The following is a 55876-nucleotide window of genomic DNA, read 5'->3' on the forward strand; positions in this document are numbered from 1 at the left end:
CCTTCCTGCTCCGAACCCGTCAGCTAACCCGGTAGGCGAGAAGGAAGGAAAGGACCAGCCACTTCATGGCGTTCACCCGTGCCACCGGGAAGCACCGTGCCCCGAGCCGCCTGACGCGCGGGAGCGCGAAGGTCGTCGGCGTCGCGGCTCTGGCCACCACCGGAGTCATCGGCGGCCTGGCCTCCCCGGCCCTCGCCGCGGACTCCGAGGCCCCCTCCACGAGCGAGACCGGCCTGAACCAGGTCATCGCCATCGACGCGACCCTCGCCGATCAGATCGACGCCCAGGCCGACGTGCAGAAGCACCAGGCCGACGTCGCGGCGAAGGCGAAGGCGGAAGCCGAGAAGAAGGCGGAGGCCAAGAAGAAGGCCGAGGCGAAGGCCAGGGCCGAAGCGAAGCGCGCGGCCGAGGCGCGTGCCGAGGAGGCGCGCGCCGCCCGGTCCGCCGAACGCGCCCGGCTGGGCTCCTTCCGGCTGCCGGTCGCCGGTTCGTACATCAGCACCGGCTACAAGTCCAGCGGCTCGCTCTGGTCCTCCGGCAGCCACTCGGGCATCGACTTCCACGCCGCGTCCGGCAGTTCCGTCGTCGCCGTCGGCGCCGGTACGGTCGTCGAGGCCGGCTGGGGCGGCGCGTACGGCAACAACATCGTGCTCCGGATGACGGACGGGACGTATACGCAGTACGGCCATCTCTCCTCGATCGGCGTCTCCGTCGGCCAGAGCGTCGGCGCGGGCCAGCAGATCGGCCTCTCAGGCTCGACCGGCAACTCCACCGGTCCCCACCTCCACTTCGAGGCCCGCACGACCCCGGTATACGGCTCCGACGTGGACCCCGTCGCATACCTGCGCGCCCACGGCGTCAACATCTGACCCGCACCTCCTCGCGGTACCTCTCCGCACCTCCCGATGGCCCCGGAAGCAGCCCGCCGGGGCCATCGGCGTACCCGCCCGGCACCCCGGCGCGAGCGCCTGCCCGCCTGCCGACCCGTCCCACAGCCCAACGTCGGTGCGTCGGTACGGGGTTTTCCGTGTTCCGGCGAGAGAGACGTTGCGGACCCCGGGGCCGAGGGGGTTCGTGATCACCCGCCGGCACGCGGCCTCTGGGGTGCAGACCCCGCTGAGCCGGAGGCAGCCGACCTCCCGGAGGCCCGGATGCTGCTGGAGCCGCTGGGTGCAGCGCGCCGCCCGGCGCCGCACCGAGGCACACCTCAAGGTGCTGCGCGGCCCGGCCCGGCCCGGCCGCGACCGGGCCGGGCGAGGGAGCGGGAACCCCTTCCGCCCGAATTCGTTCGGGCCGAGTTCTTCCCGCCCTGATGCCAACGGCCGGAATTCCGTGGACCCGGGCGCGTTCCGGCCGGTCCGTTCCGGAAAACAGAAGAGCCGCGGCTCCGGTTCAGGGTGCCGCGGCTCTCTTGCGGAAAATGTTTCAGACGGTCTCCGGGAGCTCCTCGAGCCCCTCGGCGACCAGCTTCGCCAGGCGGTCCAGGGCGACCTCGGCGTTGTCGGCGTCGGACGCGAGCACGATCTCCTCGCCGCCCTGCGCACCGAGGCCGAGCACCGCGAGCATGGAGGCGGCGTTCACCGGGGTGCCGTCGGCCTTGGCGATCGTCATGGGGATGCCGGAAGCCGTGGCGGCACGGACGAAGATGGAAGCGGGGCGGGCGTGCAGGCCCTCGGCCCAACCGACGTTGACGCGGCGCTCAGCCATGGTTCTGCCCTTCATGAATCAAAAGTTGTCTAGACCATTCTCTCACGCGGTGCGCGGTGCTCCGGCCGACCCGGAACGTGCCCGCGACGCCCGCGGTACCGCCGATCGGCCCTCCCAGCCTGCCCCGGCCCCGAGCCCCACGCGACCGCTGGTGGCGCCGTAGTCTTTGCCCATGCAGCCCGCCCCGGAGCAGAGTCCGCATCACGCCTACCCCGACCACTGGGAAGCCGACGTGGTGCTCCGCGACGGAGGAACCGCCCGGATCAGGCCCATCACCACGGACGACGCCGAACGGCTGGTCAGTTTCTACGAGCACGTCTCCGACGAGTCGAAGTACTACCGGTTCTTCGCCCCCTACCCCCGCCTGTCCGACAGGGACGTGCACCGCTTCACCCATCACGACTACGTCGACCGGGTGGGGCTCGCCGTCACGGTCGGCGGCGAGTTCATCGCGACCGTCCGCTACGACCGGATCGACGAGCGGGGCAGGCCCGCCTCCGCCCCCGCCGACGAGGCCGAGGTCGCCTTCCTCGTCCAGGACGCGCACCAGGGCCGGGGAGTGGCCTCGGCCCTCCTCGAACACATCGCTGCCGTCGCCCGCGAGCGCGGCATCCGGCGCTTCGCCGCCGAGGTGCTGCCCGCCAACACCAAGATGATCAAGGTGTTCCGGGACGCCGGATACACCCAGCAGCGCAGCTTCGAGGACGGCTCCGTCCACCTCACCCTGGACCTCGAACCGACCGCCGAGTCCCTCGCCGTCCAGCGCGGCCGCGAGCAGCGTGCCGAGGCCCGGTCCGTGCAGCGCCTGCTGGCCCCGGGATCCGTCGCCGTCATCGGCGTCGGCCGGACCTCCGGCGGGGTCGGCCGCACGGTGCTACGCAACCTCCTCGGGGCCGGCTTCACCGGCCGCACGTACGCCGTGAACCACGCCTTCGCCGACGACCGGGCCACGATCGACGGAGTCCCCGCCCACCGTTCGATCGGCGAGATCGGCGAACCGGTCGATCTCGCGGTCGTGGCCGTGCCCGCCGACCGGGTCCCCGAAGCCGTCGAGGACTGCGGCGAGCACGGCGTCCAGGGCCTGGTCGTCCTCTCCGCCGGATACGCCGAATGGGGCGCCGAGGGCCGGGAGCGGCAGCGGGAACTGGTCCGTCAGGCCCGCTCGTACGGCATGCGGATCATCGGCCCGAACGCCTTCGGCCTCATCAACAACGCCGAAACCGTCCGGCTGAACGCCTCCCTGGCCCCCGAGCCGCCCGCCCCCGGACGCATCGGGCTCTTCACCCAGTCCGGAGCGATCGGCATCGCCCTGCTCTCCGGGCTGTACCGGCGCGGGGCGGGCCTGTCCACCTTCATCTCCGCGGGCAACCGCGCCGACATATCGGGCAACGACTTCCTGCAGTACTGGTACGAGGACCCGGACACCGATGTCGCCCTGCTGTACCTCGAATCGATCGGCAATCCCCGCAAGTTCACCCGCCTCGCGCGGCGCACCGCGGCCGTGAAGCCGGTGGTCGTGGTGAAGGGCGCCCGGCACAGCGGCTCCACCCCGCCCGGACACGCCGTGCCGGTCAGCCGGATCCCGGACGCGACGGTCTCGGCGCTCATGCGGCAGGCGGGCGTGATCCGGGTCGACACCGTGACGGAGATGGTCGACGCGGGGCTCCTCCTCGCCGACCAGCCGCTGCCGGCCGGCCCCCGGGTCGCGATCCTCGGCAACTCGGAGTCGCTCGGCCTCCTCACGTACGACGCCTGCCTCGCGGAGGGGCTGCGCCCGCGCCCGCCCCTGGACCTGACCACCGCGGCCACCCCGCGGGACTTCCGGGACGCCCTGGGCCGGGCACTGGCCGACGAGGGCTGCGACTCGGTGATCGTGACGGCGATCCCCTGGGTGGGCGAGGACGGCGAGGCGGAGGCGGGCGACGGGGAGGTGCTCGCCGCCGCCCTGCACACGGCCGCCGCCGCGGGCCCGGCCAAGCCCGTGGCCGTCGTGCACGTGGAGATCGGCGGGCTGGCGGAGGCCCTCTCCGCGGCCACCAGCACGGTCACCCAGCCGAGTGCCGCGACCCGGCCCCCCTCGGCCACGCACCCCGGCCCGGAGCCCACCGCGGCATCGCCCGCGGCCCCCGACCCCGCCGGCGCCCCCACCACCGCCACCGCGGGCACGGACCACGCCGGCGGCACCGGGCCCGGCCGGATCCCCGCCTACCCCGCCGCCGAACGGGCCGTGCGGGCCCTGGCCGAAGCAGTGCGGTACGCCCAGTGGCGGCGGCAGGCCGCCCTGCCCGGCAAGGTGCCCGAATTCCTCGACGACACCATCGACGAGCCGGGCGCGGCCGACCTCATCGACACCCTCCTCGGCCCCGCCCCCGACCCCCGTGGCAGGTCGCTCGCCCACGACGAGGCGCGCGAACTCCTGGGCCGCTACGGCATCACCGTACGGCCCACGCTCCCCGCGCCCGACCCGGACGCCGCCGTCGCCGCAGCGGCCCGGCTCGGCTACCCCGTGGCGCTCAAGACGACCGCGCCCCATCTGCGCCACCGGGCCGACCTCGGCGGCGTCCGGCTGGACCTCGCCAACGAGACCGCGCTGCGCCGGGCGTACGCCGAGCTGACCGAGCTGCTCGGCAAGCCCGTCGAACTCCAGCCCGTCGTCCAGTCCATGGCACCGCGCGGCGTCGACACCGTGGTGCGGGCCACGATCGACCCGGCGGCGGGCGCTGTCCTCTCCTTCGGCCTCGCGGGCGCGCCCTCCGAACTCCTCGGCGACACCGCCCACCGCCTCGTGCCGGCCACCGACCGCGACGCCGCCGAGCTGATCCGGTCCATCCGGGCGGCACCGGTGCTGTTCGGCTGGCGGGGCGCGGCCCCCGTGGACACCGCCTCGCTCGAAGAGCTGCTGCTGCGGGTCTCCCGACTGGTCGACGACCACCCCGAGGTGGTCTCCGTCGCCCTGGAACCCGTCGTGGTCGCCACGCAGGGACTGACCGTGCTCGGCGCGAGCGTCCGCCTCTCGCCGCCCCCGGCCCGCACCGACCTCGGCCCCCGTCGCCTTCCCAACTACTGACCCCCGCGGAGCCCGCCCTTCCCCACCCGGCCGCAGGGCGGGGAAGAGCGGGTTCCGCACGCTGCAGGTTCCGGCCCCGCACCCGCTCCAACGTCCCCGGCAGTCATCCGTCCCCCGTAGGATGGTGCTCATGGCTAAGACCGGTACGACGACCCAGGGGCTGCGCGCGGCGATCGAGCGCAGCGGCTACTACCCGGCCCTCGTGGCCGAGGCGGTGGAGGCCGCTGTGGGCGGTGAGCCGGTCGTTTCGTACCTGGTGCACCAGGAGACCACCTTCGACTCCAACGAGGTGCGCCGCCACGTCACGGTCCTGGTACTGACGGACAACCGTTTCATCGTCAGCCACACCGACGAGCAGAACGCCGACACCAGCTCCCCGACGCCGTACGCCACCACCTCCACGGAGTCGGTCAAGCTCGACCGGATCTCGTCGGTCGTGGTCAGCCGGGTCGTGGCCAACCCCGAGAAGTACGTACCGGGCACGCTGCCCCGCGAGGTCGTCCTCACCATCGGCTGGGGCGCGGTCTCCCGGATCGACCTGGAGCCCGCCGCCTGCGGCGACCCCAACTGCGAGGCCGACCACGGCTACACCGGCAGCTCCACCGCCGACGACCTGAGCCTGAGGGTCAGCGAGGCCGGTGACGGCCCGGACACCGTGCGTCAGACCCTCGCCTTCGCCCAGTCGCTCTCCGAGGCCACGGCCGCGACCGCGGCGACCGGCCGCTGATGGCGCAGCCGGCCTGGCAGGAGCCCGTGCTGCTCCCTGTCGACACCGCCCCCGTCCCGGAGTACGGCAGCGGATCGCTCTGCGACCTGCTGCCCACGCTCGTCGCCGGACAGGGCGTGCCCGGCTTCACCGCGGCGATCCCCGAACTCACCCCCGCCGACCGGAACTGCGTGTTCCTGATCGACGGCCTCGGCTGGGAGCAGATCGGGGCCCACCCCGACGAGGCGCCGTTCCTGCACTCCCTGCTCCCCACCTCGCGCGGCGGCACCGGTCGCCCGATCACCGCGGGCTTCCCGGCCACCACCGCGACCTCGCTCGCCTCGGTCGGCACCGGCCTCCCGCCCGGCGAACACGGCCTGCCCGGCTACACCGTGCGCGACCCCGGGACCGGCGAGCTGATGAACCAGCTCCGCTGGAAGCCCTGGACCCCGCCGAAGGCGTGGCAGCCCCACCCCACCGTCTTCGGGCTCGCCGACGCCGCGGGCGTGCGCACCGCCCAGGTCTCCGCCCCGGCCTTCGAGCAGACCCCGCTCACCAAGGTCGCGCTGAGCGGGGGCTCGTTCCTGGGCCGGCTGTCCGGCGAGGAACGGATGGACACGGCGGCCGAACGGCTCGCCGCGGGCGACCGGTCGCTGGTCTACACGTACTACAGCGAGGTCGACGGCATGGGCCACCGCTTCGGCGTCGACTCCGACGCCTGGCGCGGCCAGCTGATGTACGTGGACGGCCTCGCCCGGCGCCTGGCCGAACAGCTCCCGGCCCGCTCGGCGCTGTACATCACCGCCGACCACGGCATGATCGACATCCCCTTCGACGAGCAGTCCCGGATCGACTTCGACGAGGACTGGGAGCTGCGCGCGGGCGTGGCCCTGCTCGGCGGCGAGGGCCGGGCCCGGCACGTCTACGCGGTGCCGGGGGCCGAGGCGGACGTGCTGACCGTCTGGCGGGAAGTGCTGGGCGAGCAGTTCTGGGTGGCGAGCCGGGACGAGGCGATCGCGGCCGGCTGGTTCGGCCCGAGGATCGACGAACGGGTCCACGGCAGGATCGGGGACGTCGTCGCGGCGGCCCGGGACGACGTGGTGATCACCGCGTCCGTCAACGAACCGCACGAGTCCGCGATGGTGGGCATGCACGGCTCGATGACCCCCGTCGAGCAGCTCGTACCCCTCCTCGAAGTACGCTCGTAACCGCGTTTTTCTCCGCGGCCGTTCCCACCACCGTTTCCACCCCGCTTCGCCCCGCCCGAAAGGTGCTCAGTTCCTCATGCCCGAGCTTGTGTTCTTCTCCGGAACGATGGACTGCGGAAAGAGCACGCTGGCGCTCCAGATCGGCCACAACCGTTCGGCACGCGGTCTGCAAGGCGTGATCTTCACCCGCGACGACCGGGCCGGCGAGGGCAAGCTCTCCTCGCGCCTGGGGCTGGTCACCGAGGCGGTCGAGGCCGACGAGGGCATGGACCTGTTCGCCCATCTCGTCGACCGGATAAGCCGCGGCGGCCGGGCGGACTACGTGATCGTGGACGAGGCGCAGTTCCTGGCCCCCGCCCAGATCGACCAGCTCGCACGCATCGTCGACGACCTCGGCATGGACGTCTTCGCGTTCGGCATCACCACCGACTTCCGGACCAAGCTGTTCCCCGGCTCTCAGCGGCTGATCGAGCTGGCCGACCGGGTCGAGACGCTCCAGGTCGAAGCGCTCTGCTGGTGCGGCGCACGGGCCACGCACAACGCGCGGACGGTCGGCGGCGAAATGGTCGTCGAGGGCGCCCAGGTGGTCGTGGGAGACGTCAACCAGCAGGCGGGCGAGATCGGTTACGAGGTGCTGTGCCGACGCCACCACCTGCGCAGGACCACCAGCGCGACCGCCCGCGCGGCCGCCCTCTCGCCGGACGTGCTGCCCGTCACCTCCGCCTGAACCACCTCCGTCGGCGTCCGGCGCGGATGCTTAGGATGACGCCGTGAACACGGTGAGCGGGAAAGAGGCCGAGTCCGGGCCGGGCCCGTCGGGCAAGGTGCAGCCGAGACAGCTGATCGTGACGGTCTACGGGCTGTACGCGCGCGACACCGGGGGCTGGATGTCGGTGGCCTCGCTGATCCGGCTGCTCGCCGACCTCGGCGTCGAGGCGCCGACCGTACGCTCCTCCGTCTCCCGGCTGAAGCGCGGCGGACTGCTGGAGGCCCGGACGGTGTCCGGAGCGGCCGGCTACCGGATCTCGCCCGGGACCGAGCGGATGCTGCGCGACGGCGATCCACGCATCTTCGCGACCCGGCGGGCCACCCTGGCCGAGGGCTGGGTCCTCGTCGTCTTCTCGGTGCCCGAGTCCGAACGCGCCCGGCGGCACACCCTGCGCACCCAGCTGACCCGGCTCGGCTTCGGCTCCGTCTCCGCCGGGGTCTGGATCGCACCGGGACATGTGCACGACGAGACCGAAGCCGTACTGGCCAGACACGGACTGCGCGCGTACGCCGACCTCTTCCGGGCCGACCACCTCCCGGCCGGCGGGGGCGACGAACTCGCGGAGAAGGTCGGCTCCTGGTGGGACACCGCACGGCTGCAGCGGCTGTACGTCGAGTTCCTCGCCGCGCACCGCCCGGTCGCCGAACGGATCGCGCACGGCTCGACGGTGACGGACCGCGAGGCGTTCACGACGTACATCAGGGTGCTCACCGACTGGCGTCGGCTCGTCTACCTCGACCCCGGTGTCGCACGCGAACTGCTGCCGGCCGAATGGAGCGGAACCGAAGCGTCCGAACTCTTCGACGAACTGCACGCCCGGCTGGCCGGCCCCGCCCGACGGCACGTCGAACGGGTCAGGGCCGGCTGAGACCGTGTCCGGCGGATCAGCGGGCGGCGGACCGGACGATCGTGAACGCCGCGCCCTCCGGATCCGCCACGGTCGCCACCCGCCCGCTCGTCCCCTCCCGGGGCGGTTGCAGGACGTACCCGCCGAGCTCCACCACGCGCCGGGCTGCCTCGTCGGTGTCGGAGACCTCGAAGTAGGTCATCCAGTGGGGACCCCGGTCGCGCGGCAGGGCATGGCCGACGCCGTGCAGCGAAGCCACCGGGCGGCCCTCCAGATACAGGGTCTGGTAGTCGAAGTCGGCCGAGACGACCGCCTCGGCCTCGTAGCCGAAGACCGTCTGGTAGAACTTGCAGACCGTCGAGGTCTCGCGGGTCACCAGCTCGTTCCAGACCGGTGTGCCGGGGGCCCCGGCGAGCGCCGTGCCGATGTGCGCCGCGGCCTGCCAGATCCCGAAGACCGCGCCGCCGGGGTCGGAGGCGATGGCCATCCGGCCCGCCTCGCCCGCGTCGAGCGGCCCGACGGCGACGGTGCCGCCGCAGGACCGGACGGTCTCCGCGGTGGCGTCCGCGTCGTCGGTGGCCAGATAGGTCGTCCAGGCGACGGGCAGGTGCCGCTCCGGCGGCAACTGTCCGATTCCCGCCACCACTTGTCCGTCGACCAGCGCGCGGACGTACGGGCCCAGCTGATCGGGGCCCGGCACGAACTCCCAGCCGAACAGACCGGCGTAGAAGTCCCGGGTCGCGCTCAGCCCGTGCACGATCAGACTCACCCAGCAAGGCGTTCCGGGCGTACGCGGAGCGGCAGCCTCGGTCATCGTCACTCTCTCCTCGGACCATTGTGTGGCCGTACGGGGGAACGGGGCCGCGTGCCGTCATGCGGCACGGGATGTGTACGCCCCGTGCAGATGGTCGCACCACCCGGCACGCGATGCGTCCGGCCGCGCCGCACTTCCCGGGATTCCCGGAATCTCGGCCCGAGAGGGCCGATCCGCCGCGGTGCGGCCGCTTCGAAGGTGCTACGGGCGAGGCGGCTCCTGAGCGAGGATGGCACTCATGAAGCCCATCATCACCGCATCCGAATACGCCAGCGAGTCGGCGGGGCCACGTCCGCCGGTGCTCCTGGACGTACGTTGGCAACTGGGCGGCCCGCACGGCCGGCCCGACTACGAGGCCGGGCACATCCCCGGCGCGGTCTTCGTCGACCTGGACGCGGAACTGGCCGGTCCCGCGGGCAGCGGGGGCCGTCACCCGCTGCCCGATCCGGAGGAATTCGGCGCGGTGATGCGCCGGGCCGGTGTCTCCCGGGACACCCCCGTCGTCGTGTACGACGGGGGTCAGGGCTGGGCGGCGGCGCGGGCCTGGTGGCTGCTGCGCTGGACCGGCCACGAGGACGTCCGGGTCCTGGACGGCGGGCTCGCCGCGTGGCCGGGCGAACTCCAGAAAGAGACCCCCGCCCCGGCCGAGGGCGACTTCCGGCCCGTCCCCGGCGCGCTCCCGCTGCTGGACGCGGACGGGGCGGCGGCGCTGGCCGATTCGGGGCTGTTGCTCGACGCACGGGCCGCCGAGCGCTACCGGGGCGATGTGGAGCCGATCGACCGGGTGGGCGGCCACATCCCGGGTGCGGTATCGGCCCCGACCTCCGAGAACACGGGGGACGACGGCCGCTTCCTGGCGCCGGAGGCGCTCGCGGCCCGCTTCGGGGAACTCGGCGCCGACCGGGCGACGGAGGTCGGCGTCTACTGCGGTTCCGGCGTGTCCGGCGCCCATGAGGTGCTGGCCCTGGCCGTCGCGGGAATCCCCGCGGCGCTGTACGCGGGCTCCTGGTCCGAGTGGTCCGCCGACGAGTCCCGCCCGGTCGCCACGGGGCCCGAGCCCCGGTAACGGAACGTGGGCCGGCCGGGACCGCCAAAAGCGCGGCCCCCGGGCCGGTAATCGCGCGACGCGGAAGGCGCGCACGGCACGAGGGCCCGTACACAGCGGCGTACGGGCCCTCGTCATGCTGCGGTCACCCCGCTCAGTCCTGCTTCTTCCGGCGGGTGCCGAAGACGATCTCGTCCCAGCTCGGCACGGCGGCCCGGCGGCCCGGACGGACGCCGTCCGCCTCGGCCTGACGGTCCGTCGTCCCGATCAGCCGGTCGCGGTGACCGGCCACGGCGCGCGGCATCAACACGTCGGCGTAGGCGGAACCGGCACCCGCGGAGGCAGCGGCGGCGGGCGGCTCGTCGGCCTCCGGCTCCTGCGCGGCGGGTTCGATCGCGGGCGGCTCGGGCGGCGTGGGCCGTTCCGGCACGACCATGTCGCCGCGGAAGCTCGGCACCGCCTCCAACAGACTGGTCAGCGAATCGCGTTCGCCGGCGGAGATGCCCGCGACGTGCTCCTCGGGCTCGGGCGCGGGCGCCGGGGCCGGGGGACGCTCGATCTGACGGTCCAGGGCGCGGTCCAGCGGCCGGTCGCGCGGCAGCCGGGCGATCCGGGGCACGAACGGGAAGCTCGGCTCGGGCGCGGCGACGTCGTCGGTCTCGCCGATCAGCGAACGCGCCTCGTCGTCCACGGCCTGGACCAGACGGCGGGGCGGGTCGTACGTCCAGCTCGCCGAGTGCGGCTCGCCCGCGACCCGGTAGACCAGGAGGACTTCCCAGGTGCCGTCGTCCCGGCGCCAGGAGTCCCACTGGACGGTCTCCTTGTCGGCGCCGCGCAGCAGCAGCCGCTCCTGCACCGCCTCGCCGAGCTGGGGGCCGGTGTTCTCGCCGGGACGGCGCACGGGAGTCTTCCGGGCCCGTTCGGCCATGAAGGCGCGCTCCGCGAGCACGGGGCCCTCGAAGCGGCGGACACGGTCGACCGGAATGCCGGCGAACTGGGCGACCTCCTCCGCGGAGGCGCCGGCTCGTATCCGGGCCTGGATGTCGCGGGGGCGGAGGTGGCTCTCCACCTCGATCTCGATCTGGCCGAGACGCGCGCGGTCGTTGCGCACGGCGGCACGCAGCCGCTCGTCGATCGGAAGCGTGTACTCCGTGCTGTCCGCAGCCTTGAGCACCAGTCGTGTGCCGTCGTTGGAGACGGCCACGACACGCAGTTCGGGCATGGGGACCTCCCGGGTGGTGCCTGCCGACGTCACGTGCGTCGCTGCTTCCGCTAGTCGAGTGTGGCCTGCCCGGGTGCAGCCTGCCACAACATTGCCGTGGTACCCGGCGTGTCGGGCGTGAGCCCTTGATCGCCGGTATGACACGGTGACCTATTCTGCAACAGAAAGTGACCATTGGTCACTTCGTGTGGCCAGTCCCCGTGCGATGCCGTGGCGCCGCCGGATCGAGTGCCTCCTTCGGCCCCCCTCCCGAAGATCCCGGACACCCGTGAGGGAATCCTGCCCCAGGGCTCGCCACAGTACTCCATTCGGGCCACGAGGGTGGACCGCCGCGCCGCCCGAGTTCTCGTCGGGCGGGGGAGTTGGGTCACCCCGCCGGGTGTCGGCTACTCCTCGGGCGTGTCCTCCTTCACACAATCCCCGGAACCGGAACTATCCACTTCGCTCATATGTCCCTTCTTGTTGCACGGTGGGAGAGATGTCAATCGAGGGCTGGGAATGGTGCAGAAGCCGGAAAGCGACACGGAACCCAAGGAAAGGCGCATAGATCTGAGCGTGCCGCAGGTGGCGGGCAGCGCCGTGGCGGCGGTCGCGGCAGCGGTGGCGGCCTCCCAGCTGGGCGTGTACGGAACGGTTCTCGGCGCCGGTGTGATGAGCGTCGTGGCCACCTGCGGAGGCTCGGTCTTCCAGCACTTCTTCCGTCGTACGGGGGAACAGATCCGCGAGGTCACCGTCCAGGTGAAGCATCCGGACCGCGAAGTGTCCGTGCACGCGCGCGAGTCGGTCGTCGGACGTGCCCCGAAGGGGGCACGCCGGTCGTCGGAGACGGCCCCGCACGGCGCCGCGGACGCCACCACGGTGATGCGCGCCGTGGATGCCGCGGTCGTGTCGCGCGACACGGACAGGGCGATGCTGCTGCGCGGAGCGGACGGCGCGGCGGCCCCGCGCGACACGGACGGGACGATGCTCCTGCGCGGCGTCGCGCAGGACGCGGAGCGCACGCGGATGCTGCCGACGTACGACGGGGCCGGGACGCCCGCCGTCGGCCACCCTGCGACGGACGAGGAGTTCTCCGAGGCCACCACCCACGGCACCCGGGTCCGCGGCTGGAAGCGGTCGGCCCTCGGGGCGGCCGCGGTCTTCGTCCTGACGATGGCCGGAATCACCACTTTCGAGCTGATCTCCGGCAACGACCTGAGCGGCGGCAACGGCACGACCGTCGGCTCCGTCGTGCGCGGCGGGGAACGGAGCTCCGGCAAGGACGGCCCGGCACCGCCGAAGACCACCGACCCCGGCCGGGAACGGACGCCGGAACAGGGGAACGGCACGGCGACGCCCGGTACGATCCCGCAGGACGGCCGGAGCCGGGCCCCGGAGACCGGCCGGGGCAGTAGTGGCTCGTCCACCGCTCCGTCGACCGGCTCCACGCCCTCCGACGGGACCGGCGATCGCACGAAGCCGTCCCCGGATGCCACGCCCGCCCCGACGGCGCCCGGCGACGGCGGGGCGACCACCGACCCGGCGCCCGCGGACACGGGCGCGGGCGACGCCCCGGCGCAGGGCGACCGGACCGTCACCGGCACGGTGGCCGGGCAGTGACCGGCCTCAGTCGCCCAGGACCCGGCGCAGGTAGTCGTTGCCGAAGAGGCGGTCCGGGTCCAGCCGGTCGCGCACGGTGGCGAACTCGCCGAAGCGCGGATACACCCCGGCCAGGTACTCGGCGTCCCGGGTGTTGACCTTGCCCCAGTGCGGACGGCCCTCGTGGGCGGTCATGATCCGCTCCACCGCCGTGAAGTACGCCTGATAGGGCGTGCCCTTGTAGAGGTGGACGGCGATGTACGCGCTCTCGCGGCCCGAGGCCGTGGAGAGCGCGATGTCGTCCGCGGGGGCGGTGCGGACCTCCACCGGGAAGCTGATCCGCAGCGGCGACCGCTCGATCATCGCCCTGACCTCGCGCAGCGCATCCACGGCGGCCTCGCGCGGCACCGCGTACTCCATCTCCACGAAGCGGACCCGGCGCGGGCTGGTGAAGACCTTGTACGGGATGTCGGTGTACGTACGGGCCGACAGGGCACGGCTGGAGAGCTTGGCGATCGACGGAATGGTGGCGGGCACCGCCCGGCCGAGCGAGCAGGCCACCTGGAAGATCCCGTTGGAGAGCAGCTCGTCCTCGATCCAGCCGCTGACCCTTCCGGGCGGGGCGGCGGGGCCCGCGCTGCGGTTGTTGCGCTTGGTGTTGCAGTTGCCGGTGTGCGGGAACCAGTAGAACTCGAAGTGCTCGTTCTCGGCGACCAGCTCGTCGAAGTCGCCCATGACCCGGTCGAAGCCCATCGGCTCCTCGCGGGCGGTCAGCAGGAAGATCGGTTCCACGGCGAAGGTGATCGCCGTGACGACCCCCAGGGCGCCGAGCCCGATCCGGGCCACGGCGAAGACGTCGGCGTTCTCCGTCTCCGAACAGGTCAGCACCGTGCCGTCGGCCGTGACCAGTTCGAGGGCGCGGATCTGCGCGGATATGGACGCCGAGTCGCGGCCGGTGCCGTGGGTGCCGGTCGAGGTGGCGCCGGCGACCGTCTGCTCCATGATGTCGCCCATGTTGGTGAGCGAGAGGCCCTCGCGGGCCAGGGCGGCGTTGAGCCGCTTCAGCGGGGTGCCGGCCGCGACGGTCACCGTCATCGCCTCGCGGTCGATCTCCCGGATGCCGGCGAGCAGGTCCGGGCGGATCAGCACGCCGTCGGTGGCCGCCGCGGCGGTGAAGGAGTGTCCGGTGCCGACCGGCTTCACCCGCAGCCCGTCCTCGGACGCCCGGCGCAGCACCTCGGCGAGCTCGGGAACGGAGGCGGGGGACACGACCCGGGCCGGCCGGGCGCCGACGTTCCCCGCCCAGTTACGCCACGCGTTCGTCGTCGTCCGTGCGTCGGTCTCGGTCATGTTCCGCGCGCCCTTCCATGAGGACCGGCCCGCTGAGCCGGCGATACCCCAGGAACGCCACCGCGGCCGCGAGCGCTCCCGCCGCGACGGGCACCCCGTACCCCGCCTCGGCACCCGACGCGTCGACCACCCAGCCGGCGGCCGAGGAACCGAGCGCCACACCGACGGCGAGCCCGGTGCTGGTCCAGGTCATGCCCTCGGTCAGTTCGGTGCGCGGTACGTGCTGCTCGACGAGGGCCATGGTGGTGACCATCGTCGGTGCGATGGCGAGGCCCGCGACGAAGAGCGCCACGGCCAGGAACGGCAGGTTCCCGGCCAGTTGGAGGGGGATCATACTCACGGCCATCGCGCACACGCCCACCAGCCACCGGGTGGACGCCCTCCCCTTCAGCCGGAGCAGTCCGAACACCGCCCCGGCCAGGCAGGACCCCAGGGCGTACACGGCCAGCACGAGGCTCGCCGCGGCCTTGTGGCCCCGCTCCTCGGCGAAGGCCACCGTCACCACGTCGACCGCCCCGAAGATCGCACCGGTGGCCACGAACGTCACCACGAGCACCTGGAGGCCCGGGGAGCGCATCGCGGAGCCTCCGGTCTGCGCGGCACGCGGATGCGGTGCCGGTTCGGTGGCGTGCTGGGCGGTCAGCCAGAAGACACCGACCAGCAGGAACCCGGCCGCCAGGAGCGGCCCCGCCTCCGGGAACCAGGCGGTGGACAGACCGATCGAGATGATCGGCCCGAAGATGAAGCACACCTCGTCGACGATCGACTCCCACGCGTACGCGGTGTGCAGCTGCGGCGAACCCCGGTGGATCTCCGCCCAGCGGGCCCGGACCATCGAGCCCACGCTGGGGACGCAGCCCGCGCCCGCCGCGAAGACGAAGAGCGTCCAGTCCGGCATGCGCTGCTGCGCGCAGATCAGGAGCCCGGCCACCGCCGCCAGCGCGACGAGGGTGGCGGGGCGCAGGACGCGGCGCTGGCCGTGCCGGTCGACGAGCCGGGAGATCTGCGGCCCGAGCACCGCCGCGGACATCGCCAGCGTCGCGGAGAGCGCGCCGGCGAGCCCGTAACGGCCGGTGAGCTGGGAAATCATGGTGACCACGCCGATGCCCATCATGGACAACGGCATCCGGCCGAGGAATCCGGCCGCCGAGAACGCCTTGGTGCCGGGGGCGGCGAATATCGCGCGGTAGGGACTGGGCAAAGAGGGCTCCGGAACAGCGCGGCCGCCCGCGCCCGTCAGGCATGTATGTGGCCGATACAGCTTACGGCCTGGCCCGCGGAGGGCGGTTCTCAGGGCCTTCGGACCCGAGGCGGAGGAGCCCGAGGCGGAGAAGGGCGTCCGGGACGGGAGCGATGTCGGTGGGAGCGCCGTCCGGGGCGAGTGGCAGGATCGACGTCATGTCCGATCTGCGTGATCCCGCTCCCTACGACGCCCTGCTGCTGCTCTCCTTCGGCGGCCCCGAAGGCCCGGACGACGTGGTCCCGTTCCTGGCGAACGTGACCCGCGGCCGGGGCATTCCCGAGGAGCGGCTGAAGGAGGTCGGCAAGCACTACTTCCTGTTCGGCGGCGTCAGCCCGATCAACGCCCAGAACAGGGCCCTGCTGGACGCCCTGCGCGAGGACTTCGCCGAGCACGGCCTGGACCTGCCGGTGTACTGGGGCAACCGCAACTGGGCGCCGTACCTCACCGACACCCTGCGCGAGATGGTCCGGGACGGGCGCCGCCGCATCGCCGTCCTCGCCACCAGCGCCTACGCCTCCTACTCCGGCTGCCGGCAGTACCGCGAGAACCTCGCCGATTCACTGGCCGCCCTGGAGGCCGAGGGGCTGCCGGTGCCACGGGTCGACAAGCTCCGGCACTACTTCAACCACCCCGGGTTCGTGACCCCCATGGTGGACGGCGTCCTCGCCGCCCTGGCCGACCTCCCCGAGGAGGTCCGGGCCGGGGCGCACCTCGCCTTCACCACGCACTCCGTCCCCACCTCCGCCGCCGACACCTCCGGCCCCGCGGACGCGCACGGCGACGGCGGCGCCTATGTGGCCGAGCACCTCGACGTCGCCCGGCTGATCGTCGACGCGGTGCGCGAGGAGACCGGCGTCGAGTACCCCTGGCGGCTCGTCTACCAGTCGCGCAGCGGCGCCCCGCACATCCCGTGGCTGGAGCCCGACATCTGCGACCACCTGGAGACGCTGCACACGGCCGGTGTGCCCGCCGTGGTGATGGCCCCCATCGGCTTCGTCTCCGACCACATGGAAGTGCTCTACGACCTCGACACGGAGGCCACCGCGAAGGCCGCCGAGCTGGGCCTGCCGGTGCGCCGGTCCGCGACCGTGGGCGCCGACCCGCGGTTCGCCGCGGCGGTGCGCGACCTGGTGCTGGAACGGGCCGCCACCGAGCGGGGGCGGGGCCGGGAACGGTGCGCCCTGGGCGCGCTCGGCCCCAGTCACGACTTGTGCCCGGTCGGCTGCTGCCCGGCCAGGGCCCCCAGGCCCGCCGCGGCGGGCGCGGACAGTCCCTACGCGTGAGCCGGGCGGGCGGGCGGCGGGGCCCGGCCGCTCTCGTCGCCCGCCGCGCCGTGAAACCGCCGTACGTCCACGACAGACCGCCGTACGCCCACCACCCAGGGAGCGCCGTGACCGACCCGAACCCGACCGAACTGCTCGACCTCGCCCTGGAGGCCGCCCGCCGCGCGGGCGCGCTGCTCCGTGACGGCCGCCCGGCCGACCTGGGAGTGGCCGCGACCAAGTCCAGCCCGATCGACGTCGTCACCGAGATGGACATCGCCGCCGAGAAGCTGATCGTCGACTTCCTCACCGGCCACCGCCCGCAGGACGGCTTCCTCGGCGAGGAAGGGGCAGGCACGGAGGGCAGCAGCGGGATCCGCTGGGTCGTCGACCCGCTCGACGGCACCGTGAACTACCTGTACGGGCTGCCCACCTGGGCCGTCTCCATCGCCGCCGAACGCGACGGCGAGCGGGTCGTGGGCGTGGTGGAGGCCCCGATGCGCCGCGAGACCTACCACGCGGTCCTCGGCGGCGGGGCGTACGTGCGGGGCGACGCGCACGGCGAGGGCACCGCGCTGCGCTGCCGTCCCGCGCCGCCACTCGACCAGGCGCTCGTCTCGACCGGGTTCAACTACGTCGGCCACGTCCGCTCCCACCAGGCGGACGTGGCCCAGAAGCTGATCCCGCGGCTGCGCGACATCCGGCGTGGCGGCTCGGCCGCCGTGGACCTCTGCGACGTGGCGGCGGGCCGCCTCGACGGCTACTACGAGCGCGGGCTGCACCCCTGGGACCTGGCCGCAGGCGACCTCATCGCCCGGGAGGCGGGGGCGTACACCGGAGGCCGCCCCGGACTGCCCGCCGACGGGGACCTGGCGATCGCCGCGTCACCCGGCGTCTTCGAGCCGCTGCAGGCTCTCCTGGAGGAGTGCGGGGCCTGGCACGACTGAAAGGGGCGCACAACGCGTGAGGAGGGCCCCCGAGACCGTCGGGGGCCCTCCTCACGCGCGACTCAGGCGCTCGTGGCGCCGATTTCCACGCCGTGTTCGGCGGCGAGGCGGTGCAGGTCGTCCAGCTCGCTCTGCTCGACGTCCGCGAGGAAGTCGTCGCCCGTCTCCCGGGCTTTTGTGAGGTCGGACTCGGTGGTCCTGATGCGTTGCAGCAGACCTGCGGTGAAAGCGTCCATAATGCGCCCCCTCATCGTGGGTCGGTGGCACGGGGCTGTGCCCGGGTTTCCCTCCGCGCGGAGGCGGTAGGGCGGGTGATCACGCGCTCTCCGGGGACGGAGCGGCCTGTGGTACGCCACATTCAAGGCGTGATCGCGGGTGTGAATGCGTCCTCCCCGCCCCGAAGCTCAGGGAAACCTCAACTGGCCCGAAAATCCGGTGAATTCCCCTGGGCCGCAGGCCGGTCACCGTCGCCTTACCGCCGGTTTATGCGCGTTGCAGGCAGGATGGAGCCGCACGGACCCGTGCCGATCACAGCCCGTATCACGAACCGTGATCGCTTCGACACTCACTGAGTTTTTCTAGGAAGGACAGCGCCGTGCGCGTACTCGTCGTGGAGGACGAGCAGCTGCTCGCCGATGCGGTGGCCACCGGGCTGCGCCGGGAGGCCATGGCCGTCGATGTCGTGTACGACGGTGCCGCGGCCCTGGAACGCATCGAGGTCAACGACTACGACGTCGTGGTGCTGGACCGGGACCTCCCCCTGGTGCACGGCGACGACGTCTGCCGACGGGTCGTCGAGCTCGGCATCCCCACCCGCGTACTGATGCTCACCGCCTCCGGGGACGTCAGCGACCGGGTCGAGGGCCTGGAGCTGGGGGCCGACGACTACCTGCCCAAGCCGTTCGCCTTCACCGAGCTCACCGCCCGGGTCCGGGCCCTGGGCAGGCGCACGACGGTGGCGCTGCCGCCCGTCCTGGAGCGCGCCGGCATCAAGCTCGACCCCAACCGGCGCGAGGTCTTCCGCAACGAGACGGAGATCCAGCTCGCACCGAAGGAGTTCGCCGTGCTGGAGGTCCTGATGCGCAGCGAGGGTGCCGTCGTCTCGGCCGAGCAGCTGCTGGAGAAGGCCTGGGACGAGAACACCGACCCGTTCACCAACGTCGTCCGTGTGACGGTCATGACGCTGCGCCGCAAGCTCGGCGAGCCGCCGGTGATCGTCACCGTGCCCGGTTCCGGTTACCGGATCTGATCGGCCGTGCCCCCCGTTCCCGCGCCGCCGACGGCGCCCCCGAAGCCCACCTGGGAGCCCAAACAGCAGGAGCCGCCGTACTGGCTGCGCCCGACCATCCGGATACGGCTCACGCTGCTCTACGGCGGCATGTTCCTGATCGCGGGCATCCTGCTGCTCTCGATCATCTACATGCTGGCCGCGCAGGCCCTGCACGTGGGCAGCGAGCTGCCGTTCAAGATCGTCAACGGTCAGGTGACCAGCGAGGTCTGCAACCTGCCCGAGAAGGCGACACCGGAAGCCTTCAACGCGGCGATGAACTCGTGCGTCAACCATCAGCGCCGGGAGGCGCTGGACACCCTGCTGAACCGCTCGCTACTGGCCCTGGTCGGCCTCAGCGTCATCGCCTTCGCCTTCGGCTACGCCATGGCCGGCCGGGTGCTCTCCCCGCTGGGCCGGATCACCCGTACCGCCCGCCAGGTGGCCGGGACGGATCTGTCCCGCCGGATCGAGCTGGACGGCCCGGACGACGAGCTGAAGGAGCTCGCCGACACCTTCGACGAGATGCTCGACCGCCTGGAGCGGGCCTTCACGGCCCAGCAGCGGTTCGTCGGCAACGCCTCGCACGAGCTGCGCACCCCGCTCGCGATCAACCGCACGCTGCTGGAGGTCCACCTCTCCGACCCCCAGGCCCCACCGGAGCTGAAACAGCTGGGCAAGACGCTGCTGGCCACCAACGAGCGCAGCGAGCAGCTCGTCGAGGGGCTGCTGCTGCTGGCCCGCAGCGACAACCAGATCGTCGAGCGCAAGCCGGTCGACCTCGCCGAGGTGGCCTCGCGCGCGATCGACCAGACGCGGAGCGAGGCCGAGGAGCGCGGGGTGGAGATCCGCGGCGAGCGGACCCCGGCCGTCGTCCAGGGCAACGGCGTCCTGCTGGAGCGGATCGCGCTGAACCTCGTGCAGAACGCCGTGCGCTACAACGTCCCCGAGGAGGGCTGGGTGGAGGTCACCACCGAGTCGCACAACGGACAGGCCCTGCTGACGGTCTCGAACACGGGTCCCGTGGTGCCCGCGTACGAGATCGACAACCTGTTCGAGCCCTTCCGGCGGCTGCGCACGGAGCGGACGGGCAGCGACAAGGGGGTGGGGCTCGGCCTGTCGATCGCGAGATCCGTGGCGCGCGCCCACGGCGGCCGTATCATCGCGGAGCCCCGTGAGGGCGGCGGCCTCGTGATGCGTGTCTCACTGCCGGTCTGACCGGCTGGTCGGGCGATCCGTGAGCGGAGCAGTTTGTTCGCTTTGAGCGGAATTTTCGGAACCCGCGCCCGGGAGTGTCGTGTGTGATCGATCACAGAAACGAATTTCTGCCCGTCAACGCTCCGTGATCAGGAAGCTTGCCGGAAAACCCGTAAAAGTCGGGGTTTTCGAGGCTTGATATCACGGGAAGTACACGGGGTGGCGCCCGTGGAGCACGACGCGGGGACCGTGTACGGTCCCCTTCGCCACCCAAGCTGATCGCTGCCGAGCGGTCCTTTTGGGTGTCGATTGAGTAACAGACCTTGATGTGAGGCAAAATCTCCGCCTCGGGTCGGGCACAAGTCCGGCCTCTCACGCGTTACGAGCGCTGAGACACCGCAGACACCCAGAGGGGGAGAGCGACATGGCAACGGATTACGACACCCCACGCAAGACCGACGACGACGTCGACCAGGACAGCCTCGAAGAACTCAAGGCCCGTCGGAGCGACAAGACCGCCTCCGCCGTCGACGTCGACGAGTTCGACGCGGCCGAAGGACTGGAGCTGCCCGGCGCGGACCTGTCCAACGAGGAGCTGGCCGTCAGGGTCCTGCCCAAGCAGGCCGACGAGTTCACGTGCATGAGCTGCTTCCTCGTGCACCACAGGAGCCAGCTCGCGCGCGAGAAGAACGGCCAGCCGATCTGCCGCGACTGCGACTAGGTCGGACCGACCGTGGCAGGCGACACACCGTTCCGGAAGCGACGCTTGCGGCGCAAGAGGTCGCCGGAGATGCATCAGGGCGGCACAGGCCCGGCAAGGGGCGCGACAGCGTCCGCCGAGCTGTCCGCCCTGCCGCACTCCCCGGACGGGTGGGACGACGGGCGAGGCCGACCGGCCTCGCTCGAAGCAGCCCCGACGGTCACGACGGTCGAAGGAGTCGGCCCGGCCGAAGGAGCCGGACAGGCCGGCAGGACGGAGCCCGTGACCGGGGCAGGCCGTCTGAATTCAGTGAAACGGGGCGCACGCAGGAGCGGGGAGAGCACCAGGGCAGCGATCGGCCACATCGCCGACCTGATCATCGAGACTGCTCCCCGCGTCCCCGTGCGCGATCTCGCCACCCTGCGCAGGCAGTTCCCCGGCCTGGGGCCGGAGGAGCTCGCGGACAGGCTCATCGTGGGTGCGCGCAGGGCCACCGCCGCCGTCGGTGCCGGCATCGGCGCGGCGGCCATGATGCCCGTACCGCCCGCCATGTTCGCCGAGCTGACGGCGGAGATCACCGGCGTGGCCGCGATAGAGATGAAGCTCGTCGCCGAACTGCACGAGGTCTACGGGCTGCGCCCGCCGGGCGGACTCGTCCAGCGCTCCGGCGCCTACCTCGCGTCCTGGACGGAGGAACGCGGCATCGACGTCGCCCGCCCCCTGACGGTGAACGCGGCGCTGGGCGGCCAGATGAAGCGCGAGCTGCGGCAGCAGATCACGAAACGCATGGTGCGCGACCTGCCCAATTTGATGCCCTTCATGATCGGCGCCGCCGTCGGCGCGATGATGAACCGGCGCGACACCGGAAAGCTCGCCGAACGGGTCAGGAAGGACCTGCGCGAGCGCCGGGTCCCCTGGGACCGGCTGCCGCCACTGCCCCTGCTGGAACAGCCGGAGAACCCGCACGGGGGTCTCCGGGGCGAGCTGGAGGGCTGAGGGCCCCGGAGGCCCTCGACGGGGCCCGCGGTGTGCGCCGGGAAGGGCGCACGGCGCCCGCGACCGGCCCGGGAGGACCCGGCGGGTTTCGCCCCGGAGGCTACGCCCGTACGGCCGCGAGCGCCGCGACCAGGGCCTGCGGCTCACGGGTGGACAGATAGACGTACGGAGTGGGGTCCTGCGGGTCGGTGATCTCGATCCGGACCGCCGTCGGGATGTAGCTGCGCAGCAGCATGAACGCGCGGGTGTCCGCCTTGTACGAGCGCCACGCGCGCGCCTCCTCCCCCTCCAGCACCTCGGCCTCGCCGAGCGCCGTCACCGGAATCCGCGCGTCGCCCGCCACCAGGGCGCCCGCCACCACCCGGACCCTGGCCGAGCCGTAGGAGCTGACCGCGACGGCCGCCAGGGCCGTGCCGCCCACCAGACCGGCCAGCAGGGGCACGGTGCCGAGCGGCAGCAGCATCAGGGCGCAGGCGATGCCGATCAGGAAGGCGATGAGCCACCAGGAACGGGGGGCGGTCAGTCGTTCGTCGAAAGGCGGCGTGGAAGGCTGCATGAACCCAAGCTTGGCACGGTGCGACCCGCGGGTAGCCGCGCGGGTAAGGTCTGCGCCTGTGAGTGGAACATCTGAGGCACTGAAGCCCCCGGCCGACGCGGTGAAACCGGTCCGGCACCCCGAAGCCCCGGCCCCGGGCGAACTCCTCGGCGCGCACTACGAACACTGTTTCGGTTGTGGGGAAGGGCAGCAGCACGGGCTGCACCTCCAGACGCGGGCCGGTGACGGCGTCGGCGTCACCGCGGAGTTCACCGTGAAGGCCGCCCACCAGGGCGCCCCCGGCCTGGCGCACGGCGGCGTCCTGGCCACCGCGCTGGACGAGACGCTCGGCTCGCTGAACTGGCTGCTGCGGGTGATCGCCGTGACCGGCCGGCTGGAGACCGACTTCGTGCGTCCGGTGCCGGTGGACACCGTGCTGCACCTCGACGCCGAGGTCGTCGCGGTGCACGGCCGGAAGATCTACTCCCGGGCGACCGGCCGGATCGGCGGCCCGGACGGGCCCGTGGCGGTCCGGGCCGAGGCCCTCTTCATCGAGGTCAAGGTCGACCACTTCATCGAGAACGGCCGCCCGGCCGAGATCCGGGCCGCGATGGCCGACCCCGACCAGGTCAAGCGCGTCCGCGCGTTCGAGGTGAACCCCTGATGCGCCACCCCGTGGACGTGCTGATCCGCCGGACCGACCCGGAGGTGCCGATTCCGGCCTACGGACACCCGGGGGACGCCGGAGTCGATCTGGTGACCACCGAGGCCGTCGAGCTCGCTCCGGGCGAGCGGGCGGTGCTGCCCACCGGCGTGTCGATCGCGCTGCCCGACGGGTACGCCGCGTTCGTGCACCCGCGCTCCGGCCTCGCGGCCCGCTGCGGAGTCGCCCTGGTGAATGCCCCGGGGACGGTCGATGCCGGGTACCGTGGAGAGATCAAGGTGATCGTCATCAATCTCGACCCACGTGAGCCCGTGCGGTTCGACCGGTTCGACCGGATTGCCCAACTGGTTGTCCAGCAGGTCGAGAAGGTGCGCTTCCACGAGGTGACGGAGCTTCCCGGCTCGGCTCGCGGCGACGGAGGTTTCGGATCCACCGGAGGGCACGCTTCCGGTGATGTCGATGGCGTCCGGGGCGGGATCACCCAGGGCGGGAACAGCTACGCTTCGGTCGTACCCGACCGGGAAGGACAGTGACGTGTTCGGACGTCGCAAGAAGAGTGGTTCCGCCGAGGACGTGGCGGACGAAGCGCGCGAGGCCGAGCAGGTCGTCGACGAGCTCGATGACGCGGACGGGGCCGACAGCGGCCCGCGGCGGGTGAATCTCCCGCCGGCACCGCGGCCGGACGGACCGTGGGACGTCTCCGAGGTCTCCCAGCCCGGCGAGGGCCGGGTCGACCTGGGCGGCATCTTCGTGCCCGGCGTCGAGGGCATGGAGCTGCGCGTCGAGGTGGCCGGTGACGCGATCGTCGCCGCGACCGTGGTGCTGCGCGACAGCGCCATTCAGCTGCAGGCCTTCGCCGCCCCCAAGAAGGAGGGCATCTGGGGCGAGGTCCGTGAGGAGATCGCGGCGGGCATCACCCAGCAGGGCGGGATCATCGACGAGGTCGAGGGCCCGCTGGGCTGGGAGCTGCGCGCCCAGGTGCCCGTACAGCTCCCGGACGGCACGAACGGCGTGCAGCTGGTGCGGTTCGTCGGTGTCGACGGACCCCGCTGGTTCCTGCGCGGAGTGATCTCCGGCCAGGGCGCCGTGCAGCCGGAGGCCGCCGGGCTGCTGGAGACGATCTTCCGGGACACCGTGGTCGTCCGTGGCGAGGGCCCGATGGCGCCGCGCGACCCGATCGTCCTCAAGCTGCCCAACGACGCCCAGATGGTGCCCGAGGGCGTCCAGCAGGAGGACCAGGAGAGCTCCAGGTTCTCCGGTGACATGGGCCGGCTCCAGCGCGGCCCCGAGATCACCGAGGTGCGCTGAGCAGGGCCGGGCAGCCGCCCGGCAAGGTTTCGGCCGGTGGGCCGCATCCCTTTTCGAGAGGGTGCGGCCCACCGGCCTTTTCGCGTCCGGGAGCGGAGCGCCGACGGAGCGCGGAAGAGGCGCGTATGGGGCGCGTATCGGCCACGTATGCGCACCGTAAAGGGCTCGTCGTTCCCCGTAAGGAAGCCATCAACGCAGGCCAGGACGCCTGCGATGAGAGGTTTGCTCAGGAGGTCCGAAAATTCGTACCTCATCTAGGAGCACACGATGGCCGATGTGGCCTTCGTCGTCACCACGATCGCGGTGTTCGCGCTGGTGGCTCTGGTCGCCAAGGGGGTGGCCAGGCTGTGACCGCCGAAAACGTCGTCGGCCTCGTCGTGGCCGTCGCCCTGCTGGGCTACCTCGTCCTCGCCCTTCTGCACCCGGAGAGGTTCTGAGCACGATATGAGCCCCGTCCTCGCCGGTGTGCTCCAGGTCCTCGCGCTCGTCGTGGCGCTGGGACTGGCGTACCGCCCGCTCGGCGACCACATGGCCGGCGTCTACTCCTCGAAGAAGCACCTCCGCGTCGAGAAGTGGATCTACCGGGCCATCGGTGTCGACCCGAACACCCGGATGCGCTGGCCCGCGTATCTCCGCGGTGTGCTCGCCTTCTCCGCGGTGAGCGTCCTCTTCCTCTACCTGCTCCAACGGCTCCAGGGCAGCCTGCCCGGCTCGCTCGGCTTCGCCTCGATCGACCCCGACCAGGCGTTCAACACGGCCGCGTCGTTCGTCGCGAACACCAACTGGCAGTCGTACTCCGGTGAGCAGGCCATGGGCCACGTCGTCCAGACCGGTGGCCTCGCGGTGCAGAACTTCGTCTCGGCCGCCGTCGGCATCGCCGTCGCGGTGGCCCTCGTCCGCGGCTTCGCCGGGTCCCGCACCGGGGAGCTCGGCAACTTCTGGGCCGACCTGGTACGCGGCACCGTCCGTGTTCTGCTGCCGATCTCCGTGGTCGGGGCCCTGGTGCTCGTCGCCTGCGGAGTGATCCAGAACTTCTCCGGCATCCACGAGGTCGGGCAGTTCATGGGCGGCCCGCAGCAGTGGAACGGCGGCGCCGTGGCCTCCCAGGAGGTCATCAAGGAACTGGGCACCAACGGCGGCGGCTACTTCAACGCCAACTCGGCCCACCCGTTCGAGAACCCCAACGGGCTGTCCAACCTCTTCGAGATCTTCCTGATCCTGGTCATCCCGTTCGCGCTGACCCGGACGTTCGGCCGGATGGTCGGCTCGCCCAGGCAGGGTTACGCGATCCTCGCGGCGATGGGCGCCGTCTGGCTGGGCTTCACCACCCTGATGATGTGGGCCGAATTCGCCCACCACGGGCCCGCGTTCCAGATCGCGGGCGGAGCGATGGAGGGCAAGGAGACCCGGTTCGGGATCGCCGGATCGTCGATCTTCGCGGTGGCCACGACCCTCACCTCCACCGGTGCGGTGAACTCCTTCCACGACTCGTACACGGGCTTCGGCGGCGGGATCGCGATGCTGGGCATGCAGCTCGGCGAGATCGCGCCCGGAGGCGTGGGCTCCGGCCTCTACGGCATGCTCGTCATGGCGATCATCGCGGTGTTCATCGCCGGGCTGATGGTCGGCCGTACGCCGGAATACCTCGGCAAGAAGATCGGCACCCGCGAGATCAAGCTCGCGGCCTGCTACATCCTGATCACCCCGGCGCTGGTGCTCTGCTTCACCGCCGCGGCGTTGGTGCTGCCCACCCCGCCCCACTCGATGCTGAACTCCGGTGCGCACGGCTTCTCCGAGGTGCTCTACGCCTACACCTCGGGCGCCAACAACAACGGGTCCGCGTTCGCCGGGCTCAACGCGGACACACAGTGGTTCAACACCACGATCGGCCTCGCGATGCTGCTCGGCCGGTTCCTGCCGATGGTGTTCGTCCTCGCGCTGGCCGGCTCGCTCGCCGAGCAGAAGCCGCTACCGGCGACCGCGGGAACCCTGGGCACGCACCGGCCGCTCTTCAGCGGGCTCCTGGTCGGCACGATCCTGATCATCACCGGGCTGACCTTCTTCCCGGCCCTGGCGCTGGGACCACTGGCCGAAGGACTGGCGTCATGACCACTCGTACGGAGCAAGAGGACCCGATGTCCACTGTCACCCCCACCCGGGCACCGCACCGGGACGCGCCCACCGGCCACCGGGGCGAAGGACGCGTCGGCGGCGGCCTGTTCGACCCCGCGCAGCTGATCCGTTCCTTCCCCGACGCCGTGCGCAAGCTCGACCCCCGGGTGATGGTCAAGTCCCCGGTGATGTTCGTGGTGCTGGTCGGCTCGGTGTTCACGACCGTGCTGGCGTGCCTGGAACCGGGGGAGTGGTTCGGCTGGGCGATCGCGGCCTGGCTGTGGCTGACCACGATCTTCGCCAACCTGGCGGAGGCGGTCGCCGAGGGACGCGGCAAGGCGCAGGCCGACACGCTGCGCAGGGCCAAGACGGACACCGTCGCGCGACGGCTGGCCGGCGGGAGCGAGGAGCGGGTGCCCGGAGCCGAGCTGCGCATCGGTGATCTGGTGGTCTGCGAGGCCGGTGACGTCATCCCCGGCGACGGCGATGTCGTCGAGGGAGTCGCGAGCGTCGACGAGTCCGCGATCACGGGCGAGTCCGCCCCGGTCATCCGGGAGTCCGGGGGCGACCGCAGCGCCGTCACCGGGGGTACGAAGGTGCTCTCCGACCGCATCGTCGTCAAGGTCACCACCAAGCCCGGCGAGACGTTCATCGACCGGATGATCGCCCTGGTCGAGGGCGCCGCCCGGCAGAAGACGCCCAACGAGATCGCGCTGAACATCCTCCTCGCGTCCCTCACGATCGTCTTTCTGCTCGCCGTCGTCACCCTCCAGCCCTTCGCGGTGTACGCGGGCCGGGAACAGTCGATGATCGTGCTGACCGCGCTGCTGGTCTGCCTGATCCCGACGACCATCGGCGCGCTGCTCTCCGCGATCGGCATCGCCGGGATGGACCGCCTCGTCCAGCGCAATGTGCTCGCGATGTCGGGGCGCGCCGTCGAGGCCGCCGGGGACGTGTCGACCCTGCTGCTCGACAAGACCGGCACCATCACGCTCGGCAACCGGCAGGCCGCCGAGTTCGTACCCGTGAAGGGCGCGACCGAGGCCGAACTGGCGGACGCGGCCCAGCTCTCCTCGCTGGCCGACGAGACGCCCGAGGGCCGCTCGGTCGTCGTCCTCGCCAAGGAGAAGTACCGGCTGCGCGAGCGCCACCAGGGCGAACTGGTCGGCGCGGAGTGGGTGGCCTTCACCGCCCAGACCCGGATGTCCGGCGTCGACGTGGACGGACGGAAGATCCGCAAGGGCGCCTCCGGATCGGTGGTCGCCTGGGTGAAGGAGCGCGGCGGCACCGTTCCGCAGGACGTGGCGGCGCTCACCGACACCATCGCCCAGGCGGGCGGCACACCGCTGCTGGTCGCCCTGGAGGACGGGCGTGGCGCCCGGGTCCTGGGCGTCATCCACCTCAAGGACGTCGTCAAGGAGGGCATGCGGGAGCGGTTCGACGAGCTGCGCCGGATGGGCATCCGCACGGTCATGATCACCGGCGACAACCCGCTGACCGCGAAGGCCATCGCCGAGGAGGCCGGCGTCGACGACTTCCTCGCCGAGGCCACGCCCGAGGACAAGATGGCCCTCATCAAGCGCGAGCAGGCGGGCGGCAAACTCGTCGCGATGACCGGCGACGGCACCAACGACGCCCCCGCGCTCGCCCAGGCGGATGTCGGCGTGGCCATGAACACCGGCACCTCGGCCGCCAAGGAGGCCGGGAACATGGTGGACCTGGACTCCAACCCCACCAAGCTGATCGAGATCGTCGAGATCGGCAAGCAACTGCTCATCACCCGCGGCGCGCTGACGACGTTCTCGATCGCCAACGACGTCGCGAAGTACTTCGCGATCATCCCCGCGATGTTCGCAGTGGTGTATCCCGGCCTGGACAAGCTGAACATCATGCAGCTGTCCTCGCCCCAGTCCGCGATCCTGTCGGCGGTGATCTTCAATGCGCTGATCATCGTCGCGCTGGTGCCGCTCGCCCTGAAGGGCGTGCGCTACCGGCCCAGCGGCGCCGACTCGATGCTCCGGCGCAACCTCGGGATCTACGGACTCGGCGGCCTGGTCGCCCCGTTCGTCGGCATCAAGATCATCGACATGGTCGTCTCGCTCGTACCCGGGCTGCACTGAACTGAGGAATCGGCTGACCTGCCATGAACAACTCCGTAGCAAACACCGCCCGGTTGCTCTGGGCCGGGCTGCGCGCCCTGCTCGTCCTCACCGTCGTCTGCGGCGTGCTCTACCCGCTCGCCGTCACGGGCGTTGCCCAGGGCGTCTTCCCCGACAGGGCCAACGGCTCCGAGATCACCGCGAACGGCAGGGTCGTCGGCTCCGAACTCATCGGCCAGCGCTACGACCTGCCGCTGAAGAAGGGGCAGGAGACCGCGGCCCCGGACCTCAAGTGGTTCCAGCCGCGCCCCTCCAACGGCCTGGGCACCAACAGCGTCAACACCCGGTACGAGCTGCTTCTCTCCGGCGCGACCAACCGCTCCGGCGACAACAGGGAACTCGTCGACCGGGTGAAGGCCGCCAAGGCCGCCGTCGTCAGGGACAACTCCGTCCCCGGCCACCCGGTCGATCCCGCCGACGTGCCGGCCGACGCCGTCACCTCCTCGGGCTCCGGACTCGACCCGGCGATCTCCCCGCAGTACGCACAACTCCAGGTGCGCCGGGTGGCCGAGCGCAACCACCTGCCCGTCGAGCGGGTGGAGAAGCTCGTCGAACAGCACACCGACGGCCGGATACTCGGTTTCGTCGGAGAGCCGAGGGTCAATGTCCTCCGGCTCAACATCGCCCTCGAACAACTGGTGAACGGGGACTGAGCGGCCCCGGACAGCGCGCGGCGCCGGCCTCCCGCCCCGGCGCCGCGCGCATTTGCCCACCGGGACGGCGTGCCCGGCCGTCCGGCGCCGGAAAGCCGCCGGGGAGCCGACCGGCGATTGTCCGGCCCGCACCCATTGCACATACTGGCGTTCGACGGGATCGCGCAGGTACGGGGAGAGACATGAACGAGACCACAGGCCGGACGGGTACGGACGGACAGGGCGGCACCGCCGTCGTCGAGGAGCCGGCCGGGGGGCCCATGGTCCGGGTCGAGGACCTGCGCCGTTCGTACGGCTCCGGCGCCGGAGCCGTCCACGCGCTGCGCGGGGTGTCCTTCGAGGTGCCGCGCGGGGAACTCGTCGCGCTCAAGGGACGCTCGGGCTCCGGCAAGACCACCCTGCTCAACCTGCTCGGCGGGCTCGACCGCCCCGACAGCGGCCGGATCACCATCGGCGGCACGGACCTCGCCGAGCTCGGCGAGGACGGGCTGCTGGAGCTGCGCCGGGACCGGATCGGCTTCGTCTTCCAGTCGTTCGGCCTGATCCCGATCCTGACCGCGGCGGAGAACGTCGGCGTGCCCATGCGGTTGCGCGGGACGGACCCGCGCGAGCGCGAGGAGCGGGTGGCGCTGCTGCTCTCCCTGGTCGGCCTCGCCGACCACACGGCCCAGCGCCCCGGCGAACTCTCCGGCGGCCAGCGCCAGCGCGTCGCGATCGCGCGGGCGCTCGCCAACCGGCCGGCGCTGCTGATCGCGGACGAACCGACCGGTCAGCTCGACGCGGAGACCGGACTCGCGGTGATGGAGCTGCTGCGGGCGGTGGTGCGCAGCGAGGGCGTCACCGCCCTGGTGGCGACCCACGACACCCAGCTGCTGGGGCTGGCGGACCGGGTACTGGAACTGAGCGACGGGCACATCGTCGAGCACGCGTGACGGGCACGCCGCCGGGCGCGTGACCCGGTGGCCGAGGGGGCCCCGACGCGGCGGAGTTCCGGCGTCGGCCCGGCGGGCGGCCCCCGGCTTCGGTGGGGGCGTCGGCGTGGGGGCGGTCCCGGCCCCGGCTTCGCGGCGGGGGCGGGCACTCCCGGCGCCCCGGCCGGGGCGTCAGAATCCTGTCAATTCGGCCCCCGGTCCCACCCCGCGTCCCATTCGCCGGGAATCTTCGGGGTAGCTTCGAAGCGGCTGCCGGATCGGACGCAGCCGCTCGCGCAGAAGACAATGGGGCCATGGGACGCGGCAAGCTTCGGATCTACCTGGGTGCGGCACCCGGCGTCGGCAAGACGTACGCGATGCTCTCCGAGGCCCATCGACGGGTGGAACGGGGCACCGACTGCGTCGTCGCCTTCGTGGAGCACCACGACCGGCCGCGCACCGAGGTCATGCTGCACGGCCTGGAGCAGATCCGGCGGCGCGAGATCGAGTACCGCTCCGCGGTCTTCACCGAGATGGACGTCGACGCCGTCCTGGAGCGCGCCCCGGCCGTCGCCCTGGTGGACGAACTGGCCCACACCAATGTGCCGGGCTCCCGCAACGCCAAACGCTGGCAGGACGTCGAGGAACTCCTCCAGGCCGGCATCGACGTGATCTCCACGGTCAACATCCAGCACCTGGAGTCGCTCGGCGACGTCGTCGAGTCGATAACCGGCGTACGGCAGCGCGAGACCGTCCCCGACGAGGTCGTCCGCAGGGCCGACCAGCTGGAACTCGTCGACATGTCGCCCCAGGCGCTGCGCCGCCGCATGGCCCACGGCAACATCTACAAGCCGGACCGGATCGACGCCTCCCTGTCCAACTACTTCCGCCCCGGCAACCTGACCGCCCTGCGCGAGCTGGCCCTGCTCTGGGTCGCCGACCGGGTCGACGAATACCTCCAGCAGTACCGCGGCGAGCACAACATCCGCACCACCTGGCAGGCCCGCGAACGCATCGTCGTCGGCCTGACCGGCGGGCCCGAGGGCCGCACGCTCATCCGTCGCGCCTCCCGGATGGCGGCCAAGGGCTCGGGCGGCGAGATCCTCGCCGTCTACATCGCCCGCAGCGACGGACTGACCTCGGCCTCGCCCAAGGAGCTCACCGTCCAGCGCACCCTCGTGGAGGACCTCGGTGGCACCTTCCACCACGTCATCGGCGACGACATACCGTCGGCGCTCCTGGAATTCGCCCGCGGGGTGAACGCCACGCAGATCGTCCTCGGCTCCAGCCGTCGCAAGGCGTGGCAGTACATCTTCGGACCGGGCGTGGGCGCCACCGTGGCCCGCGAGTCCGGCCCCGACCTCGACGTCCACATCGTCACCCACGAGGAGGTCGCCAAGGGGCGCGGCCTGCCCATCGCCCGCGGCGCCCGGCTGGGCCGGGCCCGGATCATCTGGGGCTGGCTGGTCGGCGTGGGCGGCCCGGCCCTCCTCACACTGCTCCTGGCCACTCTGGACAGCGGCCCCGGACTCGCCAACGACGTCCTGCTCTTCCTCTTCCTGACCGTGGGCGCCGCGCTGATCGGCGGACTGCTGCCCGCCCTCGCGTCGGCCGCCGTCGGCTCGATTCTGCTGAACTACTGGTTCACCCCGCCCACCCACACCCTGACCGTTCAGGACCCGGAGAACTTCGTCGCCATCGTGATCTTCTTCGCGGTGGCGGTCGCGGTCGCCTCGGTCGTCGACCTGGCGGCACGCCGCACCCATCAGGCGGCCCGGCTGCGCGCCGAGTCGGAGATCCTCTCCTTCCTCGCCGGCAGCGTGCTGCGCGGCGAGACGACGCTGGACGCGCTCCTGGTCAGGGTCCGCGAGACCTTCGGCATGGAGTCCGTCGCCCTGCTGGAGCGCACGAGCGACGTCGATCCCTGGACGTGCGCCGGGAGCGTCGGACCGGGCCCGGTGGCCCGGCCGGAGGACGCCGACGCGGACATGCCCGTCGGCGACCACATGGCGCTCGCGCTCTCCGGGCGGGTGCTGCCCGCCGAGGACCGCAGGGTGCTCGGCGCGTTCGCCGCCCAGGCCGCCGTCGTGCTGGACCGGCAGCGGCTGGTCGACGAGGCGGAGGAGGCCCGGCGGCTCGCCGAGGGCAACCGGATCAGGACGGCGCTCCTGGCCGCAGTCAGCCACGACCTGCGCACCCCGCTCGCCGCCATCAAGGCCGCCGTCAGTTCTCTGCGCTCCGACGACGTCGCCTGGTCCGACGAGGACGAGGCCGAACTGCTGGAGGGCATCGAGAGCGGCGCCGACCGCCTCGACCACCTGGTGGGCAACCTCCTGGACATGTCCCGGCTCCAGACCGGCACCGTCACGCCGCTGATCCGCGAGGTCGACCTCGACGAGGTGGTCCCGATGGCGCTCGGCGGCGTACCGGAGGGCAGCGCCGACCTGGACGTCCCCGAGAGCCTGCCCATGGTCGCGGTCGACCCCGGCCTGCTGGAGCGGGCCGTGGCCAACATCGTCGAGAACGCCGTCAAGTACAGCCCTCCCGGGCAACGCGTCACGGTGGCGGCCAGCGCGCTCGGCGAACGCGTCGAGCTACGGGTGGTCGACCGCGGCCCCGGCGTCCCCGACGAGGTCAAGGAACGCATCTTCGAGGCGTTCCAGCGCTACGGCGACGCCCCGCGCGGCGTCGGCGTCGGACTTGGCCTCGCCGTGGCCCGCGGCTTCGTCGAGGCCATGGGCGGCACGCTGGACGCCGAGGACACCCCCGGCGGCGGCCTCACGATGGTGCTGACCCTGAAGGCGGCACCGGGACACGTCCCGGTCGAGCCCGGCCTGCCCGCGCGGGCCGTCCTGTGAGCACCCGGCCCACGCCGTGCCGCACGCCCCGCGCACTCCACCCCATGATTCCCGCGACGAAGTCCCCCGGCCGCCACGGGGCCCCGGGGGACCGCCGTACAGCAGAAAGGCAGGGCCCATGACCAGGGTGCTTGTGGTCGACGACGAGCCGCAGATCGTGCGCGCCCTCGTGATCAACCTGAAGGCGCGCAAGTACGAGGTGGACGCGGCGCCCGACGGCGCGACCGCCCTCCAGCTCGCCGCCGCCCGCCACCCCGACGTCGTCGTCCTCGACCTCGGACTGCCCGACATGGACGGCGTCGAGGTGATCAAGGGACTGCGCGGCTGGACCCGGGTGCCGATCCTGGTGCTCTCCGCCCGCCACACCTCCGACGAGAAGGTCGAGGCCCTGGACGCCGGCGCCGACGACTACGTCACCAAGCCGTTCGGCATGGACGAGCTGCTCGCCCGGCTGCGCGCCTCCGTCCGCCGGGCCGAGCCCGTCGGGCAGCACGGCTCCGACGACGTGGTGATCGTCGAGACCGAGGGGTTCACCGTCGACCTCGCGGCGAAGAAGGTCCACCGCGACGGACGCGACGTACGGCTCACCCCCACCGAGTGGCACTTGCTGGAGGTCCTGGTCCGCAACAGCGGCCGGCTGGTCAGCCAGAAGCAACTGCTCCAGGAGGTCTGGGGGCCCTCGTACGGCACCGAGACCAACTACCTGCGGGTCTACATGGCCCAGCTGAGGCGCAAGCTGGAGACCGACCCCTCGCACCCCCGGCACTTCGTCACCGAACCTGGCATGGGCTACCGCTTCGAGCGCGGCTGACCGGGAGGCCGGGCCGGGGACCGGGCCCGCTCCGTGTGTGTTCAGTGCGCGTTCCGTGCCCGCTCCGTGCGCGTCCCGGTCCCGTTCCGTGCCCCGGGCGGATCGCCCGCTCGGGTGAGGGCCGGGACACCCGCTCGGCGCAGCCGGGACCGGTACCCTTCGGGTATGAGTGCTGTTCCCCGATCCGAGAAGCCGGGCAAGGCGGACAAGCCGTCGGGCCGCTTCCGTCGGATGCTCGACCGGCTGTCCAGCTCCCAGGAGGACCTGGAGTCCGAGGAGCTTCAGGAGGACGCGCAGGCCTCGGGCTGCACGCGGATCTCCGAATGCAACGACCGCCAGATCGTGAAGGTGACTGGTACCTTGCGGACCGTCACCCTGCGGCCGCGCGCCGGAGTGCCCGCCCTGGAGGCGGAGCTCTTCGACGGCACCGCACCGCTGGACGTCGTCTGGCTGGGCCGGCGCTCCATCGTGGGCATAGAACCGGGCCGCAGACTCATCGCATCGGGCCGGATCGCCATGAGCCACGGGCGCCGGGTGCTGTTCAACCCCAAATACGAACTCCGACCGCTCGGCAAGGAGTAGCCGGTGACGTCTTCCGACAAGCCGTCGTCCGACACGGACCCCACCACCCGCACCGACCCGCAGGACGCCGATACGAAGGCGGTCACGGAGGCTGCGCTCTTCGAGGCGTTCGGCGGTGCCCGGGGCATGGTGGAGACAGTCCTTCCCGGGCTGCTCTTCGTCACCATCTTCACGGTCAACAAGGACCTGCACGTCTCGGCCATCGCGGCCCTGGTGGTGTCCCTGGTCCTCGTCGTCGTACGGCTGATCCGCCGGGACACCGTCAAGCACGCCTTCAGCGGCGTCTTCGGAGTGGCCTTCGGCGTGGTCTTCGCGATGATGACCGGCAACGCCAAGGACTTCTACCTGCCGGGCATGCTCTACACGCTCGGCCTCGCGCTCGCCTACCTGATCACCACCCTCGCCGGGGTGCCGCTGATCGGTCTGATCCTGGGCCCGGTCTTCAAGGAGAACCTCTCCTGGCGCACCAGGAACCCCGGCCGCAAGAAGGCGTACGCCAAGGCCAGCTACGCCTGGGGGCTGATCCTGCTCGCCAAGTGCGCGATCCTCTTCCCGCTGTACTGGTGGGCCGACACGACCCAGTTCGGCTGGGTCCTGGTCGCCCTGAAGATCCCGCCCTTCCTCCTCGCGGTCTATCTGACCTGGGTCTTCCTCGCCAAGGCGCCGCCGCCCATCGATGTCTTCGCCGAGATGGAGGCCGAGGAGCGGGCCGAGAAGGAGCGCAAGGCCGAGAAGGAGCGCGAGGCGGCAGCCGCCGCTGCCGCGGTCCGCGAGCAGGGGACCACCGCGGAGTACCGGGAGTACTGAGCACCGAGGAGCCGCGCGTTCCGTACCACTGACGGGAGGGCCCGGACCGTGTCACACGGTCCGGGCCCTCCCGTCAGTCGTACGCGGTCAGTCGTTCGAGTCGTCGCCCCGGCGCACCGACAGCAGGTCCTCCAACTGCTCCTCGCGCGCCTGCGCGGCCACGAACAGCAGCTCGTCACCGGCCTCCAGGGTCTCCTCGGGGCTCGGCGTCAACACGCGCTGCCCGCGGATGATGGTGACCAGCGAGGTGTCCTCGGGCCAGGCCACATGACCGACCTGGGTGCCTGCCAGCGCCGACTCCGGCGGCAGCGTCAGCTCGACCAGGTTGGCGTCGCCGTGGCTGAAGCGCAGCAGCCGGACCAGATCGCCGACGCTCACCGCCTCCTCGACCAGCGCCGACATCAGGCGCGGCGTGGAGACCGCCACATCGACGCCCCAGGCCTCGTTGAACAGCCATTCGTTCTTCGGGTTGTTGACCCGGGCGACCACCCTCGGCACGCCGTACTCGGTCTTGGCGAGCAGCGAGACGACCAGGTTCACCTTGTCGTCGCCGGTCGCGGCGATCACGACGTTGCAGCGCTGCAGCGCCGCCTCGTCGAGCGAGGTGATCTCGCAGGCGTCGGCCAGCAGCCATTCGGCCATCGGCACCCGCTCCACCGAGATGGCGGTCGGCGCCTTGTCGACGAGCAGCACCTCGTGCCCGTTCTCCAGCAGCTCGCCCGCGATGGAACGACCCACCGCGCCGGCCCCGGCAATCGCGACACGCATCAGTGACCGCCCTCCTCAGGACCCTCGGCGAAGGCCGCCTCGACCTTCGCGATCTCGTCCGTACGCATCATCACGTGGACCAGGTCGCCCTCCTGCAGCACCGTCTGCGAGGTGGGCAGAATGGCCTCGCCCAGCCGGGTGAGGAACGCCACGCGGACGCCCGTCTCCTCCTGCAGCGTGCTGATCTTGTGGCCGATCCAGGACGGTGTGGTGTGCACCTCGGCGAGTTGTACGCCGCCGCTCGGATCCCGCCACAGCGGCTCGGCGCCCGACGGCAGCAGCCTGCGCAGCATCTGGTCGGCGGTCCAGCGCACGGTGGCGACCGTGGGGATGCCCAGCCGCTGGTAGACCTCGGCGCGCCGGGGGTCGTAGATCCGCGCCGCGACGTTCTCGATGCCGAACATCTCGCGGGCCACCCGGGCGGCGATGATGTTCGAGTTGTCGCCGCTGCTCACCGCGGCGAACGCTCCGGCCTCCTCGATACCCGCCTCGCGGAGGGTGTCCTGGTCGAAGCCGACACCCGTGACGCGTCGTCCGCCGAACCCGGACCCGAGGCGACGGAACGCCGTGGGGTCCTGATCGACCACGGCGACCGTGTGCCCCTGCTGCTCCAGGGTCTGCGCGAGAGCGGCTCCCACTCGCCCGCAGCCCATGATGACGATGTGCACCTTGCGCCTACCTCGCAGTCCTGATCGTCCGGCCGACCTGCGAAAACACCCTGCTCACACTTCTTTCTCAGCTTGCCGGGCAAACAACGGGGCAACGGTCTGTCCCGTTGCCCAGGATGAGCTTATGCGGCCCGGAGTGCGAGGCCTCATCCGAGTGCGCCTTCGCCGCGCGGCGGGCCCCCGGGCGCGACGGGCCTCCGCACATGCCGGACTTCCGTGCGCGGCGGGCCTCCGCACATGCCGGACTTCCGTGCGCGGCGGGCCTCCGCACATGCCGGACCTCCGTACGCGACGGACCCCTTGCGCGCTCCTGGAACGTGACGAACCCCTGCACACGACGGGCCCCGGCGTGCGACGAGCCCTTGGCGCGGCAAGTACAGACATCTAACATGTCAGTTCATGGAGACTCTGCGACCCGTCCGGCGGACCCTGCTGCGGGACACCGCGTACGAGGCGATCCGCGACGCCATCGTCCGCGGCGACATCCCGCCCGGCGCCCCCGTCCGAGACGCGGACCTCGCCGAACGTCTCGGCCTCTCCAGGGCCCCGGTCCGCGAGGCGCTGTCCCGGCTCTCCAACGAGGGCCTCGTCGAGTCCAAGCCGCAGAGCTACACCCGGGTGACCCGGCTGGTGCCGCGCGACGTCCGGGACGCTGCGGCGGTCGTACGGGCCATGCAGGAACTGGCCGCCGGGACCGCCGTGCCCCGCCTCACGGACGCGGACGTCACCGCGATGCGCGAGGCCAACGACCGCTTCCGGGACGCGACCCGGCGCGGCGACGTCGCGGAAGCGCTGCGCGCCGACGACCGGCTCCATGACGTCCTGGTCGCCGCCTGCGGCAACCGCGCCGTGGCCGCCACCGTCGAGCGGTACACCCCCTTGATCCGGCGCCTGGAGTGGCGGCAGTTCGGCACGGCGAGCGCGGCACACGGCTCGGCCGAACTGCACGACCGGCTGATCGAGGCGTGCGCGGGACGGGACGCCGAAGCCGCGGCCCGGATCACGGCCGAGATCTGGCAGGCACTGGAAGAACTCGCCGACGAACCGGGTGAACCAGGTGAACCCGGCGGACCCGGCGAGCCGCCCGAGTAGCCCGACCGCCCCGGACGGTCGGCCCCGGACAGCCGTGCCCACGGCTGCGACCGGGCACATCCCGCCGACCACGACCGGCCGCCACGACAACACACCGCCCGCACCCCCGTCCCCACACCCCCATATCCCCGCATCCCCGTCCCCCTGTCCCCGCATCCCCGTCCCCCTGTCCCCGCATCCGACCAAGGGAGCCCCGTGAACGCCGCATCGCCCACCCCCGCCCCCGCATCCCCGTCCCTCTCCTCGTACGACCGTTACCCCCTGCTCTTCGGTCCCTCGCCGGTGCACCGCCTCGACCGGCTCACCGAGCACCTCGGTGGCGCCGCGGTCTGGGCCAAGCGGGAGGACTGCAACTCCGGCATCGCCTACGGCGGCAACAAGACCCGCAAGCTCGAATACCTCGTCGCCGACGCCCTGGCGAAGGGCTGCGACACCCTCGTCTCCATCGGCGGCATCCAGTCCAACCACACGCGCCAGGTCGCGGCGGTGGCCGCCCGTGCCGGTCTCAAGTGCGTACTGATCCAGGAGAGCTGGGTCGAGTGGCCCGACGCCGTCTACGACAAGGTCGGCAACATCCTCATCAGCCGTCTCGCCGGTGCCGACGTCCGTCTGGTGCGCGCCGGGTTCGGCATCGGCGTCAAGGAGAGCTGGGAGCAGGCCCTGCGCGAGGTCGAGGAGAGCGGCGCCCGGCCGTACGCCATCCCCGCGGGTGCGTCCGACCACCCCCTGGGCGGGCTGGGCTTCGCCAACTGGGCGTACGAGGTCGCCGAGCAGGAACGCGCGCTCGGCGTGTTCTTCGACACGGTGGTGGTCTGCTCGGTGACCGGCTCCACCCAGGCCGGCATGGTCGCGGGCTTCGCCGCGATCGAGGAGGCGGGCGGCCGCCCCCGGCGCGTCCTGGGCATCGACGCCTCCGCCGAACCCGCCCGCACCCGCGAACAGATCGCCCGGATCGCGGCCGGCACCGCGCGGCTCATCGGGGTGCGCCGGGAACTCACCGTCGACGACGTCGAGCTGGACGAGCGCTACCACGCGGGCACGTACGGCATCCCCGACGACACGACCCTGGACGCCATGCGGCTCGCCGCCCGTACCGAGGGAATGATCACCGACCCCGTGTACGAGGGAAAGTCGATGGCGGGAACGATCGACCTCGTCGCGCGCGGCGAGATCGCCCGCGATTCCACCGTCCTTTACGCACATCTCGGTGGTCAGCCCGCATTGAATGGATACAGCGCCCTTTTCGCGGACGCCTAGTGCAAGGATTTCGTTAAGGATTTCGTGGCAGCTTCCGCCGAGCGCAGGAGATTGCGAGGCCACGCGCCCGGCGGGGCCCGCGAGGCCCGTACGAAACGCTTACGATCCTCAGCGTGTCCAAACTGACCGACGTGCCCAAACGGATCCTGATCGGGCGCGCACTGCGCAGTGACCGGCTCGGAGAAACGCTCCTGCCGAAGCGCATCGCCCTCCCCGTCTTCGCCTCCGACGCCTTGTCCTCCGTTGCCTACGCGCCTGGCGAGGTTCTGCTCGTCCTGTCCGTCGCGGGCATGTCGGCGTACCACTTCAGCCCGTGGATCGCCCTGGCGGTCGTGGTGGTGATGTTCACCGTGGTGGCGTCGTACCGGCAGAACGTGCACGCGTACCCCAGCGGTGGTGGCGACTACGAGGTCGCCACCACCAACCTCGGCCCCAAGGCCGGCCTGACGGTCGCCAGCGCGCTGCTCGTGGACTACGTCCTCACCGTCGCCGTCTCCATCACCTCCGGCATCGAGAACCTGGGCTCGGCGATCCCGTTCGTGGTCGAGCACAAGGTGCTGTGCGCCGTCGCGGTGATCCTGCTGCTGACGTTGATGAACCTGCGCGGCGTCAAGGAGTCCGGGTCACTCTTCGCGATTCCGACGTACGTGTTCGTCGTGGGCGTCTTCATCATGATCGCGTGGGGTGCCTTCCGCGGTCTCGTGCTCGGCGACACCATGCTCGCGCCCACCGCCGGCTTCCACATCAAGGCGGAGCAGGAGGGCCTCGCGGGCTTCGCCCTGGTCTTCCTGCTGCTGCGGGCCTTCTCCTCCGGCTGTGCCGCGCTCACCGGCGTCGAGGCGGTCTCCAACGGCGTCCCGGCCTTCCGTAAGCCCAAGTCCAAGAACGCGGCGACGACGCTGACGATGATGGGTGCGCTCGCCATCACCATGCTCGTCGGCATCATCGCCCTCGCCCTGGCCACCAAGGTCCGGATGGCCGAGAACCCGGCGCACAACCTGCTGAAGGACGGTGTGCCGGTCGGCTCCGGCTATGTGCAGAACCCGGTGATCACGCAGGTCGCCGAGGCCGTCTTCGGCAACGGCAGCTTCTTCTTCATCCTGCTCGCCGCGGCCACCGCCCTGGTGCTGTTCCTCGCGGCGAACACGGCGTACAACGGCTTCCCGGTGCTCGGCTCGATCCTCGCCCAGGACCGCTACCTGCCGCGCCAGCTGCACACCCGCGGCGACCGCCTCGCCTTCTCCAACGGCATCGTGCTGCTCGCCGGCGCGGCCGCCATGCTCGTCGTCGTCTACGGCGCCGACTCGACCCGGCTGATCCAGCTCTACATCGTCGGTGTGTTCGTGTCCTTCACGCTCAGCCAGACCGGCATGGTCCGCCACTGGAACCGCCACCTGGCCACCGAGAAGGACGCCGAGAAGCGTCGCCACATGATCCGCTCCCGCGCGATCAACGCCTTCGGCGCCTTCCTGACCGGCCTCGTCCTCGTGGTCGTCATGGTCACCAAGTTCACCCACGGCGCCTGGGTCGCACTGCTCGGCATGGTGATCTTCTACGGGACGATGACCGCGATCCGCAGGCACTACGACCGGGTCGCCGAGGAGATCGCCGCCGACGAGACCCCGTCCGACGAGACGATCCGGCCCTCCAGGGTCCACTCGATCGTCCTGGTCTCCAAGCTCCACCGGCCCACGCTGCGCGCCCTCGCCTACGCCAAGCTGATCCGCTCCGACCGGCTGGAGGCGCTCTCCATCAGCGTCGACCCGGCCGAGACCAAGGTGCTCAAGGACGACTGGGAGCGGCGTGGCATCGACATCCCGCTGAAGATCCTCGATTCCCCGTACCGCGAGGTGACCCGACCGGTCATCGACTACGTGAAGGGCCTGCGCCGGGAGAGCCCGCGCGATGTCGTGAGCGTGTACATCCCCGAGTACGTGGTCGGCCACTGGTACGAGCACCTCCTGCACAACCAGAGCGCCCTGCGCCTCAAGGGACGGCTGCTGTTCACCCCGGGCGTGATGGTGACCTCCGTGCCGTACCAGCTGGAGTCCTCCGAGGCCGCCAAGAAGCGCGCCAGGAAGCGCGCCGAGTGGAACGCGCCGGGTTCGGTGCGCCGCGGTCCCGTGGAGCGCAGGCCCAAGGAACCCAGCGGCAAGAGCTGACCGCCCCTTCCCGCTTCCGCTCGTGGTAAACGGCCGGACGACACCCACGTAGAATCGTAGGTTGTTGTCCGGCCGTTTCCCCTGCCGTTTCGCCCTGCCGTTTCCCCTTGAGCTCTGGAGCCACCCCCTCATGCAGAACGAACCCACGTCGTCGCTGGTCGGGGAGGAGTACGAGGTCGAGGTCGGGCCCGTCGCACACGGCGGGCACTGCATCGCCCGTACCTCCGAGGGCCGGGTCCTGTTCGTACGGCACACGCTCCCCGGCGAGAAGGTCGTCGCCAGGGTCACCGAGGGCGGGAGCGACTCCCGCTTCCTGCGCGCCGACGCGGTCCGGATCATCGAGGCGTCCAAGGACCGGGTCGAGGCACCCTGCCCGTACGCGGGTCCCGGCAAGTGCGGCGGCTGCGACTGGCAGCACGCCAAGCCGGGCGCCCAGCGCCGCCTCAAGGGCGAAGTCGTCGCCGAACAGCTCCAGCGCCTAGCCGGCCTCACCCCCGAGGAGGCGGGCTGGGACGGCACCGTCATGCCGGCCGAGGGCGACAAACTTCCGGCGGGCGAGGTACCGGCCTGGCGCACCCGCGTCCAGTACGCCGTCGACGAGGACGGCAGGGCCGGTCTGCGCAAGCACCGCTCCCACGACGTGGAGCCCGTCGACCGCTGCCTGATCGCGGCCCCCGGCGTCACGGAACTCGGCATCGAGAAGCGGGACTGGCCCGGCATGGCCTCGGTGGAGGCCATCGCCGCCACCGGCTCCCACGACCGCCAGGTCATCCTCACCCCGCGCCCGGGCGCCCGGCTCCCGCTCGTCGAGCTGGACAAGCCGGTCTCCGTGATGCGCGTCGACGAGCGCGACGGCGGCGTCCACCGGGTGCACGGCCGCGCCTTCGTCCGCGAACGCGCCGACGACCGCACCTACCGCGTCGGCTCCGGCGGCTTCTGGCAGGTCCACCCGCAGGCCGCCAACACCCTCGTCCGCGCCGTCATGCAGGGCCTCCTGCCCCGCAAGAACGACACCGCCCTCGACCTCTACTGCGGCGTCGGCCTGTTCGCCGGTGCCATCGGCCAGCGCATCGGTGAGAAGGGCGCGGTCCTCGGTATCGAGTCCGGCAAACGCGCCGTCGAGGACGCCCGCCACAACCTGAAGGACCTGGACCGGGTCCGCATCGAACACGGCAAGGTCGAACAGGTCCTCCCGCGCACCGGCATCACCGAATGCGACCTGATCGTCCTCGACCCGCCCCGCGCGGGCGCCGGCAAGGCAACGGTCAAGCACCTGGCCTCGCTGGGAGCACGCCGCATCGCCTACGTCGCCTGCGACCCGGCAGCCCTGGCCCGCGACCTGGCGTACTTCCGCGAGGGCGGATACCGGGTGCGGACGCTGCGGGCGTTCGACCTGTTCCCGATGACGCATCACGTGGAGTGCGTCGCGATTCTGGAGCCGGTGAAGAAGGACGGCTGACCTGCTGTTTTGCGGGTGGGCTGTATGCGCGGTGTGGGCGTTACGGGCGATAGCTTGACGCTGAGATGACGCTCGTGACGCTCATTTGACGCTCGTTCTGATGGGGCGTCAGGTCAGGGCTGGGTCGCCGAGGTCGCTCCCCTCCCTGTCCTGCTGACTACGCAAGGCGTCTTCTGCCTCCGCTGGGTGGCGCTGGGCGTCGTGGCGGCTTCCCTACGGCTGAGAGTTCCGTCCCGCGTGTGTGTGGACGCCGCACGCGCTCCTCTACGAGCCCTCGGTCGCCCGTTCCGGCGCGGGCGTCCAGGTGCTGATGGCCAGGGCGCGAGGATGCCCCCGGGTGGCGAGCGCCGCCGCCACCCGCTCGACCGCGCCGTCGACGGTCTCGTGTTCCCAGATGCGGAGGGGCAGCCAACCGATCAGCGTGAGGTGGGCATCGGTCTCCTCGTCGCGGCGGGCGTTGCCCCGAAGCTTCTGCCGCCACCACTCCGCGTTGTGCCGGGGCGCGTGCAGGTGGCTTGGGCAGGCGTGCCAGAAGCAGCCCTGTACGAACACGGCGGTGCGCCACTTCGTGAACGTGACGTCGGCGCGGCGACGCGGCATGCCGACGATCGGCAGGTCCACGCGGTAGCGGAAGCCCAATGAGTGCAGAGCCCGGCGAAGCGCAAGCTCCGGAGCCGTGTCCCGGCTTCGCTGAGCGACCATGACCCTCCGCGCGTTGGCATCGCGCGGCGCCGGGGTCCCCCTGCGGCGTTCCTGAATTCTCACGTCTGATCAACCATCGAGGTGTCTCGCCGTTACGGGCGTCGTACCGGTGATCCGCCCGGGCCGTTCACGACCGCTGCTCATGCTGCGACCGAACTCGGCATCGCCTTCCTTCCCGGTCTCACCGAGGGGTTGTAGGGCAGCGGTCGGACGTGACTGTGCGACGGGGAGGAGCAACGCGCCCTGCAACGGCAATGCCGACCGCGTCCGGGGGAGCCGTGCAGAGTACGACGGAGTCATCACGAGCGGCGGGTCGGTGAGCATGACGATCACCAGCGACGCCGAGCGTGGAGAGCGAGGACACAACGGCCAAAATACGCCGGACGGCCGCCCTGTCGGTACGGTCACCGCGTTCTACCGGGGCCAGACTCTCTGCCCTGGCTGGGGCAACCAGCTCCGATCCACACGATCACCCACGCCGCCTGTTCGGGAAGGGATATGAGGCCATGGAACGGGAGGCGACGGAGATCCTGCTGGCGTTGCGTCGGCTCGTCGCCGCGCCGGTCCCGGGTGCGTCCTGGCGGCTGCGCGCCTTCCTGCCGGCCTCGGGGCTCATCCGCGTCCGACTGGAAGATGACGTGTCCAGGGCCGTGCTGATCGAATTGCCCCACCGCCCTGGGGTCGCGCCTACATCGCTCGGCTTCTGGTGGTACGTGGGAGCACTGCGCGGCGCGGCCCGCTGGGTGGCCGACAACACGGAGGCGGGCGCCCTCGATCTCGGCACGTTCCCAGCGGCCGGTGTCCTGCCCGACGTGGTGGAGGTCACGGCGGACGACGGTCTGGACTATGTGGTGGCCGACCTCGTCGGCGACCCGTACGGGCACGCCCCAGCAGCCGCGGTCGCCCCGGACCTCTACCGCCTCGTCGGCTTCGACACGCGTCATCACGGGGTGGTGCGCCTCTACTGCGCGCTGCCCGAGCGGGGGTTCATCGGAATCGACGTCGGTACGACGGACCCCGAGTCAGGAACGTTCCGACCCGTGGGCTGGTGGGCCTCCACCAAGCTCATCGCGCTCCTCACCCGGAGGCGTCCGAAAGCCTTGATGCCCTCCGCGCTCCTGAGGCCGAAGGCCCCCACTGCAATGCTGTGTACGAGGCGACCTCGTGGTCCTGACACACGGCTCAGAAGAGGGTGAGGTGGTCCGCCTGGTTGGAAGGCTGAGGCGGCGCCACGTAGGGAACGACGACCGTTTCGGCTGTCACCCGGCGCGGAGTCGTGGTGACGGCTTTGGCATCACGCATGTCAGTGATCAGCTTGGTCACCTGGCTGGGCTTGTAGACGGTCTCCAGGAGGGTGAACGTCTTGAGTTCCGCCACGGTGAGGCCCTTGGGTGCCGCCGCGATGTGCTCCAGCAGGATCCGGCGAAGAGGACCTGTGTGGGGTTCGAGTTCGAGGGCAAGCTGCTGCTGCTCGGTGTCCTTGGGGTCGCGATAGCGGACCCCGTGGTCACGGTCGACGCTCCACATGGCCTCCTTCATCTTCTCCAGGCCGCGCTCATGGCGGGTTCCGAAGATCAAGTAGAGGACGTGGTTTCCCTCGTCGACCATCTCGAAGAAGAGCGTGTGGGTGAAGCCGGCTCGACGAAGGCTTTCCCGGTACTGGTCGCGGAGGAAAGTGAACTTTTCGTTCGACGGTTGATCGAACACGGCGTGCCACTCGGTGCCTCCGAAGGCAGCGTCCCCTGCCCTCCTGTGGTTCTCGTTGGCCTTGGCGAACCGGGTGAGGAAGGCCGGTTGGAAGGTGACCATCACTTCCGTGCTGCGGTGCTTCCCGAGTTCCTGCAGCAGACTGAACGGGATGTCAGGGCCGCCGTAGCTGTCGAGGAGGACGAAGAGCGGCTTGCCCAGGCAGCCCTGGAGGCGAAGTTGTTCGAGCAGTGTGGGGTGGCACTCGCCGCAGTGCGTGTTCACATGGAGGCGTCGGCTGATGTCGTCCGAGTGGGGTCCGCGGGCCTTGTCGAGTTGATTCCGCAGCTCGGATTCCCGCCGCTCGTCACCCTCGACCAGCACCATGCGGATGCGTCCGGAGCGGTGTTGTAGCGCCTTGGCGAAGGCTTCGAGCGCAACCACAGGTGAGCCTGGCTCGCCCTGCGAGTACACGCCGGGGCCGGAAAAGCCCTCTGCGTAGGTAATGGTGGCATGGCGCGACAAGAGAATGGGAGCCCAGGGCTCGAGGTACTTCCTCAGCAGGTTGTGCTTCGCTGCCGTATGCGGGTCTCTGTCCCACAGGACGGTCCTGGGTACCGCCATACCGTGCTCCCCCCACCCCTGGTGATTACAGACTTGGGGCAGAGGATCACACGGTGTGTCCGCCAGCGTCAGTAACTCGGTCGGGATTGGCCAATATTCGGCTGTCAGGAAGCCAGGACCGGAACCCGTTCCGGCATCTCGCTCCAGATCTGGCCTTCGAGTTCGCGGCCGCCGGCCTTGGGAGTGCGCCCGCCCCACTGCTTGAAGAAGAAGGGCACCCCGGCTGCACTGCACAGGTCACGGATGTCGATCAGCCACTCCTCCTCGACCGGCCGATGACCTGGTCCGGACTCTCCTCCGGCGATCACCCATCCGATGCCATCGAGATTCAATCCGTTGAGCGGCCCCAGAAGAGGCTCGCACGACAGAAACCGAACGGCCGCCGGGACTGTCCGCAAATTGTCTACTCGATCGAGTTGATCCCTGTTCTCGACGGACACGCCCATCCACAGGTTGGGGGGCCAGTCCAGACGATCTGCGATCCGACGCAGGCGGAGGCTCCGCTTGGTCAACAGTTGGTAGGTGTGCTGGGGGGTCGAGGCGATCACCTCGAAGACCTGCCGCACGAAGTCAAGCGGCACCCGGGCATGGAAGAGGTCGCTCATCGAGTTCACGAAGACCATGCGCGGCGCCTTCCACTGCAGGGGAACATTGAGGGCGTCCGGGTGGATGGTGAGCCCGAAACCTGGTCCGGATGTTCGGGGGTCGCCATCGTTCTGGTACTTCGAGGCGCCCATCAGTTTCAACCGACGGGAGAGCGTCAGCGCATAGCAGTTGTCGCACCCGGGCGTGACACGGTCGCATCCAGTTGTCGGATTCCAGGTGGCCTCGGTCCACTCAATGGCACTTCGGTCACTCATGCCTGCCCTCCCTGGGTGAAGCGGCGAGCAGCACCTCACGTGCGCAACGTGCGCTTCGATGACTTGCACAACGAGTGGCGCGCCGAACTGGCACGCGACGGGCCCATCATTCACGGACCGCGGGCGCCCCGCATAGTGGTTCACCTCGATAGCTGGCCGAAAACTCCTTGGTGCAGGGAGAGTTGCGGCTAGCGCGGGGAGTCCTTTGCCTCAGGCGCAGGAGGTCTCCGCCCCCGCTACCCGTTGCGAAAGGAGCGGTTACTCCATGTTGCACAGCACCGGCGTCCCGCACGCGTATGAGCACCGCGGTTTGATCCTCGACTTTGCTGGGGTGCTCACCGCCAGCCCCACGGAGGTCCACCGGGCATGGTGCGTGTCTGAGGGGCTGAAGCCAGGAGCATGGCGTACCACCCTCAACGATCACCCCGAAGGTCGGCGCCTTTACACGGCGCTGGAGATTGGGGATATGAGGCAAGCCGAGTGGAACGAGAAGACGGCTGCCCTGCTGGGCCAGCACGTCGATCCGGCGAACCTGATGGGGCGGGCCTGGGCCGAGGTGCCTCCTGCACGGCGGATGATGGCTCTGGCGCGTGCCGCGCGGGCTGCTGGTCACCGACTGGCGTTGCTCTCGAACAGCTTCGGTCTCGACCCGTTCGACCCCTACGAGCACATCGGGATCTGGGACTTGTTCGACGTGCACGTCGTCTCAGAGTTGGAGGGACTGGCGAAGCCGGATCCGGCGATCTACCGCTTGACCCTGGAACGGATGGGGTTGCCCGCAGAGCAGTGCGTGTTCGCGGACGACCATGAGGCGAACCTTTCGCCCGCCGCCGAACTGGGCATTGCCACCGTCCACGTAACCGATGAGGACACCGCTGTCGCTGCGCTGGAGGCTCTCCTCGGTGTCACGGCGGTTCTCACCCCGTGAGCCCTGTAGAAGCTTGAACGCAGGCTGTCTGCCTCAGCAGTCACCGAGGCTTGGACCGGGGTTTGATCATGCGGATGTTCTGGAGCACGCCGACGGCGCTTGCTCGCGGATCAGAGTAGTCGGCGTTCGGCGAACTGCCATGGGCTTCTTGCGGCGGTGATGAAGGCGGCGGGGCCTTCTGAGAGGTGGGTGAGGAGGCCGAGGAGGAGGGTGTGGGAGACGGCCAGGAGGGGGCCATGGCGTTGGGCGGTGTAGTGGAGGAAGGTGGCGCAGTGGCGGGCTCGGGTGTGAAGGTCGGTGAGGCTTTCACCGTCTTCGCAGCGTAGGGAGGGGTTAGCGAGGCGCCGGGCTCGCCAGGCGCGGTAGGCCGGTGGGTAGGTCTCGGCGGTGCGGCCGAGGACGATGCTCGGTGCTCGCCATTCGGCGAGGAGGCCGGAGACGGCGACGATCGGCAGGCCCGTGAGGTGCGAGACGAGGGTGGCGGTCTGGCGGGCGCGGGGGATCGGGCTGGTGACGATGGCGGTGATGCCTTCGGGGAGGGGGAGGGAGCGGCGTACCTGGTCGCGGCCCTCTTGTGTGAGGGCGGCTTCGTGTGGGGCGTGGTGGCCGGGGCGGTGGCCTTCGTAGGCGCCGTGGCGCATGAGCCAGATGTCAGCCAAGGAGCCAGCCTCCGTCGACGCGCAGGGTCTGGCCGGTGATGAAGCCGACGTCGTCGGTGGCGAGGAAGGCAACGGCTGCGGCGACGTCGTCCGGGCGGCCCCGACGCTGGACGCACTGGCGGGCGAGCTGCCGGATGGTCATAGCTTCCGGGTCGTCGACGACGGTGCTCTCGGCGGGGACGTGGATGGAGCCGGGGGCGACGCAGTTGGCGGTGATGCCAGCGGGGCCGAGCTCGCGGGCCAGGGCGCGGGTGAGTCCTTCGAGGCCGGCCTTGGCGCTGATGTAGCCGGCGAGGTCATGGCGGCCCGCGGTAGCAAGGACAGAACCGATGGTGATGATCCGGCCCCAGCCGGCGGCCGTCATGGCGGGGGTGAGCTCGTGGGCGAGGAGGTAGTGGCTGGTCAGGTTGGTGGCCAGGGCGTCGTCCCAGTGGGTCGGCGTCGTCTCCGGCCACGGGCGGCGGGGGTAGGCGCCGGCGTTGCTGACCAGGATGTCGACCGGGCCGAGTGCGTCGTGGGCTTGGTGGCAGAGGGCGCGTACGGCCTCGTCCTCGCGGAGGTCGGCTCCCAGGGGGACGGCGATGCCTCCGCTGTCGGTGATGTGGGCGGTGAGTTCGGCTGCGGCCTGGTCGTCGTTGAGGTGGGCGAGGGCGATGGTGGCACCGTCGGCGGCGAGGCGGCGGGCGATGGCCGAGCCGAGGCCGCCGGTGGCTCCGGTGACCAGGGCGGTGCGGCTGTTCAGGGGGCCGGGCATGGCGACTCCAGCGGGCAGAAGTAGGTGGTCGGGTCGAAGGCGGGGCTCATGGCCTCGGCGAGCCGGGCGAGGAGGATGAGCCGGTCCTCGGGGGCCAGGTCGGCCAGGTTGTAGACGCCGAGGATGCGCATGGCCAGGTACGGGCGGAGCAGGTTCGCCAGATCCGCGCCGGGCCAGAGGCGGTCGGCGACCGGCCGCACGAGCTGGTTCCAGTACGCGGTCACGGCGGCTCGCCGGGGAGTCGAGACGCGCGGGGTGTAGTCGATGTGGATGGTGCTGGTGATCTGGTCGATCGCCACTCGTCGGATCTCGGGGATGTTGGCCGGGACATGGGCGAAGGTGGCGGGATGGTCGGCGAAGGCGGTCGGGTTGTACGTGGGCACGAGCCAGCCGCCGAGGGCGGAGGCGTACCAGAGGAAGTTGGCGAACTCGCCGGAGATGCTGTTTATCCCGGCGGTGTCGTAGTCGAACCAGGCGAGTGGGTGGGCGAGGTTGACGTCGGTGGGGTCGCCCTGGGTGAGGGCCGCCCAGACCGATTCGGCCTTGGCGAAATGGGCGCGGAGCCACCGGAGGGTGGCCGCCCAGTCCAGGTGGTGCTGGCGGCCGTTGATGCTCAGGGTGTACGTGTCGAGGCGGGAGACCGGGACGTCAATGAGTCCGTCGGCGATCAGGAAGTCCTTGCCGGCGTAGTACGTGTCGAGCCGGCCGCCGGGTGCCGCGCGGTCCCAGTACAGCTTGCGGACGATGTGCGCCGGTTCGGCTGGCGATGCCGTCGCGAGGATGGCCTCGCGGTACGCGGCCGTGAGCCGGTCCATGTAGGTGTGGAGGTCACTGCTCGGTTCGTCCGCGTTGAGGAGGTCGAGCAGGAGTCCCTGGTCGGTGCCGCTGGGGAGGCGTTCGTACGCGAGGAGGTGCCCGCCCGGTACGCGCAAGTGGGTGTGGAGAGCAGGGACGCGATAGTGCCGGGCCAGGCGGGTATGGCCGCGGATCTCCTCGCGGGCCTCGGCCGGGTCCCGGGTGTACTTCAGGAGCAGTGGGCGGCCGAGGAGGTCGACGGGGCAGAGCAGGTTGCGGGTGAAGCGCCGTACCGGACCGAGCCGGAGGAGAGGCTGGATGGTCATGGCTTCACCCCTTCGAGGAGTTCCAGGCCGACCTGGGCCAGTGCGGTGGGTGGGAAGGCGTCCATGTGCACGTCGGTGTCCGGGGCGATGGCGTCGCGGACGGGGCAGAGGTCGCCCTGGTGCATGCGGTTGGACAGGTCGGTGGCGACGGCGTGGTGGTGCGGCAGGCCGGTGCGCCACTTGCTGTGGCTGTGGCGCGCGTACAGGCCGATGACCGGCGGGCTGCCCCCGCTCCGGCCGCACGCCATCGCGGCGAGGTGGGTGAGGCCGGTGTCGTTGCCGACGATCAGGTGGCAGTGCGGGAAGAGGTCGGCGAGGTGGTCGGCCAGCATTCCATCGAGGCGGAGCACTTGTACGTGACGCCTGGGGGCCTCTGCGGTGATGCGGAGGCCGTCGCCCGGGTTGCCGCCGATGAGCAGCAGCCGGGCCTGGGCCTGGTGGGCCTCGGCGATGTGCTCGGCCAGGGTGATGTAGCGCTGGGCGGTGTAGTCCTTGCGCTCCGGCCAGCTGGTGGCGGTGATGGCGGCGATGTTCAGGTCGCCCAGCCAGCCCACCGAGCGTAGTTCTTCCACAAGGTTGTTCGGCCCGGTCGCGAGGGTGGGAGCGAAGGCGGCCGTGGCAGGCAGGCGGATGCCGAGGCGGCGCTCCAGCGCCAGATAGTGGCGGGAGGGCAGGTCCGGGTGGGCGTGGCCGTCGGTCGACCAGCAGGGAGGGGCGGCCGGATCGAGCACCAGGCTCACCGCCGCCGTCGAGCCCTGTGCCTCGATGCCCGTGCGGTCGCCGATCACGGCCCGCCAGCCGTTGGGTGGGTTGGCCTGGGGCTGCGGGATCAGCCCGGTGCGGGCGATCAGCCCTGCGTACGTACCCACCGCCCGGACAGTCACGCGAACCGACCGCAGCCGCAGCCAGTCGAGGACCGCGCGGACTCCCGACAGCGCGAGGAGGGTGTCCCCGAGCTTCCCCTCGAAAGCCACCACGACCTCGCCACACCCGCTCAGGCGGTGGACGAGCTCGGTGGAGGCGGAGAGCGGGAGCGGTGCGCCGATGGGAATGCCGTCCCGGTCGTACCCGAGTGGGGTGGTGTGGACTGCCTCGGCAGGGACGACCAGGGAACCGGGGTGGAACCGGATCCCCGCCGGGGCAACCGCGGTCATGCCGGACCCTCGATCGTGGTGAGCGAGACCAGCGGCAGACCGAGGTCGGTGAGCAGGTCGCGGGCTCCGCGGGTGGTGTCCTCCACCAGGCAGGCCACCGCCAGCGGGACGGCGCCGGCCTCGCGGAGGCGGCGGGTGAGGTCGGCCAGGGTCCGGCCGGTGGTGATCTCGTCGTCCACGATGACGATCCGCTGGCCAGGGGCGATGCCGTACGCGAAGACGTCGGTGCGCATCGCGTGGGGCTCGCTGAAGCGGACCGCGCCGTCGAGGGGGAGATGGAGCTTCCAGGCGATCTTGTACGGGAGGTGGGCGGCGCCGGCGAGAGAGACGGTCGGCAGGATGCCGCCGGCGTCCAGGCCGAGGAGGAAGTCCACGGAGTCCAGTCCCTCCGGCACCTGCTTCTGGAGCAGACGCCACAGGTCGGCCCCGGTGTGGGCCAGGGTGTCAGGGTGGACCGGGTCCTCCAGGCCGTCGAGGGAGTGGATGACGCGCTCGCGGCGGCTCGTGGCTCCGACGCTGAGACGTTCGACGATCCGGGCGGAGAAGAACGGCACGGCGATGGTTTCGGGCATGGCGAAGCTCCTGTCGGATGAAGAAGGGGAGAGGAGAGGGAGGCCGTTCAGGCGGCGAGCTGGGCGGCGTACCAGGTAAGGAGCTGGTCGACGGCCGAGGTGATGGGCTTGAGGACGAACTCGGTGTCGCCGTTGCGCCAGGCACTGGCGATCTCGGCCAGGGAGGGCACCGACATGGCGGCCAGACCCGGCATGCGGGAGGCCGCGGCGAGGATTTGGTCGGGGCCGGACTCCCACCGGTTGTGCTCGCGCAGGAGGAGGCGGCAGGCGAGCACGAGGTGCTTGTAGAGCTGCCGCAGGGTGGCTGGATCCGCATCGGCGCGCAGGCGGCGCATGGTCAGGATGACCTGCGGGAGTTCGCGGACGGCGGCGAACGCGAGCTCGTCTCGGCCGATCGTCGGCAGTTCGAGGCCGGGCGCGGTGTGCAGAACGGGGCTGCCCTGCTGGAGCTGGTGGAGGACGAATGCCAGGCGCGGGGTGAGTCGCCGGGCGGTCAGTTCGCCGGGTGTGACGAGGGTGGGGCCGAGGGAGGCTGTACTGCCCAGGGCGGTCCGGTACTGCTCCAGGGCCTCGTGGACCCGTCCGGTGGCCTCGTGTTCGGCGATCACGAGGAGGTCCAGGTCGGACCAGCCGGCGATCCAGCTGCCCTCGCCGGGGCTGCCGGTCAGGGCGGCGAGCCGTACGCCGGGGCCGTATGCCCGTACCGCGTCGGTGAAGTCGGCCGTCGCCGAGGCGACGGCGGCCGACAGTCCCAGCCCGTACGGGGTGGCCACGCGCAGCGCTGTGGCGGCGGGCGGGGCGGCGATGCGCAGGAGCCGGGCGCGGAGGGAGGCGATGCTGCCGGTGTTGTCGATCATGTGGTCGGCGAGTGCGGCGACCTGGTGGGCGCCGCGGCTCATCTTGATCTCGTCCTTCGCGGCGACGGCCTGGGCCGTAGTGCCGGACCGCTCGACGCGTACGGCGAAGGAGGCGTCCAGGTAGACGATCTGGAGCGTGTCGCCCATGAGCTGCTTGAGCTCGGCGATCGAGGCGTCGTCGTGGACGGACTCGATGGTGAACAGCCGCATGCCGACGTGCGCGTCCGCGAAGCGATTCAGCTCGCCGAGCAGCAGCTCGGCCTGCCGACGGGCTGACAGCGCGTACGGGTCCGCAAGGCCCTCCCGGTGGGCCGCCTGCCGCAGCAGAAAACCGATCTTGAGACGCTGGGCACCGCACGTGCGCTGGACAAACTCGGCACTGGTGCTCTTGCCGCACTCGCTCAATCCGCCGAAGGCGAGGACCCGGCGCAGGTGCCGACTCGGCTTGATCTCCGCGGGGGCGGCGTCGTCCCGCCCGTACAGCTTGAAGCGGGCTGGTACGGGAAGCCGACGGCGGCCGGCCACGACATCGGAGACCAGCGCGTCGAGGGCGGCGCACAGCTCCTCCCGCTGGCTGTGAAGGGCAGGGACGCGCCGACGGGCCAGCTCGTCCCGGGCCGCCGCCCGTTCGCTGTGCCAGATCCGCAGAGTCAGTACCGACAAGCGGTCGACGACGGATGCGAGCGTTTCGGTGTGCAGCGGCGCGTCGGCGCGGCCCGCGTCCGCCAGCGAGCCGAGGACCTCGTCGGCCCGCTCGGCCAGCGCGTTGCGTTCGGCGTTGAGCTGGTCGATCTCCCGCTTGCAGTCGGCGACCTGGGTGGCGGGGAGCAAGGCGCTGCGCACCCGGTCCTCGGTATCCCACAGGCGCCCGTTGACGGTATGGAGCCGGGTGACGGTGTTGTCCAGGCGGTGCCGGTCCTTGTCCTGGAGTGTGGCGATGGCGCGGGCCAGACCCGGCGGCAGGACAAGGGGCGGGGAGTTCTGGGTCATCGGGGACTCCCGTCGGTGAGTCGTGGAAGGCCGACGTGGCCGAGTACGTCGGCGTGGACGTCGTCCAGCGAGCGGCCCTCGCAGTCGACGACCACGGCGTACGCGCCGTGGTGGACCTGGTGAAGCAGGACCGCGTGCAGCGTCTTCTGATAAGCCGGGTACACCCCGGTCCACGGGCGGCCCTCGCGGGCGCTGGTGATGGCGTAGCTGCGTTCGGCGTTGAGGGACGGCAGGAGGAGGATCGCGGTTTCCGGTGCGGTGGCTCGCGAACCGGCGATGCCCGTCACGGTCTTCACCGCTTCGTCGACCGTCAGCCCGTCCTTGACCACGCAGGTAGCGGTGGCCACGGCGAGGAGCATGGGCAGGCCCCGGTCGAGCAAACCCGTGCGCCCGGCCTCGCGGGCGGCAGCCCGCTTGGCGTGACCGGCGAGCAGCATCTCGGTCAGCTCGACCGTCGTGGACATCTCGAACCACCACCGGGCGTAGTTGCCGACCGCCACCCGCGCCCACGGCTCGGGGTCGTGCTCGTGGACCGAACCCAGCGGCTGGAAGCCGCCCCATCGCCCGGCCAGCCGCACCAGGTGGGTCGTCTTGCCCACGTTGTCAGGGCCGTTGAGGCTGACGAATTCCGGGACCTGCGCCATTGCTCACGCCTCGCGGATCGGGGTGTCGAGGACGGAGACGATCGCGTCCGTGTTCGCGGCGATGAAGTCGGCGAGCTGCGGCGGCATCAGGTTCAGCTCTCGGACGGCCTCGGCGGTGAACGGCACCCGGACCACCTCGTACCCGCCCCGCTCCGGCTTGGAGAACTCCGTCCCCGTACGCGCGGCCAGGTCCATCGACTCCAGGCGCGCGGCGAAGATGTGCTGGATGCCGACGCCGCCCTCCAGCTCGTCGGTGATCAGGTGGACCAGCTCGGCGCGCTCCAGCTTGCCGCCCAGTTCCTCGAACACCTCCCGGTGGAGGGCCGCCTCGATGGTCGCGTCGTCCTCCTCGACCCCTCCGCCTACCGACACCCAGTACGGCTCCCTCCCGGGCTTGGTGCGCTTGATGAGGACGAGCTCGTCGCCATCGAGGAGGATGGCGCGGGCGTTGCGCTTGACGATGTCGGTCATGCTGTTTGCTCCTTCTGGTGGTGGTACAGGGGAGAACGGGCGGAGGGCTGTCTGGTCGCGGCGACGCCTCCCCGGCTCGGTGAACTCAGCATGGTGCAGGTCGGTGACGGGGTGTGACGTAGACGTGCTGCAGCAATGCCGCAGCGCTGCTGAACAGGGCTGGCTACGCTGGGCGTTTCGGCGTTCCACCGGGTGACGGACAGGGGGTACGACGGTGGTCACGGTGCAGCGATGGTCCGGCCGGGAAGCCCGGCTGTTACGCGACGCCCTGCGCATGAGCCTGCGGGACTTCGCCGCCTACCTGGGCGTGAGCGACCGGACCGTGTCGAACTGGGAAGGTGGCGGGGCGAGTTACCAGCCCCGTGGTGAATCCCAGGCCGTCCTCGACACCGCGCTCGGCCGCGCGCCGGACGACGCGAAGGCGCGGTTCGCCGCAGCATTCGGAGCGAACGACGCCGCTCCACCCGGCACAGGCCGGATCGGAGTCGACTCCCACAAGTTCCTGCCAGTCTTCATCGGCGCCGAGCGCGCCGACCGGCTCCGCGCGCATATGACGCCGAGCGCGGGCGACCAGTGGCTGAAGTCCTCCTCGGCCCGCGTGGACCACCCCGAAGCGCAGGACTGCGTCCTGCACGTCTTCGCGTGCGGAGCCGCCGTCTTCCACCTCGTCCAACCGCACGAGCCTCCCGCGCTCACCGACCTCGCCGTCTGGCGCTACCGCTCGTACGCCTCCGACCTGCCCTGGGCGCGGGACAAGCTCCGCGACCTCTTGGACGAGGCCCATGACCGCATCCCCAACCCCGAGTACGTCCTTTCCCTGTACTGGCTTGCCTCCGCACCCTGGACCGGAGATGCCTACGACACTGCCCTGCGCCTGCTGTCCACACCCTCGGTCCTAGTCGACCGCGGGGCCCCGGGCGGGCCCGCGCCCCTGGACGGCACGGTCGAGGCATCGCTCCTCGCCACCGGCTTCGACCACCCGGACATCGTGTCGTTCGGCGTACGGGGAGTCTCTACCGGCTACGCCGGCTGGTCCGGCGTCGCCTACGCCTCCCACTCCCGCGAGCGCGGCCTCACCATCGACGAGCTGGTCGCCTGCGAGCTGACCGTCCAGGCCCTGTGG

General features: G+C 71.2%; 53 protein-coding genes, 1 pseudogene and 1 riboswitch (2 of these 55 cut by a window edge). Of the genes and pseudogenes, 34 read left to right on the forward strand and 20 right to left on the reverse strand.

The features are described 5' to 3' along the window. A riboswitch (cyclic di-AMP (ydaO/yuaA leader) is annotated at positions 1–52 on the forward strand; it begins 113 nt to the left of the window's first position. Positions 53–65: 13 nt separating this feature from the next. Both ACWCXX_RS14575 and ACWCXX_RS14580 read left to right on the forward strand, forming a co-directional pair. Then, entirely contained in the window at positions 66–869 is an 804-nt protein-coding gene (locus ACWCXX_RS14575; protein ID WP_451126991.1) for a M23 family metallopeptidase, read from the forward strand. A 136-nt stretch (positions 870–1005) separates the two neighbouring features. Then, positions 1006–1278 (forward strand): annotated as a pseudogene (locus ACWCXX_RS14580) (GntR family transcriptional regulator); the annotation flags it as partial. Positions 1279–1425: 147 nt separating this feature from the next. On the opposite strand, the gene ACWCXX_RS14585 reads toward ACWCXX_RS14580, so the two are convergent. Beyond that, the gene (locus tag ACWCXX_RS14585) at positions 1426–1707 is read right to left on the reverse strand and encodes an HPr family phosphocarrier protein (protein ID WP_451126993.1); all 282 of its coding nucleotides are present in this window, start codon (positions 1705–1707) and stop codon (positions 1426–1428) included. Between the two features lie 172 nt (positions 1708–1879). Here ACWCXX_RS14585 and ACWCXX_RS14590 point away from each other — a divergent pair, with 172 nt between their 5' ends. From ACWCXX_RS14590 to ACWCXX_RS14610, 5 genes are all read left to right on the forward strand, one after another. Next, positions 1880–4774 (forward strand): bifunctional acetate--CoA ligase family protein/GNAT family N-acetyltransferase, encoded by a 2895-nt coding sequence (locus ACWCXX_RS14590; RefSeq protein ID WP_451126995.1) that lies wholly within the window; start codon positions 1880–1882, stop codon positions 4772–4774. 130 nt (positions 4775–4904) lie between these two features. After that, positions 4905–5501, forward strand: a complete 597-nt coding sequence (locus ACWCXX_RS14595) for a DUF5998 family protein (RefSeq protein WP_148839862.1) — start codon at positions 4905–4907, stop codon at positions 5499–5501. Then, positions 5501–6688: an alkaline phosphatase family protein gene (locus tag ACWCXX_RS14600; protein ID WP_451126998.1), complete on the forward strand. Its 1188-nt coding sequence runs from the start codon at positions 5501–5503 to the stop codon at positions 6686–6688. The genes ACWCXX_RS14595 and ACWCXX_RS14600 overlap by 1 nt, the downstream gene beginning before the upstream one ends. 76 nt (positions 6689–6764) lie before the next feature. Further along, entirely contained in the window at positions 6765–7415 is a 651-nt protein-coding gene (locus ACWCXX_RS14605) for a thymidine kinase (RefSeq protein WP_451127000.1), read from the forward strand. 43 nt (positions 7416–7458) lie between these two features. Further along, positions 7459–8325, forward strand: a complete 867-nt coding sequence (locus ACWCXX_RS14610; RefSeq protein WP_451127002.1) for a PaaX family transcriptional regulator — start codon at positions 7459–7461, stop codon at positions 8323–8325. A 16-nt stretch (positions 8326–8341) separates the two neighbouring features. Here the strand turns inward: ACWCXX_RS14610 and ACWCXX_RS14615 are convergent, their stop codons facing one another. Further along, the gene (locus ACWCXX_RS14615) at positions 8342–9118 is read right to left on the reverse strand and encodes a VOC family protein (RefSeq protein ID WP_451127004.1); all 777 of its coding nucleotides are present in this window, start codon (positions 9116–9118) and stop codon (positions 8342–8344) included. A 238-nt stretch (positions 9119–9356) separates the two neighbouring features. On the opposite strand from ACWCXX_RS14615, the gene ACWCXX_RS14620 reads away from it, so the two are divergent. Further along, positions 9357–10184, forward strand: a complete 828-nt coding sequence (locus ACWCXX_RS14620; RefSeq protein ID WP_451127006.1) for a sulfurtransferase — start codon at positions 9357–9359, stop codon at positions 10182–10184. Positions 10185–10317: 133 nt separating this feature from the next. Here ACWCXX_RS14620 and sepH read toward each other — a convergent pair whose 3' ends face one another. Then, positions 10318–11385: a septation protein SepH gene (gene sepH, locus ACWCXX_RS14625; RefSeq protein ID WP_451127008.1), complete on the reverse strand. Its 1068-nt coding sequence runs from the start codon at positions 11383–11385 to the stop codon at positions 10318–10320. Positions 11386–11883: 498 nt separating this feature from the next. Between sepH and ACWCXX_RS14630 the strand changes: the two genes are divergently transcribed. Further along, positions 11884–12984 (forward strand): hypothetical protein, encoded by a 1101-nt coding sequence (locus ACWCXX_RS14630; RefSeq protein ID WP_451127010.1) that lies wholly within the window; start codon positions 11884–11886, stop codon positions 12982–12984. Positions 12985–12990: 6 nt separating this feature from the next. Here ACWCXX_RS14630 and ACWCXX_RS14635 read toward each other — a convergent pair whose 3' ends face one another. Continuing rightward, the gene (locus ACWCXX_RS14635; protein ID WP_451127012.1) at positions 12991–14313 is read right to left on the reverse strand and encodes a D-arabinono-1,4-lactone oxidase; all 1323 of its coding nucleotides are present in this window, start codon (positions 14311–14313) and stop codon (positions 12991–12993) included. After that, on the reverse strand, positions 14270–15514 hold the full coding sequence (locus tag ACWCXX_RS14640; protein WP_451127014.1) for an MFS transporter: 1245 nt from the start codon (positions 15512–15514) through the stop codon (positions 14270–14272). Before ACWCXX_RS14640 ends, ACWCXX_RS14635 begins: the two co-directional genes overlap by 44 nt. Positions 15515–15711: 197 nt before the next feature. Here ACWCXX_RS14640 and ACWCXX_RS14645 point away from each other — a divergent pair, with 197 nt between their 5' ends. Beyond that, positions 15712–16839: a ferrochelatase gene (locus ACWCXX_RS14645; protein ID WP_451127016.1), complete on the forward strand. Its 1128-nt coding sequence runs from the start codon at positions 15712–15714 to the stop codon at positions 16837–16839. A gap of 107 nt (positions 16840–16946) precedes the next feature. Beyond that, entirely contained in the window at positions 16947–17765 is an 819-nt protein-coding gene (locus ACWCXX_RS14650) for an inositol monophosphatase family protein (RefSeq protein WP_451127018.1), read from the forward strand. A gap of 62 nt (positions 17766–17827) precedes the next feature. Here ACWCXX_RS14650 and ACWCXX_RS14655 read toward each other — a convergent pair whose 3' ends face one another. Then, complete coding sequence (locus tag ACWCXX_RS14655) at positions 17828–18001, reverse strand: hypothetical protein (protein ID WP_451127019.1); 174 nt, start codon at positions 17999–18001, stop codon at positions 17828–17830. 359 nt (positions 18002–18360) lie between these two features. Between ACWCXX_RS14655 and ACWCXX_RS14660 the strand changes: the two genes are divergently transcribed. From ACWCXX_RS14660 to ACWCXX_RS14675, 4 genes are all read left to right on the forward strand, one after another. Then, on the forward strand, positions 18361–19014 hold the full coding sequence (locus ACWCXX_RS14660) for a response regulator transcription factor (protein ID WP_451127021.1): 654 nt from the start codon (positions 18361–18363) through the stop codon (positions 19012–19014). A 6-nt stretch (positions 19015–19020) separates the two neighbouring features. Further along, entirely contained in the window at positions 19021–20250 is a 1230-nt protein-coding gene (locus ACWCXX_RS14665) for a sensor histidine kinase (RefSeq protein WP_451127023.1), read from the forward strand. A gap of 403 nt (positions 20251–20653) precedes the next feature. Continuing rightward, on the forward strand, positions 20654–20950 hold the full coding sequence (locus tag ACWCXX_RS14670) for a DUF4193 domain-containing protein (RefSeq protein ID WP_003965732.1): 297 nt from the start codon (positions 20654–20656) through the stop codon (positions 20948–20950). A 12-nt stretch (positions 20951–20962) separates the two neighbouring features. Continuing rightward, positions 20963–21925, forward strand: coding sequence for a hypothetical protein (locus ACWCXX_RS14675; protein ID WP_451127025.1), 963 nt, complete (start codon positions 20963–20965; stop codon positions 21923–21925). 100 nt (positions 21926–22025) lie between these two features. On the opposite strand, the gene ACWCXX_RS14680 is transcribed toward ACWCXX_RS14675, so the two are convergent. Further along, positions 22026–22481, reverse strand: coding sequence for a DUF3093 domain-containing protein (locus ACWCXX_RS14680; protein ID WP_451127027.1), 456 nt, complete (start codon positions 22479–22481; stop codon positions 22026–22028). A gap of 58 nt (positions 22482–22539) precedes the next feature. Between ACWCXX_RS14680 and ACWCXX_RS14685 the strand changes: the two genes are divergently transcribed. The 12 genes from ACWCXX_RS14685 to ACWCXX_RS14740 all read left to right on the forward strand — a co-directional run bounded on the left by ACWCXX_RS14685 (position 22540) and on the right by ACWCXX_RS14740 (position 35325). After that, on the forward strand, positions 22540–23124 hold the full coding sequence (locus ACWCXX_RS14685) for a PaaI family thioesterase (protein ID WP_451127029.1): 585 nt from the start codon (positions 22540–22542) through the stop codon (positions 23122–23124). Further along, a complete protein-coding gene (dut, locus tag ACWCXX_RS14690) occupies positions 23124–23657 on the forward strand; it encodes a dUTP diphosphatase (protein ID WP_451127031.1) in 534 nt (177 codons plus the stop codon). The genes ACWCXX_RS14685 and dut overlap by 1 nt, the downstream gene beginning before the upstream one ends. Position 23658: 1 nt before the next feature. Further along, positions 23659–24432 (forward strand): DUF3710 domain-containing protein, encoded by a 774-nt coding sequence (locus tag ACWCXX_RS14695; protein WP_451127033.1) that lies wholly within the window; start codon positions 23659–23661, stop codon positions 24430–24432. A gap of 347 nt (positions 24433–24779) precedes the next feature. After that, positions 24780–24869, forward strand: coding sequence for a K(+)-transporting ATPase subunit F (gene kdpF / locus ACWCXX_RS14700; RefSeq protein WP_362617804.1), 90 nt, complete (start codon positions 24780–24782; stop codon positions 24867–24869). A 7-nt stretch (positions 24870–24876) separates the two neighbouring features. Further along, positions 24877–26541 (forward strand): potassium-transporting ATPase subunit KdpA, encoded by a 1665-nt coding sequence (gene kdpA, locus ACWCXX_RS14705; protein WP_451127035.1) that lies wholly within the window; start codon positions 24877–24879, stop codon positions 26539–26541. Next, positions 26538–28664, forward strand: a complete 2127-nt coding sequence (kdpB, locus tag ACWCXX_RS14710; RefSeq protein ID WP_451127037.1) for a potassium-transporting ATPase subunit KdpB — start codon at positions 26538–26540, stop codon at positions 28662–28664. Before kdpA ends, kdpB begins: the two co-directional genes overlap by 4 nt. Positions 28665–28687: 23 nt before the next feature. Then, positions 28688–29356, forward strand: coding sequence for a potassium-transporting ATPase subunit C (locus ACWCXX_RS14715; RefSeq protein WP_451127039.1), 669 nt, complete (start codon positions 28688–28690; stop codon positions 29354–29356). Between the two features lie 182 nt (positions 29357–29538). Continuing rightward, entirely contained in the window at positions 29539–30288 is a 750-nt protein-coding gene (locus ACWCXX_RS14720) for an ABC transporter ATP-binding protein (RefSeq protein ID WP_451127041.1), read from the forward strand. A 293-nt stretch (positions 30289–30581) separates the two neighbouring features. Then, positions 30582–33125 (forward strand): ATP-binding protein, encoded by a 2544-nt coding sequence (locus ACWCXX_RS14725; RefSeq protein WP_451127043.1) that lies wholly within the window; start codon positions 30582–30584, stop codon positions 33123–33125. 118 nt (positions 33126–33243) lie between these two features. Beyond that, positions 33244–33936 carry a response regulator gene (locus tag ACWCXX_RS14730; protein WP_451127045.1) on the forward strand — a complete coding sequence of 231 codons (693 nt, stop codon included), beginning with the start codon at positions 33244–33246 and terminating at the stop codon, positions 33934–33936. Between the two features lie 165 nt (positions 33937–34101). Further along, entirely contained in the window at positions 34102–34518 is a 417-nt protein-coding gene (locus ACWCXX_RS14735) for an OB-fold nucleic acid binding domain-containing protein (protein WP_451127047.1), read from the forward strand. A 3-nt stretch (positions 34519–34521) separates the two neighbouring features. Next, positions 34522–35325, forward strand: a complete 804-nt coding sequence (locus tag ACWCXX_RS14740) for a DUF3159 domain-containing protein (protein ID WP_451127049.1) — start codon at positions 34522–34524, stop codon at positions 35323–35325. 87 nt (positions 35326–35412) lie between these two features. Here the strand turns inward: ACWCXX_RS14740 and ACWCXX_RS14745 are convergent, their stop codons facing one another. Beyond that, positions 35413–36093 carry a potassium channel family protein gene (locus tag ACWCXX_RS14745; protein ID WP_451127051.1) on the reverse strand — a complete coding sequence of 227 codons (681 nt, stop codon included), beginning with the start codon at positions 36091–36093 and terminating at the stop codon, positions 35413–35415. After that, positions 36093–36761, reverse strand: coding sequence for a potassium channel family protein (locus tag ACWCXX_RS14750; protein ID WP_124721011.1), 669 nt, complete (start codon positions 36759–36761; stop codon positions 36093–36095). The genes ACWCXX_RS14745 and ACWCXX_RS14750 overlap by 1 nt, the downstream gene beginning before the upstream one ends. Positions 36762–37160: 399 nt before the next feature. Here ACWCXX_RS14750 and ACWCXX_RS14755 point away from each other — a divergent pair, with 399 nt between their 5' ends. The 4 genes from ACWCXX_RS14755 (at position 37161) to ACWCXX_RS14770 (ending at position 42731) form a co-directional block, all read left to right on the forward strand. Beyond that, positions 37161–37853, forward strand: a complete 693-nt coding sequence (locus ACWCXX_RS14755; protein ID WP_451127053.1) for a GntR family transcriptional regulator — start codon at positions 37161–37163, stop codon at positions 37851–37853. Between the two features lie 195 nt (positions 37854–38048). Beyond that, complete coding sequence (locus tag ACWCXX_RS14760; protein ID WP_451127055.1) at positions 38049–39110, forward strand: 1-aminocyclopropane-1-carboxylate deaminase; 1062 nt, start codon at positions 38049–38051, stop codon at positions 39108–39110. Positions 39111–39223: 113 nt separating this feature from the next. Beyond that, on the forward strand, positions 39224–41272 hold the full coding sequence (locus ACWCXX_RS14765) for an APC family permease (RefSeq protein ID WP_451127057.1): 2049 nt from the start codon (positions 39224–39226) through the stop codon (positions 41270–41272). A gap of 130 nt (positions 41273–41402) precedes the next feature. Continuing rightward, a complete protein-coding gene (locus tag ACWCXX_RS14770) occupies positions 41403–42731 on the forward strand; it encodes a class I SAM-dependent RNA methyltransferase (RefSeq protein ID WP_451127059.1) in 1329 nt (442 codons plus the stop codon). Positions 42732–42995: 264 nt separating this feature from the next. Here ACWCXX_RS14770 and ACWCXX_RS14775 read toward each other — a convergent pair whose 3' ends face one another. Then, positions 42996–43496, reverse strand: coding sequence for a very short patch repair endonuclease (locus ACWCXX_RS14775; protein WP_262375927.1), 501 nt, complete (start codon positions 43494–43496; stop codon positions 42996–42998). 443 nt (positions 43497–43939) lie between these two features. On the opposite strand from ACWCXX_RS14775, the gene ACWCXX_RS14780 reads away from it, so the two are divergent. Continuing rightward, the gene (locus ACWCXX_RS14780; RefSeq protein WP_376040143.1) at positions 43940–44629 is read left to right on the forward strand and encodes a hypothetical protein; all 690 of its coding nucleotides are present in this window, start codon (positions 43940–43942) and stop codon (positions 44627–44629) included. Here the strand turns inward: ACWCXX_RS14780 and ACWCXX_RS14785 are convergent. Further along, on the reverse strand, positions 44616–45743 hold the full coding sequence (locus ACWCXX_RS14785) for a three-Cys-motif partner protein TcmP (protein ID WP_121827697.1): 1128 nt from the start codon (positions 45741–45743) through the stop codon (positions 44616–44618). The genes ACWCXX_RS14780 and ACWCXX_RS14785 overlap by 14 nt on opposite strands. Before the next feature lie 104 nt (positions 45744–45847). After that, positions 45848–46603 (reverse strand): DUF5131 family protein, encoded by a 756-nt coding sequence (locus tag ACWCXX_RS14790; RefSeq protein ID WP_451127062.1) that lies wholly within the window; start codon positions 46601–46603, stop codon positions 45848–45850. 265 nt (positions 46604–46868) lie between these two features. On the opposite strand from ACWCXX_RS14790, the gene ACWCXX_RS14795 reads away from it, so the two are divergent. Further along, on the forward strand, positions 46869–47531 hold the full coding sequence (locus ACWCXX_RS14795) for an HAD-IA family hydrolase (RefSeq protein WP_148839906.1): 663 nt from the start codon (positions 46869–46871) through the stop codon (positions 47529–47531). 110 nt (positions 47532–47641) lie between these two features. Here the strand turns inward: ACWCXX_RS14795 and ACWCXX_RS14800 are convergent, their stop codons facing one another. From ACWCXX_RS14800 to ACWCXX_RS14835, 8 genes are read right to left on the reverse strand one after another with little or no spacing between them, the layout of a single operon-like run. Beyond that, entirely contained in the window at positions 47642–48190 is a 549-nt protein-coding gene (locus ACWCXX_RS14800; protein ID WP_451127064.1) for a histidine phosphatase family protein, read from the reverse strand. Next, entirely contained in the window at positions 48183–48944 is a 762-nt protein-coding gene (locus ACWCXX_RS14805; RefSeq protein WP_451127066.1) for an SDR family NAD(P)-dependent oxidoreductase, read from the reverse strand. The genes ACWCXX_RS14800 and ACWCXX_RS14805 overlap by 8 nt, the downstream gene beginning before the upstream one ends. Next, positions 48929–50065 (reverse strand): hypothetical protein, encoded by a 1137-nt coding sequence (locus tag ACWCXX_RS14810; RefSeq protein ID WP_451127068.1) that lies wholly within the window; start codon positions 50063–50065, stop codon positions 48929–48931. The genes ACWCXX_RS14805 and ACWCXX_RS14810 overlap by 16 nt, the downstream gene beginning before the upstream one ends. After that, positions 50062–51219, reverse strand: a complete 1158-nt coding sequence (locus ACWCXX_RS14815) for a glycosyltransferase family 9 protein (protein ID WP_376040155.1) — start codon at positions 51217–51219, stop codon at positions 50062–50064. Before ACWCXX_RS14815 ends, ACWCXX_RS14810 begins: the two co-directional genes overlap by 4 nt. Further along, a complete protein-coding gene (locus tag ACWCXX_RS14820) occupies positions 51216–51791 on the reverse strand; it encodes a phosphoribosyltransferase family protein (RefSeq protein ID WP_376040158.1) in 576 nt (191 codons plus the stop codon). Before ACWCXX_RS14820 ends, ACWCXX_RS14815 begins: the two co-directional genes overlap by 4 nt. A gap of 47 nt (positions 51792–51838) precedes the next feature. Beyond that, positions 51839–53638 carry a DUF4254 domain-containing protein gene (locus tag ACWCXX_RS14825; RefSeq protein ID WP_451127071.1) on the reverse strand — a complete coding sequence of 600 codons (1800 nt, stop codon included), beginning with the start codon at positions 53636–53638 and terminating at the stop codon, positions 51839–51841. Further along, entirely contained in the window at positions 53635–54282 is a 648-nt protein-coding gene (locus ACWCXX_RS14830) for a hypothetical protein (protein ID WP_351836765.1), read from the reverse strand. The genes ACWCXX_RS14825 and ACWCXX_RS14830 overlap by 4 nt, the downstream gene beginning before the upstream one ends. Before the next feature lie 3 nt (positions 54283–54285). Then, entirely contained in the window at positions 54286–54753 is a 468-nt protein-coding gene (locus tag ACWCXX_RS14835; RefSeq protein ID WP_351836767.1) for an NUDIX hydrolase, read from the reverse strand. A gap of 274 nt (positions 54754–55027) precedes the next feature. Between ACWCXX_RS14835 and ACWCXX_RS14840 the strand changes: the two genes are divergently transcribed. Continuing rightward, positions 55028–55876, forward strand: the 5' portion of a protein-coding gene (locus ACWCXX_RS14840; RefSeq protein ID WP_351836776.1) for a helix-turn-helix domain-containing protein. It continues 225 nt past the right edge of the window; the window shows 849 of its 1074 coding nt (coding positions 1–849); the start codon lies at positions 55028–55030; its stop codon lies off the right edge, out of view.

The organism is Streptomyces sp. NPDC001732 (assembly GCF_053596315.1).

What these genes read in the sequence shown, in the direction of transcription:
- ACWCXX_RS14590 (WP_451126995.1), top strand. Translation starts at nt 1,880, where the DNA reads ATGCAGCCCGCCCCGGAGCAGAGTCCGCATCACGCCTACCCCGACCAC.
- ACWCXX_RS14645 (WP_451127016.1), top strand. Translation starts at nt 15,712, where the DNA reads ATGTCCGATCTGCGTGATCCCGCTCCCTACGACGCCCTGCTGCTGCTC.
- ACWCXX_RS14620 (WP_451127006.1), top strand. Translation starts at nt 9,357, where the DNA reads ATGAAGCCCATCATCACCGCATCCGAATACGCCAGCGAGTCGGCGGGG.
- ACWCXX_RS14715 (WP_451127039.1), top strand. Translation starts at nt 28,688, where the DNA reads ATGAACAACTCCGTAGCAAACACCGCCCGGTTGCTCTGGGCCGGGCTG.
- ACWCXX_RS14785 (WP_121827697.1), bottom strand. Translation starts at nt 45,743, where the DNA reads ATGGCGGTACCCAGGACCGTCCTGTGGGACAGAGACCCGCATACGGCA.
- ACWCXX_RS14680 (WP_451127027.1), bottom strand. Translation starts at nt 22,481, where the DNA reads ATGCAGCCTTCCACGCCGCCTTTCGACGAACGACTGACCGCCCCCCGT.
- ACWCXX_RS14835 (WP_351836767.1), bottom strand. Translation starts at nt 54,753, where the DNA reads ATGACCGACATCGTCAAGCGCAACGCCCGCGCCATCCTCCTCGATGGC.
- ACWCXX_RS14780 (WP_376040143.1), top strand. Translation starts at nt 43,940, where the DNA reads ATGGAACGGGAGGCGACGGAGATCCTGCTGGCGTTGCGTCGGCTCGTC.
- ACWCXX_RS14755 (WP_451127053.1), top strand. Translation starts at nt 37,161, where the DNA reads ATGGAGACTCTGCGACCCGTCCGGCGGACCCTGCTGCGGGACACCGCG.
- ACWCXX_RS14825 (WP_451127071.1), bottom strand. Translation starts at nt 53,638, where the DNA reads ATGACCCAGAACTCCCCGCCCCTTGTCCTGCCGCCGGGTCTGGCCCGC.
- ACWCXX_RS14595 (WP_148839862.1), top strand. Translation starts at nt 4,905, where the DNA reads ATGGCTAAGACCGGTACGACGACCCAGGGGCTGCGCGCGGCGATCGAG.
- ACWCXX_RS14805 (WP_451127066.1), bottom strand. Translation starts at nt 48,944, where the DNA reads ATGCCCGGCCCCCTGAACAGCCGCACCGCCCTGGTCACCGGAGCCACC.
- ACWCXX_RS14725 (WP_451127043.1), top strand. Translation starts at nt 30,582, where the DNA reads ATGGGACGCGGCAAGCTTCGGATCTACCTGGGTGCGGCACCCGGCGTC.
- ACWCXX_RS14790 (WP_451127062.1), bottom strand. Translation starts at nt 46,603, where the DNA reads ATGAGTGACCGAAGTGCCATTGAGTGGACCGAGGCCACCTGGAATCCG.
- ACWCXX_RS14630 (WP_451127010.1), top strand. Translation starts at nt 11,884, where the DNA reads ATGGTGCAGAAGCCGGAAAGCGACACGGAACCCAAGGAAAGGCGCATA.
- ACWCXX_RS14830 (WP_351836765.1), bottom strand. Translation starts at nt 54,282, where the DNA reads ATGGCGCAGGTCCCGGAATTCGTCAGCCTCAACGGCCCTGACAACGTG.
- ACWCXX_RS14795 (WP_148839906.1), top strand. Translation starts at nt 46,869, where the DNA reads ATGTTGCACAGCACCGGCGTCCCGCACGCGTATGAGCACCGCGGTTTG.
- ACWCXX_RS14600 (WP_451126998.1), top strand. Translation starts at nt 5,501, where the DNA reads ATGGCGCAGCCGGCCTGGCAGGAGCCCGTGCTGCTCCCTGTCGACACC.
- ACWCXX_RS14670 (WP_003965732.1), top strand. Translation starts at nt 20,654, where the DNA reads ATGGCAACGGATTACGACACCCCACGCAAGACCGACGACGACGTCGAC.
- ACWCXX_RS14720 (WP_451127041.1), top strand. Translation starts at nt 29,539, where the DNA reads ATGAACGAGACCACAGGCCGGACGGGTACGGACGGACAGGGCGGCACC.
- ACWCXX_RS14635 (WP_451127012.1), bottom strand. Translation starts at nt 14,313, where the DNA reads ATGACCGAGACCGACGCACGGACGACGACGAACGCGTGGCGTAACTGG.
- ACWCXX_RS14735 (WP_451127047.1), top strand. Translation starts at nt 34,102, where the DNA reads ATGAGTGCTGTTCCCCGATCCGAGAAGCCGGGCAAGGCGGACAAGCCG.
- ACWCXX_RS14770 (WP_451127059.1), top strand. Translation starts at nt 41,403, where the DNA reads ATGCAGAACGAACCCACGTCGTCGCTGGTCGGGGAGGAGTACGAGGTC.
- ACWCXX_RS14585 (WP_451126993.1), bottom strand. Translation starts at nt 1,707, where the DNA reads ATGGCTGAGCGCCGCGTCAACGTCGGTTGGGCCGAGGGCCTGCACGCC.
- ACWCXX_RS14815 (WP_376040155.1), bottom strand. Translation starts at nt 51,219, where the DNA reads ATGACCGCGGTTGCCCCGGCGGGGATCCGGTTCCACCCCGGTTCCCTG.
- ACWCXX_RS14745 (WP_451127051.1), bottom strand. Translation starts at nt 36,093, where the DNA reads ATGCGTGTCGCGATTGCCGGGGCCGGCGCGGTGGGTCGTTCCATCGCG.
- ACWCXX_RS14810 (WP_451127068.1), bottom strand. Translation starts at nt 50,065, where the DNA reads ATGACCATCCAGCCTCTCCTCCGGCTCGGTCCGGTACGGCGCTTCACC.
- kdpB (WP_451127037.1), top strand. Translation starts at nt 26,538, where the DNA reads ATGACCACTCGTACGGAGCAAGAGGACCCGATGTCCACTGTCACCCCC.
- kdpA (WP_451127035.1), top strand. Translation starts at nt 24,877, where the DNA reads ATGAGCCCCGTCCTCGCCGGTGTGCTCCAGGTCCTCGCGCTCGTCGTG.
- ACWCXX_RS14605 (WP_451127000.1), top strand. Translation starts at nt 6,765, where the DNA reads ATGCCCGAGCTTGTGTTCTTCTCCGGAACGATGGACTGCGGAAAGAGC.
- sepH (WP_451127008.1), bottom strand. Translation starts at nt 11,385, where the DNA reads ATGCCCGAACTGCGTGTCGTGGCCGTCTCCAACGACGGCACACGACTG.
- ACWCXX_RS14615 (WP_451127004.1), bottom strand. Translation starts at nt 9,118, where the DNA reads ATGACCGAGGCTGCCGCTCCGCGTACGCCCGGAACGCCTTGCTGGGTG.
- ACWCXX_RS14820 (WP_376040158.1), bottom strand. Translation starts at nt 51,791, where the DNA reads ATGCCCGAAACCATCGCCGTGCCGTTCTTCTCCGCCCGGATCGTCGAA.
- ACWCXX_RS14730 (WP_451127045.1), top strand. Translation starts at nt 33,244, where the DNA reads ATGACCAGGGTGCTTGTGGTCGACGACGAGCCGCAGATCGTGCGCGCC.
- dut (WP_451127031.1), top strand. Translation starts at nt 23,124, where the DNA reads ATGCGCCACCCCGTGGACGTGCTGATCCGCCGGACCGACCCGGAGGTG.
- ACWCXX_RS14575 (WP_451126991.1), top strand. Translation starts at nt 66, where the DNA reads ATGGCGTTCACCCGTGCCACCGGGAAGCACCGTGCCCCGAGCCGCCTG.
- ACWCXX_RS14655 (WP_451127019.1), bottom strand. Translation starts at nt 18,001, where the DNA reads ATGGACGCTTTCACCGCAGGTCTGCTGCAACGCATCAGGACCACCGAG.